Annotated in this window: 47 protein-coding genes; 21 read left to right on the top strand and 26 right to left on the bottom strand. The window is 34.0% G+C overall.

Features of this window, described 5'->3' with window-relative positions; all coding sequences use genetic code 11:
* On the bottom strand, positions 1 to 557 hold a 557-nt coding region (locus AOG54_RS04900), incomplete at its 3' end, for an XdhC family protein (protein ID WP_084795504.1).
* A 94-nt stretch (positions 558 to 651) separates the two neighbouring features.
* Here AOG54_RS04900 and AOG54_RS04895 point away from each other — a divergent pair.
* Positions 652 to 1,398, top strand: coding sequence for a class I SAM-dependent methyltransferase (locus AOG54_RS04895; protein ID WP_055032497.1), 747 nt, complete (start codon positions 652 to 654; stop codon positions 1,396 to 1,398).
* A 7-nt stretch (positions 1,399 to 1,405) separates the two neighbouring features.
* On the opposite strand, the gene AOG54_RS04890 is transcribed toward AOG54_RS04895, so the two are convergent.
* Positions 1,406 to 2,626, bottom strand: a complete 1,221-nt coding sequence (locus AOG54_RS04890) for an MFS transporter (RefSeq protein WP_236689062.1) — start codon at positions 2,624 to 2,626, stop codon at positions 1,406 to 1,408.
* Between the two features lie 71 nt (positions 2,627 to 2,697).
* Here AOG54_RS04890 and AOG54_RS04885 point away from each other — a divergent pair, with 71 nt between their 5' ends.
* From AOG54_RS04885 to AOG54_RS04875, 3 genes are all read left to right on the top strand, one after another.
* Complete coding sequence (locus AOG54_RS04885) at positions 2,698 to 3,447, top strand: DNA adenine methylase (protein WP_054964027.1); 750 nt, start codon at positions 2,698 to 2,700, stop codon at positions 3,445 to 3,447.
* A 30-nt stretch (positions 3,448 to 3,477) separates the two neighbouring features.
* Positions 3,478 to 4,731, top strand: coding sequence for an MFS transporter (locus tag AOG54_RS04880; RefSeq protein ID WP_048101335.1), 1,254 nt, complete (start codon positions 3,478 to 3,480; stop codon positions 4,729 to 4,731).
* Between the two features lie 110 nt (positions 4,732 to 4,841).
* Complete coding sequence (locus AOG54_RS04875) at positions 4,842 to 5,390, top strand: SIS domain-containing protein (protein WP_054964570.1); 549 nt, start codon at positions 4,842 to 4,844, stop codon at positions 5,388 to 5,390.
* A gap of 59 nt (positions 5,391 to 5,449) precedes the next feature.
* On the opposite strand, the gene AOG54_RS04870 is transcribed toward AOG54_RS04875, so the two are convergent.
* The 4 genes from AOG54_RS04870 to AOG54_RS04855 all read right to left on the bottom strand — a co-directional run bounded on the left by AOG54_RS04870 (position 5,450) and on the right by AOG54_RS04855 (position 9,288).
* Positions 5,450 to 6,421 (bottom strand): GHMP family kinase ATP-binding protein, encoded by a 972-nt coding sequence (locus AOG54_RS04870; RefSeq protein WP_048100956.1) that lies wholly within the window; start codon positions 6,419 to 6,421, stop codon positions 5,450 to 5,452.
* Position 6,422: 1 nt separating this feature from the next.
* Complete coding sequence (locus AOG54_RS04865) at positions 6,423 to 7,343, bottom strand: NAD-dependent epimerase/dehydratase family protein (protein WP_048100957.1); 921 nt, start codon at positions 7,341 to 7,343, stop codon at positions 6,423 to 6,425.
* Between the two features lie 59 nt (positions 7,344 to 7,402).
* A complete protein-coding gene (ribA, locus tag AOG54_RS04860) occupies positions 7,403 to 7,981 on the bottom strand; it encodes a GTP cyclohydrolase II (RefSeq protein ID WP_048100958.1) in 579 nt (192 codons plus the stop codon).
* A 143-nt stretch (positions 7,982 to 8,124) separates the two neighbouring features.
* The gene (locus tag AOG54_RS04855) at positions 8,125 to 9,288 is read right to left on the bottom strand and encodes a class I SAM-dependent methyltransferase (protein WP_055032496.1); all 1,164 of its coding nucleotides are present in this window, start codon (positions 9,286 to 9,288) and stop codon (positions 8,125 to 8,127) included.
* A gap of 131 nt (positions 9,289 to 9,419) precedes the next feature.
* Between AOG54_RS04855 and folD the strand changes: the two genes are divergently transcribed.
* The 3 genes from folD to AOG54_RS04840 all read left to right on the top strand — a co-directional run bounded on the left by folD (position 9,420) and on the right by AOG54_RS04840 (position 12,029).
* Positions 9,420 to 10,262, top strand: coding sequence for a bifunctional methylenetetrahydrofolate dehydrogenase/methenyltetrahydrofolate cyclohydrolase FolD (gene folD / locus AOG54_RS04850; RefSeq protein ID WP_055032495.1), 843 nt, complete (start codon positions 9,420 to 9,422; stop codon positions 10,260 to 10,262).
* Between the two features lie 50 nt (positions 10,263 to 10,312).
* A complete protein-coding gene (locus tag AOG54_RS04845; RefSeq protein WP_054963806.1) occupies positions 10,313 to 10,642 on the top strand; it encodes a hypothetical protein in 330 nt (109 codons plus the stop codon).
* 97 nt (positions 10,643 to 10,739) lie between these two features.
* The gene (locus AOG54_RS04840) at positions 10,740 to 12,029 is read left to right on the top strand and encodes an MFS transporter (protein ID WP_048100962.1); all 1,290 of its coding nucleotides are present in this window, start codon (positions 10,740 to 10,742) and stop codon (positions 12,027 to 12,029) included.
* On the opposite strand, the gene AOG54_RS04835 is transcribed toward AOG54_RS04840, so the two are convergent.
* Entirely contained in the window at positions 12,024 to 12,344 is a 321-nt protein-coding gene (locus AOG54_RS04835; protein WP_048100963.1) for a hypothetical protein, read from the bottom strand. The genes AOG54_RS04840 and AOG54_RS04835 overlap by 6 nt on opposite strands.
* A complete protein-coding gene (locus tag AOG54_RS04830) occupies positions 12,345 to 12,884 on the bottom strand; it encodes an inorganic diphosphatase (RefSeq protein ID WP_048100964.1) in 540 nt (179 codons plus the stop codon).
* 90 nt (positions 12,885 to 12,974) lie between these two features.
* Between AOG54_RS04830 and AOG54_RS04825 the strand changes: the two genes are divergently transcribed.
* A complete protein-coding gene (locus AOG54_RS04825) occupies positions 12,975 to 13,964 on the top strand; it encodes a GHMP family kinase ATP-binding protein (RefSeq protein ID WP_048100965.1) in 990 nt (329 codons plus the stop codon).
* On the opposite strand, the gene AOG54_RS04820 is transcribed toward AOG54_RS04825, so the two are convergent.
* Both AOG54_RS04820 and AOG54_RS04815 read right to left on the bottom strand, forming a co-directional pair.
* Complete coding sequence (locus AOG54_RS04820) at positions 13,953 to 14,837, bottom strand: phosphoribosylaminoimidazolesuccinocarboxamide synthase (protein WP_048100966.1); 885 nt, start codon at positions 14,835 to 14,837, stop codon at positions 13,953 to 13,955. The two genes, AOG54_RS04825 and AOG54_RS04820, sit on opposite strands and share 12 nt — an antisense overlap.
* A gap of 13 nt (positions 14,838 to 14,850) precedes the next feature.
* A complete protein-coding gene (locus AOG54_RS04815) occupies positions 14,851 to 15,450 on the bottom strand; it encodes a DUF998 domain-containing protein (protein ID WP_162200867.1) in 600 nt (199 codons plus the stop codon).
* A 268-nt stretch (positions 15,451 to 15,718) separates the two neighbouring features.
* Between AOG54_RS04815 and amrA the strand changes: the two genes are divergently transcribed.
* On the top strand, positions 15,719 to 16,279 hold the full coding sequence (amrA, locus tag AOG54_RS04810; RefSeq protein ID WP_048100967.1) for an AmmeMemoRadiSam system protein A: 561 nt from the start codon (positions 15,719 to 15,721) through the stop codon (positions 16,277 to 16,279).
* Here the strand turns inward: amrA and AOG54_RS04805 are convergent.
* Genes AOG54_RS04805 through AOG54_RS04790 form a run of 4 tightly spaced genes read right to left on the bottom strand, consistent with a single transcriptional unit; the run spans position 16,272 to position 21,044 of the window.
* Positions 16,272 to 17,216, bottom strand: a complete 945-nt coding sequence (locus AOG54_RS04805; protein WP_048100968.1) for an acyl-CoA dehydrogenase family protein — start codon at positions 17,214 to 17,216, stop codon at positions 16,272 to 16,274. The two genes, amrA and AOG54_RS04805, sit on opposite strands and share 8 nt — an antisense overlap.
* Positions 17,217 to 18,290, bottom strand: a complete 1,074-nt coding sequence (locus AOG54_RS04800) for an acyl-CoA dehydrogenase family protein (RefSeq protein WP_048100969.1) — start codon at positions 18,288 to 18,290, stop codon at positions 17,217 to 17,219. It abuts the gene before it with no gap.
* Between the two features lies 1 nt (position 18,291).
* Positions 18,292 to 19,467: an acetyl-CoA C-acetyltransferase gene (locus AOG54_RS04795; protein WP_048100970.1), complete on the bottom strand. Its 1,176-nt coding sequence runs from the start codon at positions 19,465 to 19,467 to the stop codon at positions 18,292 to 18,294.
* The gene (locus tag AOG54_RS04790) at positions 19,467 to 21,044 is read right to left on the bottom strand and encodes a long-chain-fatty-acid--CoA ligase (protein ID WP_048100971.1); all 1,578 of its coding nucleotides are present in this window, start codon (positions 21,042 to 21,044) and stop codon (positions 19,467 to 19,469) included. The genes AOG54_RS04795 and AOG54_RS04790 overlap by 1 nt, the downstream gene beginning before the upstream one ends.
* A 155-nt stretch (positions 21,045 to 21,199) precedes the next feature.
* Between AOG54_RS04790 and AOG54_RS04785 the strand changes: the two genes are divergently transcribed.
* Positions 21,200 to 23,128, top strand: coding sequence for a 3-hydroxyacyl-CoA dehydrogenase/enoyl-CoA hydratase family protein (locus AOG54_RS04785; protein WP_054964429.1), 1,929 nt, complete (start codon positions 21,200 to 21,202; stop codon positions 23,126 to 23,128).
* Here AOG54_RS04785 and AOG54_RS04780 read toward each other — a convergent pair.
* From AOG54_RS04780 to AOG54_RS04745, 9 genes are all read right to left on the bottom strand, one after another.
* The gene (locus tag AOG54_RS04780; RefSeq protein ID WP_048100973.1) at positions 23,125 to 24,192 is read right to left on the bottom strand and encodes a M20/M25/M40 family metallo-hydrolase; all 1,068 of its coding nucleotides are present in this window, start codon (positions 24,190 to 24,192) and stop codon (positions 23,125 to 23,127) included. The genes AOG54_RS04785 and AOG54_RS04780 overlap by 4 nt on opposite strands.
* Positions 24,189 to 25,037: a RimK family alpha-L-glutamate ligase gene (locus AOG54_RS04775; protein ID WP_048100974.1), complete on the bottom strand. Its 849-nt coding sequence runs from the start codon at positions 25,035 to 25,037 to the stop codon at positions 24,189 to 24,191. Before AOG54_RS04775 ends, AOG54_RS04780 begins: the two co-directional genes overlap by 4 nt.
* Positions 25,034 to 26,218 (bottom strand): aspartate aminotransferase family protein, encoded by a 1,185-nt coding sequence (locus tag AOG54_RS04770; protein WP_048100975.1) that lies wholly within the window; start codon positions 26,216 to 26,218, stop codon positions 25,034 to 25,036. Before AOG54_RS04770 ends, AOG54_RS04775 begins: the two co-directional genes overlap by 4 nt.
* Positions 26,219 to 26,234: 16 nt before the next feature.
* Entirely contained in the window at positions 26,235 to 27,020 is a 786-nt protein-coding gene (locus tag AOG54_RS04765) for a [LysW]-aminoadipate/[LysW]-glutamate kinase (protein WP_048100976.1), read from the bottom strand.
* Between the two features lie 3 nt (positions 27,021 to 27,023).
* Positions 27,024 to 28,070 (bottom strand): N-acetyl-gamma-glutamyl-phosphate reductase, encoded by a 1,047-nt coding sequence (gene argC, locus AOG54_RS04760; protein WP_231563390.1) that lies wholly within the window; start codon positions 28,068 to 28,070, stop codon positions 27,024 to 27,026.
* A 1-nt stretch (position 28,071) separates the two neighbouring features.
* Entirely contained in the window at positions 28,072 to 28,245 is a 174-nt protein-coding gene (gene lysW/argW / locus AOG54_RS10045) for an alpha-aminoadipate/glutamate carrier protein LysW (RefSeq protein ID WP_169749827.1), read from the bottom strand.
* Between the two features lie 344 nt (positions 28,246 to 28,589).
* Positions 28,590 to 29,219 (bottom strand): hypothetical protein, encoded by a 630-nt coding sequence (locus AOG54_RS04755; RefSeq protein WP_048100977.1) that lies wholly within the window; start codon positions 29,217 to 29,219, stop codon positions 28,590 to 28,592.
* Between the two features lie 37 nt (positions 29,220 to 29,256).
* A complete protein-coding gene (locus tag AOG54_RS04750) occupies positions 29,257 to 30,366 on the bottom strand; it encodes an ATP-binding protein (protein ID WP_231563391.1) in 1,110 nt (369 codons plus the stop codon).
* The gene (locus AOG54_RS04745) at positions 30,329 to 30,763 is read right to left on the bottom strand and encodes a hypothetical protein (RefSeq protein ID WP_048100978.1); all 435 of its coding nucleotides are present in this window, start codon (positions 30,761 to 30,763) and stop codon (positions 30,329 to 30,331) included. Before AOG54_RS04745 ends, AOG54_RS04750 begins: the two co-directional genes overlap by 38 nt.
* Before the next feature lie 132 nt (positions 30,764 to 30,895).
* Here AOG54_RS04745 and AOG54_RS04740 point away from each other — a divergent pair, with 132 nt between their 5' ends.
* Positions 30,896 to 31,201, top strand: a complete 306-nt coding sequence (locus AOG54_RS04740; protein WP_048100979.1) for a hypothetical protein — start codon at positions 30,896 to 30,898, stop codon at positions 31,199 to 31,201.
* A 40-nt stretch (positions 31,202 to 31,241) separates the two neighbouring features.
* Positions 31,242 to 32,150 (top strand): hypothetical protein, encoded by a 909-nt coding sequence (locus AOG54_RS04735; RefSeq protein WP_054964208.1) that lies wholly within the window; start codon positions 31,242 to 31,244, stop codon positions 32,148 to 32,150.
* 2 nt (positions 32,151 to 32,152) lie between these two features.
* Here the strand turns inward: AOG54_RS04735 and AOG54_RS04730 are convergent, their stop codons facing one another.
* The gene (locus AOG54_RS04730) at positions 32,153 to 32,791 is read right to left on the bottom strand and encodes a zinc ribbon domain-containing protein (RefSeq protein WP_048101339.1); all 639 of its coding nucleotides are present in this window, start codon (positions 32,789 to 32,791) and stop codon (positions 32,153 to 32,155) included.
* A 90-nt stretch (positions 32,792 to 32,881) separates the two neighbouring features.
* On the opposite strand from AOG54_RS04730, the gene AOG54_RS04725 reads away from it, so the two are divergent.
* Positions 32,882 to 33,658 carry a GtrA family protein gene (locus AOG54_RS04725; protein ID WP_048100981.1) on the top strand — a complete coding sequence of 259 codons (777 nt, stop codon included), beginning with the start codon at positions 32,882 to 32,884 and terminating at the stop codon, positions 33,656 to 33,658.
* A 2-nt stretch (positions 33,659 to 33,660) separates the two neighbouring features.
* Positions 33,661 to 35,490 (top strand): hypothetical protein, encoded by a 1,830-nt coding sequence (locus tag AOG54_RS04720; RefSeq protein WP_055032494.1) that lies wholly within the window; start codon positions 33,661 to 33,663, stop codon positions 35,488 to 35,490.
* Here AOG54_RS04720 and hemB read toward each other — a convergent pair.
* Positions 35,420 to 36,388, bottom strand: coding sequence for a porphobilinogen synthase (hemB, locus tag AOG54_RS04715; RefSeq protein WP_054964335.1), 969 nt, complete (start codon positions 36,386 to 36,388; stop codon positions 35,420 to 35,422). The two genes, AOG54_RS04720 and hemB, sit on opposite strands and share 71 nt — an antisense overlap.
* A gap of 609 nt (positions 36,389 to 36,997) precedes the next feature.
* Between hemB and AOG54_RS04710 the strand changes: the two genes are divergently transcribed.
* Genes AOG54_RS04710 through AOG54_RS04690 form a run of 5 tightly spaced genes read left to right on the top strand, consistent with a single transcriptional unit; the run spans position 36,998 to position 38,713 of the window.
* Positions 36,998 to 37,576 carry a DNA-directed RNA polymerase gene (locus tag AOG54_RS04710; protein WP_055032499.1) on the top strand — a complete coding sequence of 193 codons (579 nt, stop codon included), beginning with the start codon at positions 36,998 to 37,000 and terminating at the stop codon, positions 37,574 to 37,576.
* Positions 37,577 to 37,584: 8 nt separating this feature from the next.
* Entirely contained in the window at positions 37,585 to 37,776 is a 192-nt protein-coding gene (spt4, locus tag AOG54_RS04705; RefSeq protein ID WP_048100984.1) for a transcription elongation factor subunit Spt4, read from the top strand.
* Positions 37,754 to 38,251, top strand: a complete 498-nt coding sequence (locus tag AOG54_RS04700; protein ID WP_048100985.1) for a DUF359 domain-containing protein — start codon at positions 37,754 to 37,756, stop codon at positions 38,249 to 38,251. The genes spt4 and AOG54_RS04700 overlap by 23 nt, the downstream gene beginning before the upstream one ends.
* Positions 38,244 to 38,558 (top strand): 30S ribosomal protein S24e, encoded by a 315-nt coding sequence (locus tag AOG54_RS04695; protein WP_048100986.1) that lies wholly within the window; start codon positions 38,244 to 38,246, stop codon positions 38,556 to 38,558. The genes AOG54_RS04700 and AOG54_RS04695 overlap by 8 nt, the downstream gene beginning before the upstream one ends.
* The gene (locus AOG54_RS04690; RefSeq protein ID WP_048100987.1) at positions 38,558 to 38,713 is read left to right on the top strand and encodes a 30S ribosomal protein S27ae; all 156 of its coding nucleotides are present in this window, start codon (positions 38,558 to 38,560) and stop codon (positions 38,711 to 38,713) included. Before AOG54_RS04695 ends, AOG54_RS04690 begins: the two co-directional genes overlap by 1 nt.
* A gap of 13 nt (positions 38,714 to 38,726) precedes the next feature.
* Here AOG54_RS04690 and AOG54_RS04685 read toward each other — a convergent pair whose 3' ends face one another.
* On the bottom strand, positions 38,727 to 39,026 hold the full coding sequence (locus tag AOG54_RS04685) for a DUF2175 family protein (protein WP_048100988.1): 300 nt from the start codon (positions 39,024 to 39,026) through the stop codon (positions 38,727 to 38,729).
* A gap of 93 nt (positions 39,027 to 39,119) precedes the next feature.
* Between AOG54_RS04685 and asnS the strand changes: the two genes are divergently transcribed.
* Positions 39,120 to 40,412: an asparagine--tRNA ligase gene (gene asnS, locus AOG54_RS04680; RefSeq protein WP_048100989.1), complete on the top strand. Its 1,293-nt coding sequence runs from the start codon at positions 39,120 to 39,122 to the stop codon at positions 40,410 to 40,412.
* Positions 40,409 to 41,422: a uroporphyrinogen decarboxylase gene (hemE, locus tag AOG54_RS04675; RefSeq protein ID WP_055032493.1), complete on the top strand. Its 1,014-nt coding sequence runs from the start codon at positions 40,409 to 40,411 to the stop codon at positions 41,420 to 41,422. The genes asnS and hemE overlap by 4 nt, the downstream gene beginning before the upstream one ends.
* Positions 41,423 to 41,442: the final 20 nt, after the last annotated feature.

Here is a 41,442-nt window from a genome sequence, read left to right as displayed (position 1 = left end):
ATATATTTGTGTTCCCTTTTAAGTATGTATGAAAGATATTCTATTTCCTTTTCGTTCTTAGTGAGCAGTATGAAATAAGAATTTTTTAAATCAATATCATTAAGTTTTTCCTCCAGCTTTTCATTTTCAGTATTTATTTTCAATAAATTTATTTTAATTATATCTGCAATCTTTTTTATGTTTAAATAAATCTCATCATCATCCGATTCTGTTAATATTATAATTCTCTGGCTGTTATAAAATGGTTCTATGAATATATTTATTACACCACCGCAGGTTGTATCCATGTTATAATCATAAATTTTATTATTCTTATCAAGCCCAATTGAAATATTCTTTGTCATATTTTTATTTATGCTTTCATTGCAGGCATCAAGAACATAGGAATCCATTTTTCTGCTCCCAAGCGTGCCCGCAATAATCCTGTTTTCAGAAACTATCAGCCTGAATCCGGGTTTTGCTATGGATGAACCTGTTGAACTTATTACTGTTGCAATAGCATAGTTTTTGTTATTATTCTTTAGTTCATTAAGTATTTCCAAATAATCGTTATACATATTTATATTATAATATATACATATAAATAAATCTATGCAGCGGAAAAATACCTGCCAGATTGGTTTTATATAGTTAATTATGATAACTATAGTCATGGAGGGATATGGTAGGGCGAAGAAATTTTTCAATGCCAATGCCGAGAAATACTCTCAGAGCAGGTCCCATGCTGAGGACAGTGACCTTGATATTTTAATTGAAAGCTTAAATTTAAATTCAAATATGAAAGGACTCGATGTTGGAACCGGAACAGGATTTACTGGCTTAAGGCTTGCACGTAAAATTGATATAGTATATGCCATGGATATTGCAGAAAACATGCTTAAGGAAACGTCCAAACTTGCTGATAAGTACGGTGTGCAGAATATTGTAACAATAAAGGGAAGCGCTGAATCAATGCCATTTGATGACTCTAATTTTGATATTATAACATCAAGGAGGGCACCACATCATTTTCTGGACAAGGCAAAATTTATAGATGAGTCATATAGAACACTTAAATCCGGTGGCATGATAGGCATAGATGATATGACCTGTGACCAAAATTATATTAATTATTTAAACCGGCTTGAAAATATACGGGATAATTCCCATATGGCTGCTGAATCTCCAGAGGGCTGGATTAAATTATTAAAGGATGCAGGTTTTTATGATATTAAGTACCATATATATGAAAGAAGAATATCGTTTGCACAGTGGATATATCCAGTTAGAGAAAACTCAATTGAGGGCCTGGATAGCTATAATTATATAATAAATTCCGGTCCATTTAGAGACTATATAAAATGGGAAAATAACACATTTCTAAAAAAGTGGATTATTATAACTGGCAAAAAACCTTAAAAGATAATTATTGGTCACTAATTTTAACATATAAAAATAGTAAAAATCCCATGATAAAAAAAATTCCTGCAGTATAAAATACCAGTTTGAATCCAAGTGAATAGGATTTGACGAAAAAAAGTATCAAACCATATATAAGGGGTGAAATTGATGATGCCCCTCCGGTGGCAATATTATAATATGCCATAAACTTTCCAGCCTCCTCTCTTGGGGACATGTCGCTGGCCAGGGCTTTTGAGACACTCATAAATATTCCGTAGGATATCCCTATCATTGATCCAAATATTAAGAAGTATGTAAATTTTTCAAATTCTGGTATCAAAAACATGGCAAGAGAGCCAATCAATGTTGTAAATAGAAGCATTTTCACCCTGCCAACGCGATCAGAAAATATTCCAAAAACAACAGATGCCAGTGCGGAAACCACCAAAACAACTATACCGGCAATTGATACATAATATGCTGGATTTGAATAATTAAGTATGTATTTAAAAAAATAAAGTTCGAAAAATGATAACCCAACAACACCTGAAAAAACCATAAAACTGCCTAAAACCACATAAATATAACTTTTTATGCCCTTTTTTAGATTAAATATGTCCATAAAAATTTTGAATAGTCTCTCCCTTGAATGAACAATAACAGAATCATCCTTTTTTATGGTACCGGTTGTTAATATCCCTGTAAATATCAGAACAGCGGATATAACAATCAGGCCATATATTGTTTTTCCAACTGTTATAAAATATCCGGTAACTGCATAGCCCATGGCGGAACCAATTAAAATGAATAAACCATTTATGCCTGCTGCCGCACCCCTCTCATCTTTATGCAAAAAATCCACAAATAATGGCTGGTATGCACCAACAGATATATTCGATGATATCTGTATCATTATATACCCTATCAATATTCCAAAAACATTTATTTTCATTACCTCATCCAGAAAAATTGAAAAAACTGTTAATATAACACCTATAATTATGTACGGCCCCCGTCTTCCCCATAGGAATGTGTATTTATCGCTGGCAGTTCCTGAAATTAAGCCTATAAAGACCCCTGCAGCAGTGCCTATAAATGCTATGAAACCCAGAAAAAGGCTGTTGTTTACAAAATTTATGAGTTCTATTGGCAGTATATATGATTCAAATGAAATCCATAGAAAATTCGTTCCAATATGAATTGAATTCATGCCAATAAGGTATTCCGGGCTTCTTTTTTCCTGCATTTAATGCTTTGATATTATTAGACTATATTAACATACGCCAATTTTATTATATTTTAATATAATATCCTGGCGTGTTCAGGCTATTTAAATATCCCGGGGGGAAGAATGTTTCAATAAAAGATATAGAAAATGTTTTTAGATCCTCTGGTTCGGATATATTTATAGACGTTTTTGGTGGTTCAGGGAACGTTATATTAAATGTTAATGCCAGTCATAAGATTTACAATGATATAGATTTTAATATGTACAATTTTTTTATTGAGGCAAAAGCTCATTTCTTTGAACTTTATAACTATCTGAGTGAAATATCAAAAAGTCCTGATAACCTTCAGGAATATATAAAGAGGGAAAATTTTAGTGATGGCAATGATAGATTAATATCTGCTGCAAATTTATTTGTAAGGCTTAATATATCATTTGGCGGTATGGGAAATTCCTATGCCACCCGGGAGAAATCCATTTATACACAATTTATAAAAAAACTTGAAAATCTTTATGATGTTCATAATGACATTAAAAACTGGCTTATTGAAAATATGGATTTTTCATCATTAATAGATCATTACAATGGCAGGGACGCATTTTTTTATATGGATCCGCCATATCCCAGTAAAAGCTGGTATAATCACAATTTTTCAGACAGTGATTATAAAAGATTGCATAAATTATTAAAAAGCATTTCTGGTAAGTATCTATTAAATTTTTATGACAGTGAATACATTAGAAAAATTTTTGGAAATCCATCATTTATAAGGAAATATAAAAATCACAATTCAAACAATGAAGAGTACCGGTATTTATTATTCTATAAAAATTGGTAAAATTATTTTATATTTAATGTATCCATGTTTATGGAAAAGTATTCCAGGAAATCCTTTAAATATATATTTGGTATGAATTCTATTTACCTTGGCAATAATTATTTATGGATTTCTTTTGAATCATTGTTTTTGCCCTTCCTTATAGCAAGAATGGTTGCGCAGAATGCACAATCATTATATCTGGGCATTATAGCGTTTGCAGGCATAATAATAGGAATATCATTTAATGTTTTTGCGGGAATAACAACAGACAGCCTTGAAACAAGATTTGGAAGGAGAAGGCCATTTATAATGCTGGGATCGGCAATCACGCTGGCATCATTAATATACTTCATTATTTTTCATTCTTCAATTATATCAATTTTAATTGTTTATATATTGATAGAAATAGGGTCAAATATGGCATACGGATCATATTTACCATTGGTTAGGGATATTATACCGGATTATCAGAGGGGGACATCATCCGGCATAAGTGGATTTTTTACATTAATTGGAACCGCACTTGGTTTTGGCATTTCAGGCCTGCTGCTTGGTTATAATAAATTGAATCTTGCATTAATGGCAATTATCTTATCATTATTTATTACAACATTATTCACTGTAAATACCATCAGAAATGAGGATTACAGATCAAATGCAGATAAAATTTTTTTTCACTTTTCAAAATTATTTAAAAAAATTGCCAATCAACAAAAATTTAAGTGGATGTCCATATCAAATTTTTTTATAATTATTGGCAGCTCTGGATTAACATTCTTTGAGTTTTATTATTTCGAATATATACTTAATATAAAAAATAGTGCGATATATGTGGCAATTGCCGGCCTTATAATATTAACGGTGTCGGCCATATCCGCTGTATTAATAGGGTTCATATCCGATAAAATTGGCAAGGACTTTTTCATTTTTATACTTCCTGTAATTGGCGGTATAAGCGTTCTGATGATAATATTTGTAAGAAGCTTTTATCTCTTTTTAATTATTGGTTCGGTACTTGGCATAACATTTGGAAATTATTTTTCAATGTCAAATTCTTATATTAGCTATGTTGTACCCAGAGGCAGCGCCGGAAGATTTATGTCATTATTTTCATTTTCCACAGGCATTGGTGAGGCATTCTCTCCAATGGTCTATGGATTTATTCTTTTTATTTTTGGTGGTCAAAAATTAATTGCGTATGTAAGGCTTTTTGAAATATCATCATTATTCTATTTTATAGGTGCAATAATTATCTTTTTTAAGGTTGTGAATTTAAAACCAGAACTGATAAAAAATAATTAATTATAATAAATCCGGTTAGGTTTAGAGAAGCTAATCTATAAAAATATAATGTTATGATTAATATATATTAAAAAAGCAATTAAATATATATTTATATACTATTACTCTGCATGGATTTTAAGGATTATATAGAGGAGGGCGTCATAGCACGTCAGGCAATTGATGAATTCCAGATAATGAGAATTGCACAAAAAATTATTGAGTCATTTGATAATGGGGGAAAATTAATAGTTTTTGGCAATGGTGGGTCAGCGGCCGATTCACAGCACTTTGTTGCCGAACTAACCGGGCATTTTCTAAAGGAGAGAAAACCCCTGCCTGCCATAGCATTAACAACAAATACATCCTCACTTACGGCAATAGCCAATGATTATGATTATAATTCGGTATTTTCAAGACAGGTTCTGGCACTTTCTGGTAAAAATGACACCGTAATAGGCATAAGCACCTCAGGTAATTCAAGGAATGTTTTGGAGGGAATTAATGCTGCGAATACACTTGGTGCATATACAGTTGGAATGACTGGCATATCTGGTGGAAAATTAAAAGATATATGCAGGGAGGTTTTTATTGCAAAATCGAATAAAACATCTATAATACAGGAAATTCATATAACAGCCATTCATATGATATGCGCAGTTATAGATGATCATTATTAAACTAATCATTATAATTTTTTATCAATCTATATGGATTAGATTTAAGTTTAATATAAAAATTATTTTGAAAAATATATTATTCTTGAACCCTCAAAATCGAAATCAAAATCCATTTCACGGAGCCCAAGGGTTCTCACAACGTTACTTTTTTTATCATCCCCGACTATAAAAACCAGAAAACCACCCCCACCGGCTCCTATAAGGTTACCACCAAGTGCACCGGCAGATTTTGCCATGGCATAAAGATCATCTATTTCTTTGTTTGATATCCTTGAAGATAGTGATTTTTTAAGTGACCAGTTTCTATCAAGAATTTCCCCCATGGAATTTATGTCCATCCTATAAAGGGCATCATAAAAATCACGGGTTAATCTTTTCATTTCGTGGTATGCGTCAAGATGTTCATTTATCTGTTTTTCCATGTCTGTATGTATTTCAGGGGATTTCCTGTTTATTCCAGTATACAAAAATGCAATATTTGATCTCAATTTCTCCAGCATATCAATACTAAGGGCAACTGGATTAACATTTACGCTTTCATTTTCATTAAAATTAAGCATGTTTATTCCACCAAAGGCAGCCATATACTGATCCTGTTTTCCTCCTGCCTCCCTAAGTATTTCCCTTTCTATTTTAACAGCCTCGGATGCCAGTTCCTCCCTTGTAACGTACTCTGATTTATATGCATGAAGGGCATTTAACAGGCCAACGAGGAATGTGGAGCTTGACCCAAGGCCAGTACCATGAGATGGTATATCCGAAATGCTAAGTATTTCAATGCCACCATCTATATTTAAAAATCTTAATGCCTCCCTAACAGATGGGTGCTTTATTTCATCAATCCTATCCACTATTTCAGTCTGAGAATATGAAATCCTTATCTTTGAATCAAATTTCTTATTAACTATTATATAAATATATTTATTTATTGCAGCAGAGATAAGTGCACCGCCATAATTCCTGTAATATGCCGGTATATCTGTACCCCCGCCAACAAACCCGATTCTTAGAGGAGTTTTTGTTATTATCATTTTAATACTTGTAATATTCAATTAATTTATCTATGCCCTCATCCAGTGAAACCTTCGCCTTAAAGCCTATTCTTTCCTCAGCCTTTTTGGTGTCTGCAAGCGTTTCATGCACGTAATTTTTTATTGGCATCTCTATGTATTTTGGTTTCACATTCTTTTTAAGGTGTTTATTAAGTATATCAACGAGCTGGTTTAATGAATAATTTTTACCAGTACCAACATTGTAGACATTGAATCCATGGTTATTTAATGCCGCAAGGGTCAGGGCATCAACAACATCATCGACAAACACAAAGTCCCTTCTCTGCTCCCCATCGCCGTAAAGTACGGGCTGTATATCGTCATGTATATCCCATAGAAACTGTGATACCAGGTTTGCAAAGATTTTTTTGGATTTCTCGTGATATCCATATATTGAAAAGAATCTCATGGCTGATACATCCATTCCATAGAGCTTATCATAAAGCTCGGCAACCCTTTCCATGGCAATTCTTGCCTCGGTATAATAATCGGTAACCTTTGGAATGACATTTTCAGAATGAGGCGGTTTTATTTCATTATAAATTGAGGATGTTGATGCATATACTATTTTTGATTTATTTTTCTTTGCCAGTTCAAGTATCTTTATCATATCATTTATGGCATTTCCTATTAAAAGTGGGTTATTGCGGTACATGGGCGATGATGAGTAAATACCTATATGGAAAATATAATCAACATCAAGGCAGTAATTATTTATATTCTCAACCCTGTCCTTTATAAAATCTATATCTGGCAAAATATCATTCAAATTGCTCATGGAACCTGTTTGAAGGTCATCCATGACATACACATGATTATCCTTATAAAGCCTGTGAACAAGATTTGAACCTATAAAACCTGCACCACCAGTTATTAATATTTCCTTATTCCTAATATCCATGGTAAGTGATGGTAACTTTATATAAAAAGTTAATTTGGATTAACCCAGAATAATTGTATTTAAAGTAGATGCCCCATTTTATCCTTTTTTGTTTCAAGATAAAATTTATCGAAAGCATTTGGTTCTATAATTATTGGTATTCTCTTGGATATTTTTATGCCATTTTCCTCCAAAAATTTAATCTTTTCCGGGTTATTGGTTATGAGTTCAACCGATTTTATTTTAAAATATTTTATTACCTCGACAGCAAAATTATAATTACGTGCATCTGCCGGCAATCCCTGTTCAAGATTTGCCTCCACAGTATCCAGCCCCTGATCCTCAAGGCTGTATGCCTTTATCTTATTCAGGAGGCCAATACCCCTGCCCTCCTGGCGGAGATAAATTAACATGCCATACTCGCTCTGGCCTATCATTTTAAGTGAGGTCAGAAGCTGATCACGGCAATCACATCTTAATGAACCCATTATATCGCCTGTGAGGCATTCGCTGTGTATTCTTACGGGGACATTTTCCCGGCCATAAATGTCACCGTTAACAATAACAGCATGATCCTTATTTTCGTCGTTTTTGAAAACATATATGTCAAAATTACCAAATCTTGATGGCAACTTAGCCTTTGCATAGAACTCTATCATATTTGTCACTTCTAATTACGTAATTCTATAAAAATATATTTCAAAATTTTTTTTATCCTTTTTGTTAGTTTACATAACTACAATTACCTATTTTTCTTTACTATATTTTATATATTTATATGAATATAAAATAATATCTTCTGTTATCCATTAATTTTCCTTGCTATTAAATAGCAATTATTATTTTTAAAAATATAGTATGTTTTGTCTCCATTTAGATGTTTTTCCATCTCATTTTTTAACCTATAATATTCTGATGTATCAATTGAAAAAATAAAAAATATTTTTCCGGCATTTAGTTTTATTAATTCATTTTTAAGTTTTTCTATTGATGATCTTGCCTCCAGTATATATGTACGCCCAAAGAAATTTTTTATATATTCATTGGATGTGAATAAAAGCCTTTTTTTATCATGATATATTAAATGCATATTATCATCTATGGCCTTATAAAGCAGTTTAGAATATATTAAGCTTATATCAGGTAAATATAAATAATCATATATTTTATTATTCTGGTTGACGATTTTAATCTCCTCAGGCTTACCTGTTATCCTCCTCCTTTCGGGAAGCATAACCGCTGAGGTAAAATCTTTCTCGGGATTCATTGTATACAATGTTAGCCTACTAATATAACCATTCACAGATATATATTCCCTTTCACCATTTATGCCTATGTTTTCCCATCTCATCTGTGGTGGTAAATCAAAAACAAAACCAGCATTTGGATTAAATCTTTTCATTATAATTTCAGGATTTGGAATGAGATCATCCATCTTCCTTTTACTGGCCATTGCAGGCCTGAGGGGATCTGAAAAGATTATATCAGCGGAATACCTTATATCATTAAAGGCATCATTATTTATGAAATTTGCATCAGAATTATATGCGCGTTTATTTAGCAATGATAGGAGGTATCTAACCCTGTCTATCTCTATTCCCGTTACATGGGAATATTTTGAAAAAAATATGGCCTGCATGCCTGCTCCGGAACCTATATCAATGATCTCACTGCCTTTCAGTTTTTCACCCCTGTAATCTCCAATTATTTCCGGTGTTGAATACATTGATGCGTATTTGTCAAAGAATAATCTGCTGCTTTTCGAAAATTTATGTGCATTCAATATCCTGTAATGTGCGAATTCATATAGCAAATCAATATTTTTATAATCATATTTTTTCTTAATAAATTTTAAATCATATCCAGAAGTTATATCATTTGCTATATTATCTATCTCATTATTTATAAGACCGTAGTATGAATTGGATTTTACAAGTCCTTCAAGCAATTTTATAATGTTACCCATTTATGACTTAAATACCAAGGTTTATAATTACCTTTATCCATAATAAATATAAAAAATGGAGGAATTAATTTTAAAAGAATTTATTAATAAAACCAAAATAACCATGTGGATTATTAAAAAATGGTGAAGCGATGATACTTGACGGGAACCTTGTTGCAAATAAAAAAATGGAAGAAATCAAAAATGAGGTTGATGACCTTAAAAATAAATACGGAATAATGCCGCATTTAAAATTAATACAGATCGGCAATGATGCTGCATCGTCAATTTATGCAAATGCAAAGATAAGGCGTGGAAAAAAACTTGGAATTAACGTGACACTGGATAAATATCAAAACATCAACCAGGATGAATTAATAGATTTAATTAAAAAATACAGTATTGACAAAAATATACATGGAATAATGATGGAATCACCCCTGCCTGAGAATTTAAATTATTATGACATAATAAAATACATACCATACTACAAGGACTCTGATGGCCTTTCACCGGTAAATCTTGGAAATTTATATATAAGGAATGAGGAAATAGCACCAGCCACAGCAAGGGCAGTTGTAGACATCCTTGAACATTATGGAATTAAAAATGGGAATGTGTGCATAGTTAATAGGAGCCCCGTTGTCGGGAGGCCATTATCAATGATGCTTTTGAACCGTGATTTTACTGTAAGTATATGCCACAGTAAAACGTCAAATTTAAAGGAAATTGTCGAATCATCAGACATCCTGGTTGCCGCAATAGGCAAAAAACATTATTTTGGCAAAGATTTTGTAAATAACAATTCTATAGTCATAGACGTGGGAATTAATTATGAGGGCAATAAAATTTATGGAGATGTAAATTTTGATGAGGTATCCGGCATTGTTAAGGCAATAACACCTGTACCCGGTGGCGTTGGTGTAGTTACAGCCACAGATATATTTCAGAATTTTATAAACGGTATTAAAATACAGATGCATAATTTCGTTTAAAATGTATTTGTAATCGATAAGTTTATATCATTTTGTAGAATATTTTCCCGATGATTTCTCCGGATGAGCTTTTAAAGCCAAATGTTTCAACAACCTTTGCAAGAAATGGGTCAAAAATATACATACTGAAAAATTTTTATGATTTTTCTGTAAATGACGACATATATTATTCTATTAACATGGTTGAGGTTGGAAATAGCAATATAATACTTTATTCTCTTAACAGAAGAAGGTATGTATTTAGCCTTGATTCCATATCATTTTTCAAGGTTCATTACAGATATGAAAAGGTTAAGTTAAACTTAATAAGATACCTTCTTTATATGGGAATTTATTCTGTGGCAATGGCAAGGATTTTATCCTTTGTTGCCAGGTTGTAAACTTTTTTAAAATTAATTTAAAATTTATAAAAAAATTATATAAACCATTTATAGTTTTGGTATAAAAGATTATATATATGCTGAATTTTATGATATTATGGTTAGCATTTTTAGAATGGGATTTCAAAAATCCGAAACTGTTAGACAGCTTGCTGGAGAGAGTCTAGCAAGATTTGCCATCATAGCCATTGTTGCGGGTTTGCCGGCATTCCTAGAGGGCTTTGATGCCGAAATATATTCATTTGGTGCTGATTATATTGTACCGTCCATAACAGGGCCGGCATATCTTAGCATAGGAACAATTTTAACAGGTTATGCAATAGGAATAGCAATTTTTAGCCTGGTCGGAGGATACTTCTTTGACAGGTATTCTGTTAAAAACACAATATTGCTCTCGGTTTTAATATTCTCTGCATTTACTGTTTTAACAGGATTTGTAACAAATACTCCAGAACTTTTTGCCTTCAGACTGCTTGTTGGTGTCGGTGTTGGTATGTTTCAACCTGCAGGTGTTGCACTTCTTGGGGATATATTCTTTGAAACGCGTGGGAAGGCAGTGTCAGTATGGGCAACATTTTTTGGTGCAGGCCTTTTTGGAGGACCATACATGATATCTCCATTTCTTCCGGCATTCAGGATTCCATTCGAGTTATCGGGCATAGTTTCAGCCATAGTATTATTGTTGGTTCTATTCATTATACCTGTTACATATAAAAAGGAGAAAAGGGAAAAAATAAAACTGGAAAACATATTTAACAGAAATACAGTGCTTCTTGCAATATCTGTATTTTTCTTTGGAATAACCCTATTCGCGGGTTACCTCAGTTATTATGTAAAATATCTTGAACAGGGTCTTGGATTTCCAACAGGTTCAGCGGCAGTTATAGCATCCATGGCAGGCCTTGGAGGCTTTTTACTTGCATTTTTCTATGGTTATATAGCTGATAGAATAGGCAGAAAATACATGGTTATAATAACCTCATTTCTAATTTTCATAGGCAGCCTTGGCATGTTTATACTGTTTAAATCATTTATAGGCCTTGCTGTTTTTACATTTATCTTTGGATCAGGATGGGGTGTCTACGTTGACCTCCTTGTTGCCTTTGGGCAGGATTCTGTGCTGGACCGTGTTGTTGGGTCTGTGTCTGGATTTCTGTTTTTTATCTTTAACATCGGGACATTAATAGGCGGACCATTATACGCATATCTTCTTGGATCAAAGAATAATTATACATTTGCATCGTATATAGCCGTTGTCATACCTGCATTCATTGCACTGATATCCCTTATATTCACCAAGAAGATTACTAAGAGTAATATAAAAGAGCATCCAGAATTTGAGGAGGCAAAAATCAGGGAAAAATCTGCAGAAAAGGAAGGCTCATAATCTTTTATACCTGTAATTTTCATCAACATAAATTTTTATTCCCTTTTTTATTGTTATATCTTCATAATTTAGAATATTATATGTGTAAATATCAACGGCTATTTTTATATTATCAATTTTAAAAAATAAAAAATTATTTTCATCATCTATTTTATCAACAATATCAATATTAAAGTTTTTCTCCTTCTGGCACATGCCTGAATCACATGATGCTATGTACTCATCTGTTCTTATTACCAGAATTCTTTCATTGAGTTCACTTAAAAGTCCATCGCATATGGTCAATGTACCAGAATTGATTTTTACTGATAACATTTACTCAAAAAGTTTTTTATATGCCTCAATGGCATCTTTAATTTCCTTTTTGGCAAATTCAGGACCCTCCCATCCATTTACCTCAGTTTTCTTATTTTGAAGTGCCTTATAGGTGGCAAAGAAATTCTCTGTTTCCTTAAGTATATGTTCAGGTATTTCCGTGTATGATTTAAGATCCTTATAAACAGGGTCATCAAGGCATACACATACCATTTTATTATCAATATCTCCAGAATCTACCATTTTCAATACACCTATTGGTTTGGCCCTTAATATTACACCGGGAAATGTGGGCTGTGACATAAATACAAGGGCATCTATGGGGTCCTTGTCTGTATAATATGTTTGCGGTATCGCCCCATATTCCATTGGATAAACATAGGATGAATATAAAATGCGGTCAAGCTTAATTCCTGGAAATTCCTTGCCCATTTCATACTTGTTTCTCGTACCCTTTGGTATTTCAACAACCACATATACCTCATCCGGCGGGTTCGGACCGGCCGGTACCTGATGCCAGTAGCTTCCATTTTTTTCCATTATTGTTTATTGTATAATGATATTTTATATTTATTCTTTGAATAATATATTCCTGAATAACTTTATAAAATAATTTGCATACACTTAAAGATGAAAATTTCGGTTTACAGCCCTCTAAGAATTAGTTTTGCAGGTGGTGGCACAGACATAAGCCCATTTTTCGAAAAATATGGTGGAGCAGTGTTTAACACAACAATTGATCGTGGAATACTATTGAGGTATACTGATGACAAAATGCCACTAGAGGTTTCCTCAAGAGACTTTTTAAAAAGTGCCATAGTATTAAAACAGAATTCATCTGTTGAGGATAAAATTATGGAATTATTTATGTCAAACGGAATTAAAACCGGAAAGCTGATCATTAATAGTGATGTACCACCGGGATCAGGGCTTGGTTCCAGCAGCGCGCTGATCACAGGCATTCTAAAAATAATTTATAAGATTACAAATAAGAATAAAAATTCATATGAAATTGCTGAGGAAGCATATAATATAGAGAAAACAAATTTTGGGATTGTCCTTGGAAAACAGGACCCATATGCAATATCCGTTGGCGGCCTTAAATATATGGAATTCAGTAAAAATTCTGTTATAACAGAGGCATTCAATCTGGAAAATGATTTCATAGAAACATTACAAAAATCAATGTTGCTTGTTTATACAGGAAAAACGAGGGAAAGCTCAAATGCATTAAGGGATCAGGTTATTAAGTCAGAGAAAAATGATAGTGACACATTAAATAAATTATTAAAAATAAAGGGTTTGGCCGGATCAATGGAGAAAGCATTTAAAACATCAGATTATGGTGAATTCTGCAATATTGTAAACTCTGGCTGGGAAATAAAGAAAACACTTGGAGAGAAAGTTTCCAGTGAGAAGGTTGATGACATAATTGATTTTGCGAAGTCCATAGGTGCAAGGGCGGCGAGGCTTCTCGGGGGCGGCCTGGAAGGATTTATACTTTTAATTACCCCACCTGACAATGTTAATAATCTCCAGAAGGAAATGCTGAAAAAATCAGAGTTTGTAATCAGGGTTAGATTTGACGCCATGGGATCAAGGATGGTATCACCATTTTAACCCTGTAATCTTTTCGTACATATTTTTATAAAGGTCTGATACCTTTTTAATCATATCATCCGGGAGTGGTGGTATATCCGGTTCCTTCTGCCCAAGATCACGTGCCCTGTAAAGTGCATCATGGTATCCTGTTGACCTGTAATACTGCCTTACCATTTCCTTGCTTAGCTCCCTTATATTTCCGTTGGAATATTCATTTAAATCCCAGAACCTATCCTCATCAAGTGTGCCAAATGTATCTATGATCGTCGGCACTCTGCTTATTCCCAGTGCAAACTCCTTTTTTCCATCAGCATGTATTAACCCCCTGCCCTTTACAGACTCATTTATTCTTCTGTCTATTTTTAATATTTTTTCCTTTATATCATAAAGCTCGTAAAGCTTTAAGCCTGAAATGGTCAAAGCCTCATCTGTTTTTAATGGTCTGTCAAATTTTTCATATTTTGTGGTTACCTCAAAATAGGGGTCCGGAAATTCATCTCCATATTCAGGCATATTTTTAAATCCAGCATCATGATAATCAAGGATTCCAGACTTTATCCTGTCATAATATGTTCCTGCAACATAATACCTTGTTATAAATTCAAGCGGAACCATGTAATTGCTAAAATATTCCCTTCCCCTGCTAAATACATTAAATTTTTTGACACGCATTTCATTGTTGCCTTCAAGTTTTATTAAATCTGTTTCTATTCCAATATCACTGGCAACACCATACCAGTAATATGAGGTTCTGCACAGTGATTCCCCCTTATCAGGAATATCCACTGGTATAATTTTATCAAAAACTGATATTCTATTTGAAAATTTAAAAATTAGGGTGTCTCCATCCGAGTAAATATCCTTAACCTTTCCACTTTTTATAAATTCCATGACACGGTATAATTTATGCCAATATAATTTTATTTGTTTGTAATTTGCTGTAATTAAATATAATGTATAAGGCAAGCATAATTATCCATGATGCAAGCAATAAAGCCTCAATGGTCTCAGGTATTGATAGTCCAACACCCTTTAATTTTATAATCTTGAGGGCCATTAAAATTCCTATGATTATTACCATTAGCGATATAAGTGCAGATATCATGCCATAAAGTGTTATAAACCTGGATATTCTGAACAGGCTAAATATTATAATTCCAAGAGGCATTAAAATAAAATATAATATTGCAAATGTTAAATGTATATCACCGGTATGTTCATCAAAGATCCCTACAAAGAAAAGCCCAATGCTTCCTATAATCATTAATATTATAGGTAATGGCTTAACAGGAACTGCCCTGTATAGAAATACTGAAAATGCTGTATTCATTAATCCCTCAAAAATAACTGCAGAATCAAACAAATAATAATATTTATGGATGCCAAGACTGCTTAGTGAGTTTACATGCCATGAAAAGTATGGTGATATTGAAATATCAAGAAATATAAGTGATAAGGTCACCACCGGACCAATTATACCGGTCAAAAAATATAATTTATTCATAATTATAAAAACATAGTTTTTATTAAAATTTATTGATGGAAACATAATTTTTTATTTACCTTAAGGCATCATATATATAATTTGAATACCGCATTAATCAGGAATAACTGTACATGCATTGATTTTTTATTCTAATTATTATATATAAAAGTGTATGATATTAAATTTTATGATTTTTACAATAAGCCCCATTTTTATAAGATATCTCCATAAAATAACCATATTATGGGCAAAAAAGGTTAAATAAAAAATTTGTAATTATTTAATTATGGAAATTGAAAAGGACTCATTTCTGGAATCCCTTACAGAGGATGATGGTAAGCTTCTAATGGACATTGCTTTAAACGCACTAAAAAAACATTTCGGGCTTGAATATAAATTTCCAGCAATACCCGAAAAATTTAAAACCAACGCAGGTGTTTTTGTTACAATCAATGAGGAAAAAAATCTAAGGGGATGCATAGGGTATATATTTTCCATAAAACCGCTGGCGGAGGCTGTAAAGGAGATGGCAGTTGCGGCTGCAACGGAGGATCCAAGGTTCAGGCCGGTTACATTATCCGAATTTAATAAAATAGAAATAGAAATAACCGTACTTGGAAAACTCCAAAGAATTAATTACACAGACATTGATAAAATAGACCTTGGTGTTCATGGTATATATGTTAAAAACGGATTTTATTCAGGGGTTCTTTTGCCACAGGTTGCAATAGAATATGGTTTTAATAAGCAGCAGTTCCTTGAGGAAACCTGCAGAAAGGCCGGAATGAAAAGGGATTGTTATCTTACATCAGAAATATACATTTTTGAGGGGAGGGTGTTTAAATAAATCCAGATCTCTCCCCATAAACTCTTTTTGAAAGATTTTCAAGAAAATCATTGCCATAAAATACGGCCTTAAGTGCCATGGCATCCCTGTAAAATTTTTCAACCCCGAAATCCTTAAAATAGCCATAGCCTCCATGAACATTCAATGAATATTTTGATATTTCCAGTGCATTTTCTATTGAGAAATCAAAAACATATTCTGAATTTACATTACTGTAAATAATGTTTCTCAGGATATTTTCCCTGGCTACCATTTTTGATAGATTAAATGCTATTGGTCCAAAATCCTTTAAATGCACATCAAATGCCTGCCTGACAGCAGAGTATTCAAGTGCCTTTTGCAACGATCCAGATATTATGCCAAGATTTATTGCGGCCAGTGATCTGTATGAATTCATTATTGAATTTTTTATGTTTTTATTTGATTTTATATTTTTTTGATTTTTAATACCGACATTGCCAAACCTTATGCCCTTAAATCCCATAAAATCCTTTTCAGTAAAATTTTCGTTTTCTGCTATGGCCGGCACATCAGAGGACATTATTGTATATTTTCCATTTGCATTTAATACAGAATCTAAAGAGTTATTTTTTATGGTTTTATCAAGAGATATACCAATAAAATCATCACCTTTAATAACATCGTTAAGATAATTTAAATCATCAGAAAGCACCGGATATGCAATGGAATTAATTAAAAATATTTCAAATGCAGAGGACGGTGAGTATTTTGAAAGCACCTCCAGAATAATATTATATGAGGATTCATCAAGCCCTGAGCCACCAAGATTTTCAGGTATTAATGCGGCAAGGAAGCCCTGTGATGCAAGTTTTTTAAGGAGATTATTATCAATGCCATTTTCCTCTATTTTTTTCTCATCCAGTGTGCTGCCGAATTCCTCAACGTTTTCCCTTAATAGTTTATATTCATCCTCCATTTAATTACCCCCTTTTAATATCTGCCTTGAAATAATGAGCTTTTCAATCTCGCTTGTTCCCTCCCATATCTCCATTATCTTTGCATTTCTAAAGAATCTCTGTGTTTTATGATCATTTTTGGTAATTTCCATGGCCAGTTCAGAGGCATAAACGGCCGTTTCTCCGGCATATACCTTTGCCATGCTTGTAAGCGCCGGTTTTGGATCAAACTTAAATAGATATGATGCCGCATTGTATGTTAACTGCCTTGACGCCTCTATGCGTGTTGATACATCTGAAACCTTGAACATTGTATATTCATCCTTAATATTATTATTTTTTACAAATTCAAGAATTTTATCCAGTGCACCACGGGCTATTCCAAGGGCCTGGGCGGCAACATATATTCTGCTTATATTGAAAAATGTCATAATATAATAAAATCCCTGACCAACCTCACCAATAACATCATCCACTGAAACCTCCAGATTATTAAATTTCAATTCTGCTGTATTTGTGGCCCTCACACCAAGCTTGCCATGCAATTTATTGGCCTCAAATCCCGGTGATTTTGTGTTAATTAAAAATGTTGTAAGGCCGTGATGCTTGTTCTCCTCATCAGATGTTCTCGCTAGAAGCACTATATAATCTGCAATACCTCCATTGGAAATAAACATCTTCGATCCATTTATTACATATTTATCTCCAATTTTTTTTGCTGTTGTTTTCAGTCCAGCAACATCACTGCCACCGGATGGCTCTGTTACACCAAGGCCAAGTATGTATTTCCCTGAATAAACATCATTGAGAATCCGCTTCTGTTTTTCATTACCATAAAGCATGATAACCTCTCCGCCAAAATATGGTATTGTTGCCGCTATGCCCAGCCCAGCATCTATTCTGCAAAGTTCCTCAATTGAGATGAGTATCTTTGCCGGATTTGACATATCTATAAGGCCTGATTTTAATGCCTTAAGCCTTATATCATCAGGATATTCCTCTGTTTTATCATATCTATCTATAAGATCCTCTGTAAATTCAGAGAGCCCAAAATCCCTTACCTTCTTTCTGTAATCATCAAGTTCCTCAAACATTTTAAACACGCTCCAGAAGCATTGAATATCCCTGCCCTCCACCAACGCATAATGTGGCTATGCCAAGATCCTTCTTTTTATCATTTAATGTACGTGCCAATGTTCCGGCAATTCTTGCACCAGTGGCCCCGAGTGGATGCCCTATGGAAATTCCACCACCGTGAATGTTTACCCTGGCAAGATCAAGGTTAAATGCCTTTACAGCATTTAAAACAACAACAGCAAAAGCCTCATTAATCTCCCAGTAATCTATATCGTCAGGCTTTAATTTATTTCTTTTAAGCACCTTTTCTGTGGCCGGAACAGGACCCTCACCCATTATTGTGGGGTCAACGCCTGCTGATGCAAAATCAACAATTCTTGCAAGCGGTTTAAAACCGTATTCCTTAACCTTCTTTCCTGACATTATCATCAGAAGAGATGCACCATCGTTAAGTGTTGATGAATTTCCAGCAGTTATTATGCCATCCTCCTTAAAAGCCGGCCTAAGAGATTTTATTTGTTCAAGAGAGGCATCAGGCCTTATTCCAAGATCCTTCTCATAAACCTGGCCGTTAACCTCAACAGGCATTATTTCATCCTTAAAAAACCCATCCTTGTATGCCTTTTCTGCCCTTAAATGTGAATTATATGAGTATTCATCCATTTCGTCCCTGTCAATGTGCTTAATGCTGGCAAGTTTTTCCGCAGTTAATCCCATGTTATATGAAACGTTCATATTGTATTTTGCGTATTTTGGATTTACCATTAATTCCATATTAGGTTTAATGTATGGATTATTTATGCCAAGAGGAACATGCGTCATGTGCTCCATGCCTCCTGCAAGAACTATATCTGATTTCCCGAGCATGACCTCCATGGCACCTATCCCCGCAGCATTAAGCGATGATGAGCATGCCCTGTCCATAGACATTGCAGGCACCGTGTATGGCAGGTTTGATAAAAGCACAGGATGCCTGCCTCCGTATGTCCAGTTCTCACCTGCCTGAAATGCACATCCGGTTATGACATCGCCTATCTCCTCTGGATTTATTTTGGTCTCCTCAAGGGATAAATTAATTAATTCCGATAGAAGCTTATCCATTCTCAAATCATTGTATGCATCCTTTTCAGGGTCATTTGGCCTGGCCCTTGAAAACGGAACACGCTTAAAATAAACTATATATGCATCCTCCATTATTTCACCCTCTCCCTAAGTATCTTCTTATCTATTTTTCCTGTTCCTGTCTTTTCAAAATTTTCAACAAAATAATATCTATCAGGCATCCAGAATTTTGCAATTCTGCCTGTATCCACATATTCATTAAGCTTTTTCCTTATTGTTTCTTCATCTGCTGACCCTTTTATAAATGCAGCAGGGCGCTCCCCCCACTTCTGGTCTCTGTATGCCACAACGGCAACCTCATCAACCCCTGGAACCGTGCTTATTAAATCTTCCAATATCACGGATGGTATAAATTCTCCCCCGGATTTTATCGCATCAGATTCCCTGTCAACAATTTTTATGTATCCATATTTATCCATAACCGCGAGGTCTCCTGTATGAAGCCAGCCATCCTGCCATAGCTTTTTAGTTTTTTCATCATCCTTAAAATAGCCTGATGTTAACCACGGGGCCTTCAAAATTATCTCACCGATTTCATTTTCGTTTTTTTCAACGTCATGGTTTCCAGAAACAACCCTCAGTCTCACCATTGGTATTGGTATGCCTGTTTTTCTCCTAACTGCCTTTTTTGTTTCTTCATCAGAATTTTCTATAATGGAATTATATGTTGCAAGCGTGATTATTGGGCCTGTTTCGGACATGCCATAACCTGATATTATGGTCATGCCTGATTTTTCAGCGAGATCCGCCAGACCTGAGGTTATTGCCGCACCCCCAATTATGGTTTTTAAATGAAGTTTTCCCATTATTGACGGTCCGTTTTTTTCTGATAACAGCAAATAAAGTATGGATGGCACCATTGCAGATACATTTACATTGTATTTCTCCATGGCATTAAGTATATTTGGCCAGTCGTATTTCCCTGGGACTATATATCTCATGCCTTTCAATATTGCAAAATATGGTATTCCCCAAGCATGGACATGGAACATTGGAACAAGTGGAAGTATTGTATCAGTGCGCCTGAAATTTATGGGATCATCTGATAATGCAGCCAGTGAAGATATGCTGTGTAATATTAACTGTTTATGTGTATAATAAACACCCTTTGGAAGTCCGGTTGTTCCAGATGTATAAAATAGAGTTGCAATGGAATTTTCATCGGGCTCATCGATTTTTTCATCATTTTCCTTTAACAGGTCATCCATAAAAACATAATTATCCATGTTATATTTTTCATGGCCATTTTCAGAGTAAATAATAAAAAGGCTTACAAAGCTAAATAGATCCTTATACTGCATTATTAATGGCATGAATGCGGAGTTAACTATAATATATTTATCCTCGGAGTTTTGTATTGTATAGAATAATATCTCTGGCGGGTACCTTATATTAACCATATGCAGGGTGGCACCAATCATTGGCACGGCATAATATGCATACATATAATTTATGGTATCAAAATCAATAATGCCAATTCTATCACCATTTTTTACACCCAGCCGCAACAAATTACCTGCCAGCCTTTTCACATTATTATAAAATTCCTCATAGGTTAATTCCCTATCCCTGTAAATAATTTCCTGATTTTTATTGGACATAACTGAAGCTTCTAAAAGACCATTAATGGTCAGCCTGTAGTTATTCATATTCCATTTATGGTCTTAATATTAATAAAATTTCTTTTCTAAACATTAACACTTGATGTTAATTAATTAATATAGATTTTTATTTTCTTTCTATTTAAATGAAATAACAAAATGCCCGATAGGAAGTAATATATTTTTTAACGTTATAATACATCATGGATTCAAAAATAGCAGTAATAGGAGCAGGAACAATGGGACACGGTATAGCCGAGGTTTTTGCGCTTGGCGGTTATTGTGTCAACCTTGAGGATTTTTATCCCGAGGTTATTGAAAGGGCCAAAAGGGAAATAAATGAAAGCCTATCCAAACTTCTTTCCTCTGGAAAAATTACAAGGGAGTTGTATGACAAAACACTGAAAAACATTAATTATTATAACAATATAAAGGATGCTGTTGATGGAGCATACATATCAATAGAGGCGGTTCCCGAAAAATTTGAAATTAAAAAAAATGTGCTTTCGGAAATTTCAAATTACACTGATGGAATAATAGCATCGAATACATCAAATATAAGGATTACCGAACTGGCCGAATTTGTTAAAAAACCCGAGCGGCTTCTTGGCATGCATTTTTTTAATCCTCCAGTATTAATGAAGCTTGTTGAGGTTATAAAGGGTGATAAAACAGATGAAAAGTATATTGATGAGATAATGGCTGTTGCAAAGGCCATAGGGAAAGTACCAATAAAGGTTATGAGGGATGAGGCAGGTTTTATTGTCAACAGGGTTTCAGCACCCGAACTCCTAGTATTCTGCATGGCGCTTTCTGATTCGGACCCTGCAGGCATAGATGCATTCTTTAAATCTCAGGGCCTTCCAATGGGGCCATACCAGCTTTTTGATTATGTTGGCCTGGATACCGTATACGATTCCTTAAAATATTATGCACAGGAATTATCTCCGGATTATGGAAAATGCAAAAACCTGGATTCATACGTTAATGCAGGAAAGCTTGGAATGAAAACAGGGTCTGGTATTTACAGGTGGGAAAATGGTAAGGCAGTAATACCGGAGGCGGCACCCTCAGAAAAGATAAGCCTTATGGATGTATTTTCACTTGAAATAAACGAGGCAACAAAATTAATAGAGAGTGGCATTGCCACACCAAATGATATTGAAACAGGAGTTAAACTGGGTCTGAACAGGCCATTTGGTCCGGTAACAGTGGCCCAGGGTTTATCCTCCTCTGATGTTTTAAAGACCCTAAATTCACTCTATGAAAAATATAAAATTGATGTGTTTAAACCATCCAGTACAATAATTAATGGAAAACTAAAGGAGGCATTTTCACCACATAAGGCAGAAAAGGCCAGAGACGAAAATACTGCCCAGAAATACATAATTTTTGAAAAGCATGAAAATACAGGAATTATAAAATTAAATAACACAAAAAATAATCTTATAGGTTCCGGGCTTATTGATGAATTAAATGCTGTGCTTGATAGGATATCAGCTGACAATGATATACATGCCGTGCTTATAACAGGCAATGGTACCAATTTCTCTGCGGGTGCGGATCTGTCACAGTTTATAAACAGCCCCTATGCATTTATGGAAATGTCAAAAAAGGGGGAAAATACCTTTGATAGAATAACAAAAATGAACAAAATATTTGTGGCTTACCTGAAGGGATATGTCCTGGGGGGTGGCCTTGAGCTCGCGCTTGCATGTGATATAAGGGTTTCTTCAGGCGATGCTGTTCTTGGGTTCCCTGAAACATCCCTTGGCCTAATCCCGGGATACGGTGGCAGCCAGAGGCTTCCGGCATTAATCGGAATTTCCCGGGCCATGGATATAATACTATCAGCCGAAAGAATAAATGCACAGAAAGCCTACGAATATGGCATAATAACAAGAATATTCAATGATGATGGGGAGGCACAGGCATTAAAATTGACGGAGGAACTTTCACAGAGGATATCACCTGCATCGGTTTACACTGCCAAAAGATTAATATATGGAACATCCAGAATTAACCTGGATTTCGAATCAATTTCCATGGGAATGCTCTACGGTGGCAATGACCTTAAGGAGGGAATCAGGGCATTCATGGAAAAAAGGTCGCCAAAATTTGGTGGTAATTAATTTTTAAATACATTATTTTTTAAATAAATTAATGAATCCCTTACTATTTCTGCACATTTATCTATTTCCCTGTAATTAATAACCTCGTCAGGTGTGTGGGACAGCTTTGTATCACCAGGCCCATAGGTTACCACAGGTATCCCCCAGTCATGGCCCAGTGTGTTCATGTCACCAGAACCACTTTTGAATATTAATCTTGGAACCATGCCGTTCTTTTTAATTGATGCCTTGAATGCAGATACCAGATTGCTCTTAAGGTCAGATATATATGGATATGTTCTGTTCTGTGTTTTAAATATATATTCTCGGGAATCCCCGGCAAGTGATTTAATTTCACTTACAATATCATTCTCTGTAACCGATTTTGGATATCTTATATCTATGAACATTGATGCATTTTCAGGCGTCATATTGTCATACTCCCCGCCGTTAAATTTTGTTATTCCCGCGCTTATATCATTAAAATCCTTATTACTCCCCCATTTATCCCTGATCTTTATCCAGAGGTTTATAAGAGAATCTATGGAATTCTCCTCCATCCATGATGAGCTTGCATGATGGGAGCTGCTGTGTTTTTTAATCTCCATGAGTATTCTTCCCTTGTATCCTGCAGTGATATTTTCAGGGCCTCCCGGTTCACCAAAAATGGCGTAGTCGGTTTTATCGTAACCTGATTCTATGTAATTAATACCCTTGCTATCACTTTCCTCCCCTGAGGCTGCTGCAAGTATGATTCTGCCATCGAATCCTGAATCTAATGCATGTTTTGCCCCAAGCATTAGGGCAAGAAGGGATGATTTTGCGTCCACAGCACCGCGGCCGTAAATTAAATCACCGTCAATTTTTACATCAATAAATCCAGGAACAGTATCTTCGTGGCCGCAAATTAGTATTGATGGTTTATTTCTTCCTGTTACCGAAACAACATTGTATTTTTCATCTATAACCGGATTCGGAAATCCCAAATCCTCCATGTAATCTCTAAGGAGTTTTGCTATTTCATACTCCTCCCCGCTTGGTGAGTATATTTCAAGCATTTTTATTAACATGTCCCTTGTATTCATTTCCTTGCCTCGAGTATAAGATAGTCAGCTATATAGGCAGGTATGTCAACGCCAGTTACCGGTACAGTATTTTTAAATTCAGTGTTTCCATTAATTTCGTTGACAAAATAACCATCCCGAGATTCAAGTATGTCTATGCCATAAATCCCAGGGCCTATGGCCTCAGCAGATTTTAGTGCAATATCCTCTATTTCAGGTGTAATTTTTAGTGCCTCTGCACGGCCCCCAAGGGCTGTATTTGTTCTCCAGTCAGTACCAGATTTGTATCTGTAAATTCCTGCAACAACCTGATTATTTATTACAAATACCCTGAGATCACGGCCAAATTCATTAATATATTCCTGTGTATAATTTATCTGGTACAATGGATACATATAATCCTTATATTCCATGACATCCATTGCAGCATAGTAATCATTAAGAAGTGATATCATTCTGCCCCAGCTCCCTGTTACAGGCTTCGTAACTGCAGTACCATGAAAATCCTCATTAAACGATTTTAGAAAAACATCCTTTGAAAACGATACAAAACTTTTTGGAATTTTCACACCATGGTGGGATAAAACAAGCGATGTAAACATTTTATTTCCGGTGATCACAGTTGAATTAAAATCATTTAAAATCCTGTGCCCTGTGAATTCAATATAGGCTGTTGAATGCAGATTCCGGTAGTAGCCAGTGGATCTTTGAAGTGATATATCACCCCATTCTTCATTATTTTCAACAAGGTTAAGATTTAGGTTTTTAACATCCTTAAGCATTACCTCGACATTTTTATCCTGCAGGGCCTTCATTATTGATTTTTCTTCCCACCTCATTATGTCATAAACAAGAGAGACTTTCATTTTATGACCTCTTTGTAGTATTCATTTATGGATTCGCCTATTATTGATGATGCCTTTGATAGATCATCATATGATATTACATATGGTGAGAGCATCCTTATAATGTTAATACCGGAATAAAGTGCAAGAACGCCTTTATTAATCAGATCCATGAGTACTGGCAAAAATTTTACGCGAAGCTCTATGGCATTCATAAGCCCAAGCCCCCTTACCTCCTTAACGATTTTAACATCGTTTAATGATTCATTTAATTTTGATCTGAAATACTCACCCTTTTTGGCAACGTCGTTTATGAGGTCTAGCGTGAGCTGTTCCAGTACAGCGGTTCCGGCTGCACATGCTATTGGGTTTCCACCTGTTGTTGATGACTGCTCACCCTTTTCAAGGTTATCCATGAATTCATGCCTGCCTGCTGTTACCGACATTGGTATGCCACCACCTATGCCCTTGCCTATTGTAATTATGTCTGGCGTTATGTCAAAATGCTGGTGTGCCCACATTTTCCCTGTTCTGCCAAGACCTGATTGAATTTCATCCGCAACAAATATTATGTTGTTTTTTTCTGTAATTTCCCTTAATTCTCTTACATAATCATAATCAGGTATGTTTATTCCACCTTCTCCCTGAACCGGCTCAAAGAAAACCGCAGCTATATCATCATCCTTTTCAAGCAGCTTTAAATCATCGGTATTATTGTATCTAATGAACTGCACATCTTTTATTAATATGTCATCAAAGTATTTTCTGTACTTATTTGAATATGTAATTGAAAGTGCACCAAGCGTTTTTCCATGATATGAATTTGTCATGGCCACAAGCTTGTGCTTTTTTGATGACTTTTTTACGACCTTTATTGCAGCCTCTATTGCCTCAGCACCGGTGTTGCCAAGATAAAATTTATCAATGCCTGCCGGAACAGAATCGGCAAGTTTTTTAACAAAATTATTTCTGGCCTCTGTATACTCTGATGCATGGGCTATTGGAAGTATATCCATCTGATCGCAAACAGCCTTTTTTATTTTATCATTTGAATAACCAAATATTGCAACACCATAGCCTCCCATCATATCTATGTATTCCTTGCCGTTTTCATCGTACAGCCTTGCCTCCTCGCCATTTTTAATATGAACCGGCAATCTCTGATACGTATTTGCAATATACTCATCCTCATAATTTTCCATACCATCACCTGTTAATTTATATCTTCATTGCATGGGTTTTCCTTGAAATTACAGTTCCATGCATAATATCTTTAAATGGATTTGAGATAATAACATTCTGAACCCCCAAATCTATGGCCTCTGTTGCAGCCATTAATTTTTTATCCATGCCATGTCCAACACTTGTTATTATGCTTTTTATATACTCGCTGTCAGCGTCCTCAACCACTGTACCATCCCAGTAAAGTCCGTCAACATTTGTGGCCATTATAAGGGTGCTGGCACCTGTATATCCTGCAATATATGCTGCTGCCCTGTCAGCATCTATATTAAGATAGCTTTCGGGGGAATATGCCACAGGTGATATTACAGGAATATATCCAGATAAAACTATATTTTTAATAATATCTGAATTTACAGATGTGATTTTACCTGTGTAACCCCCATCAATTACCATCTTTCTGTTCTTTTCATTAAGTATTATTAATTTATCCTTTCTTTTTGCATTAATAATTGAAACACCGTTAATACCCAGTGCATTGATACCTGAGTTTCTTAATGAATGTACTATTTTTTCATTTATGAGGGACATGACCATTGTGAAAATTTCAAGCGTTTTTTTATCTGTGTACCTGCTTTTTATACCCTCTGGGGACGTAACAAATTTTTGTTCATATCCGAACTCATCACTGTATTTGTTTAGGTAATTGCCACCCCCATGGACTATTATAATATCATCATTTATATTATTTAAAATATTGGGCAGCGCATTTTCATTTATAATCTTCTCAAGTATGCTTCCACCAATTTTTATCACAATCATATTCTACACCGGGAAAAGTGATGGCGCGGTTAAACCCTCTGATTCATTAAATCCATACATTATATTCATGGACTGTATGGCATTTCCTGATGCGCCCTTTATCATATTGTCTATTGCACCGAAGGATACTATCCTGTTAATGTACCTATCAATTGCAAAACCAAGATCGACAAAATTTGAACCAACAACAATCTTTGGATCAGGATATTTGAAATTGCTCTTTTTATCCATTATTAACCTTACAAATTTCTCGCCAGAATAAAATTCCCTTAACAGCCCCCAGCCATGGATTTCATCTGTTTTTGCAAAGATGCTTGATGTTGTCAGTATACCCCTGACCATGTTTACTGAGTGTGCCGATAATGCGATTTTAACATCCCTGCCTGTTGCATATTTTATTTCCTGCTCAATTTCTGGTGTGTGTCTGTGGCCTGCCGGTTTATATGCCCTCACAGAGTTATACCTTTCTGAAAAAACCTTTGACTCATCAAGTTCAGCACCTGACCCAGATGAACCAACCTTTGCATCTACAGTTATAACATTATTATCAAGGTCAAGGGAGGCAAATGGTGCAATGCTGTATATTGATGAGGATGCTATGCATCCGGGCACTGCTATATACCTGGCATTTTTGAGTTCCTCCCTGTGCAGTTCTGGCATTCCATAAACAAATTTTTTGATAAGGTCAGGATATGGATGTTCAAAGCCATACCATACAGGGTATTTATCCGGGTCTCTCAGCCTGAAATCTGCGCTCATATCCACTATTCTAACCCCACTTTCCATGAGCTGTGGTACATAATTTATTGATGTGCCATGTGGCACTGCAAGAAAAACAACATCAAGGTCATCTAAAAGGTCAAAAATGCTTCTTCCCGTAAATTTTAGGTCTGTGAGACCGTAAAGGTCTGGATGTATTCTGGCAACCTTTTCATCCTTATGCTTATTTGATGTTGCAACAGTTACCTCAACGTCACCATGATTGGCAAGCAGCCTTAAAAGCTCACCACCAACGTATCCGGATGCCCCAACAATACCAGCTTTTATCAATTTATTCTCCCCAGTCCTCTCCCACATTTTCTGCAGGTTTTATCTCAACTGAATTACCTGATATCGATGTTATTTCATAGTTCATGCCGCATGAAGGGCATTCCAGCAGTTCTCCTGCCATTGAGTCGTCTGGCACCTGTATTTTTTCTCCACATATCTTGCATTTCGTTTCCATTTTTTCACCTTTTTGGTATTTGTTTATTAATTATGTTTTATTAATAAACATTTGTATATCCATATATCATTTTTAACATTATAAGTCCATTTTAACCTATAATGCCAACATAACATAATTAATTCATAGTATTTAAAATATACGAATTATGTATAAAATTTACTAATTTCGTATTAAGATCAAAAAATGACCAGTATTTTAAAAACCCAAAAAACAGGATTATGGTTTACCATAAAGTATCCGCCTAAGCTTATTTTTATAATCTTTTAATGCGCTTTCCTTCTTATAAATGGATAAATTTAATTCTATTTCAAATTTATTATTTCTTTTGCTGCGCACTTGTATCACTTTTCAGGGTTATCCTGCATTTCCTTTAAAAGTTTATTCAGCTCCTCATCCTCCTTTGATGATTCCGAACCTGACATTTCTGTATTGCTCATTGAATCTGATTTCTGGGACATTTCCCTGCTTAGAGATTCCAGAATCTTTTCTGGATTTGCTGTCGAAATATTTGCTGTTTGCTCCACAGCATCCTTAATCTGGTCAAACTGATCCACGAGTGTTGACTGTATCCTTTCCTGTGCATTTGTAAGCTCATTAAGACTTTTTGACATATCCGCTATCTGCTGTGGGGTCAGCTCGCTGCTCTTTAATGCCTCTGAACTCTGAATAATAGAACTGCTTGTTTGCTTAAGTGTGAGTGAATACATTAAATTAAGGTCGACACTTTCAAGAAGCAGTGAATAATCCTTAAGGCCATTTATTGAGGTCTGGATTGCGTTCATAAAAGATGCAAATAATTTTGCCTTCATCATATTATTCTGCCTTAATGCAAGTTTGGCATCCTCCCTGCTTTTTTCCAAAATCTTCTCATACTGCCTTATTTGCCTGTTTACAGTGGCCTTGAACATGCTAATTTTTGAACGTTTTTCAAGAATTTTTTCCTCATCTGATTTGCCAATTTTAAAAACCATAATATATAAATATATACTTTTTAATAAACTTTTTGTATTACTGTGCCATATATTCCCGATATTTTTCCAGCATTCTTTCATCTATTGACGGTTTTATTTGGTATATTACAGAAATAATATCATCAGTTGTAACCGGTATTTTATTGCCCGTTTTTATAACCTCCATAAACACATTCTGAACAGCCTTTTTGCATATGAATTCTATATCAGCCCCGGAATACCTTTCCGTAAGCTTTGCCAGCTCCTCATAATCTATATTTCCAAGAGGCTTGATTTTTGATAGCTTTAGCTGGAACAGCTTTACCCTGGCATCAAAGTCTGGGGGTGGAACATATATTTTAACGTCAAATCTACCGGGCCTTAAAATTGCCTCATCGATTGCCCATGGGTTATTGGTTGCTGCTATTATAAAGATATTCTTGTCCTTTTCTGACGTTAAACCACCAACCTCTGTTAAAAGCTGTGAAACCCCCCTTTTTGCAGCATCGGACTCTGTTCCACTTCTTTTGGGCACCAGCGTATCTATTTCATCAAAAAATATGATTGATGGTGATAGCAGATATGCAGCCCTGAAAAGCTGTGAAATATTTTTTTCAAACTGCCCAAACCACTGGCTGTAAAGTGACGAGGGATTTACATTAATAAAGTTTGCCTTAACCTCATTTGCTATGGCCTTAACAATAAAAGTTTTTCCGGTACCGGGGGGACCAAAAAGCAGCATACCGCCTCCAAATTCGATATTATACTCCTGTGATAGCTCCTTATATCTCATTGGATATATTATCTTTGATAAAATTTCATTCTTTACATCATTAAGACCTGCAACATCATCGAAGGTAATTTTTGGTATTTCTGGAGGTTCAATATTTAAAGATTCAAGGATTTTTTTACCCTTTTCGAGCCTGTCCTCACCAGCATCTGAGTTTTCGAGTCTTTTATATGTTTTAAGTATCTGCTCAGCCTGTTCTGCCCTTTTTTTCCTTTCAGCGCCTTTTGATTCCCTGGCAAGCTCCACCATATGAATATAAGCTTCCTTATAATTTTTTATGGCCTCTTCAAGTTTCCCCTCTGCCTCCATTTTTATTGCCGTTTCAAGGGTTCTGTTTATCTTATAAAGATCCTCCATTTCCTCTATCCTCCTTATCAATTACAGTGCCCTTGTTGAAAAGATTATATTTTCTAAACTTACACGCAACATTATAAAATTCAAATTTTAATTCATATTCCTCTGGGAAAATGGCAAAATCAACAAGCTTGTTCCATGTTTTTAACGGGAAGAACAGATAATCCTTCTCCCCCTCCCCAACATAATAAAGCATCCCAACCTTTAATCCTGTAATTGAGCTCAGATCAGGCATTGCAACCTCTGTGGGATTATCTGTTGCAGGATTGATTTCAACAAGCTTACCATTTACAACACACCCGGATTTTATTGAATACATTTGAAGTATCTTTTTTGAAACATACACAAAATTTTCTGAGGCATGTTCAATTGATGTATTAAGGTTCAGGTGGTGCAGTATTCCCATTACTATAAGCGTCATTTCAAAAGAAATATATATAATCGTTATATAAATTTATTTGAAAAACATCATTGCCATTTTATACGCATTAATATATAAAAAAATACATTTAAAATTCAATAACTTTAAATATAAATTTTTCTTCTCTATTTTATGGTTATTTCAGGATATATATTACTTATCCTTGCCTTTATCGACGGTCTATTTTTTGGGCTGGCAATAAAAAAAGGCATAGCATCGGCCATATTGATAATCATTGCATTCATAATAGCATGGTATGCCGGATTTGCCTTTGTTCCAAAATTGTCGCCCTCACAGATAGGGTCTTCAATTAGCTCGTTTGTGAGTTCCCATATAGCAATGGTTCCAAAACTTTTGGGCCTCACACACTCTGTTTCATTTTCCATTGTACTTGTTCTGTTCATAATAGGTCTTGGCATAGGTATATGGAAGGGATAAAAATAACAAAGTTTAAGTTAAAATAAAACTTTCTTATTTGATGGAAGTTTCAAATTTAAGAACATTAAGCATAACGGCAGAACCATCCAAAAAAATATCCTTTTGTTCTGTGGTTTATGACATTGATAACTCCATTATTTTTAACCTTAAAAAAATTATAGAAATTGCTGAGGAGATTGGGTTTAATTACGAAATAATAATAATTACAGAAAAGGATATAGATATAGAAAATCCAAATTTAAGGATAATTAAATCTAAATTCAACAGCTATGGAATGGCAAAAAGTATTGCAGTTGCCCAGAGCAGTGGTGAATATATAATAATACTAAATCCTGAACTTGAATACAGCATAGGTGTTTCAGATATAATATATAAATTCATAAATCAGAATGAAAAAAAGGCCCTGATTTCAAATTTCACTATAATAAATAGGGATGTGATTATTAACAATGGCGGGTGGCGTGATTTAATGGAATATGAGGATATCGACCTGCTCGTAAGGACGGTTGCCAGTACAGGTTTTATAGCCTATCCATCAAAAACATTTGATATTTTTTTAAAAAGAAACTATAAAAGGAATAAACAAAAATATGGTATTATGTCCAGATTAAAAGAGAATAGGGACACCATAATTGCATGCAATTTAAAATTATCAGACGCATTCCTTTTTCTTGATGGCAGTAAATTGAATATATTAATGTCTAAATTTATGGAAAAATTTTCCGGGATCAAACCATTTGTATTTAAAAAGGATAAAAGCAATTATATTATTGTTATGGAGACTCTAATAGAATCATTAATATTAGAGGATTATAAAAAATATAAACTCCCTGAATCATCAGAAAGAATGCAGATTTCAAGTAAGGATTATAATTACCTTAAAAGTAAAAGCTATCTGTGGAATAAGGTTACACAAAGTATAGAAAAAATAACGGAAATAATAAATTAATTTCAATCTTTTTCATCATCTTTTTTTAATTTGTATCCACATTTTGGGCAGTATTTCATATCATCTGTTATATCTGCACCGCAATTAGGGCATTTTAGATTTGTTGCTGGAAGATTTTCATTGCTTTCTGCATCTATATAATCACCTGGGTTTATTTTCCCCTGATTTTTTTTATCCCCACCAAATACTGCCATGCCTATATTTGCCTTAGGTGCCCTGGCCTTGGCCATCTCCAATTCGTATCTCTTTTGATCCTCCTGCATTCTCGCTGTATTGTTTGCATATTCCTTTTTTGAAATAGATGCAAGCCTTGTTATATTATTTACCCAGTTTTTAGGATCCTTTATTATAAAATCAACCCTTACAAGATTTTTATCACCATTATAATATTCTATACTTAAAATCTTCTTTGTAAAAAGACTAAACTTTGGTATGGCGAATGTTGCATTTTCCACATTATACAAAAAAAGGTTAATATCTGTAACTGCAGGTGATGCCCTTAAAAATTGTCTTTTACCCTTTTTTTCAAATATTATCCTCTTATCAGTTAAAAATAAATTGCCGTCTATATAAACATTATTTTCAATCTTTTTTGCCCTCGCGCTTAGAAATTCATGTTCGTCATTTTCATATATTGGCATTGATTTACATATTTTATAGAATATTATAAAGTTTCCCATGAAAAAAATAAAAAAACAAAAAATAATAACAGGTAATATATCCATGTTTAAATGATCTTAAAATTTAAAGATTCCGCACTAACAGACGATGAAGACTTTGATTATATACTTTCATCAGATATAAACATAGATGGGGATACGGCAATCAAATTTTTTAAGGAGGCACAAAATGACAATTTTGATCTTTTAATAATTAAATGCAGACCGGATGGCCTAAAAAATTTTTCAAATTTTATTCTAAGATTATCATTATCAATTAAAAGCAGGTACCTAATTGGATGCATAAATGTTTACTCAAAATCTGCATATAAATTTATAAAAGATTCCGGCAATTCAATAATTAACGATAGGGTTAATGCACTCAATATAAATATAGATATATTAAAAAATAATTTTAAGGTTGGTTATTCAAGTGTTGATATTGGAAATAAGGCCAGAATAGGCTTAAAAGATTATGTTTATCTAATTTTAAAGCGTGGTACAATATTAAGATATTCCATAATAGGTTTATCAGGTATTGCTGTTAATGAGGGTTTTTTATTCCTCTTGCATCCATATCTTGGAAATATATTAAGTATAATTCCTGCCATTGAAATATCAATTATCTACAATTTTTTTATGAATAATAGATTTACTTTCAATGGGCACGGAATGTTTCTTAAAAGGCTTTTTAAGTACAATATTTTTAATCTTATCGGCTACGGCGTAAATTTATTAATTTATTATTTTGCAATTTTTGAAAATGTAAGTATTTATATAGCCGATTTGCTTGGAATTATAGTGGCATTTATAATAACATACAGTACAGCCTCTTTTCTTGTGTGGTAATTATGGATGACAGAATTAAAAGAATAACACTTAATTACGGGTCTGCCCTTTCAATAATTGCCACATCCATAATTTTTGGGGTCTTTGGTTATCTTGATATTTATGCCATAATTGCAGAATTCCTTATTATGATTTTATCATTTATTTTCTTATTTTTTTCAAATATTAATGCCAGATCAAATATAATTGATAGGTTAATTTATGTATATATATTCATGGGAATGCTAATACTTATCCTGCTTGCTGTGGCATTCATAAAGGCGCCATATTCCCACATCCTGTTTATAATAATCCTTGCAGTTTTTGCCTTTATTGCATATAAATATTATAAAGGAAAAATTAGTCTTGACTTTCTTGAAAATAGGAATTTAAATTTTAAGGCAATATATATAATTTTATCATTGATTGTATTGATAATTATTTTTTCACTCCATTTTTATTTGCATTTTATACAGCAGGATGAGTATTATATAGATGTTTATTCGGCAATACAGTTTATGTCTGGCAGGGACCCTTATATACCTTATGTAACAGCCTCTGTTTTCAGTCATTTTAACATGATAAATTATCAGCTTTTTTCAACACCAACAATGAATGGGAGTTTTGTTACCTTAATGGGATACCCGGCACTTTCGTTTTTGGTATATGTTCCATACGTTTTAATAGGGAAATATAACAATTTTATTATATCTATATTAATTATTATACCCTTTTTTTTAATATATAAAACATATGGCAATAAAAAAATTGCACTGTACGCCCTTTTTGGGTTATTAATAAATATTTTTGTACTTTATTATGGAATAGTGGGTTTAATTGGACTGTTATGGGCCGTACTATTAATGACATCATATTTTTTCAGGAAGAATTACCGATTGTCTGGAATATTCTATGGTCTATCCCTTTCAGCGAAACAGTTTCCTGCCCTAGTTTTTCCATACATTATTTATATGATTTATAAAACCCACGGACCTAAAAAAACATTTTACTGGCTAATATATGGCGCAGGAATCTTTTTCTTAATAAATGGTTATTTTATCATTAAATCACCATACATTTATTTTAAAGATATCCTATCAAGTGAAACACTTAAAATTTATGGCATTGGTGAGGGCATCTCACAGATATCATTCTTAAATTATGCTTATGTACCTTCTAATGTATTCACGGGAATAATGGTTATAATTTTTTTGGTTACCATAATAGTTTACATAAAATATTATGATATATTAAAATATGAATTATTTGCATTTCCTGCCCTATTTTTCCTTTTTAATTATCGTGTTCTTCCAGGATATTTTATATTCTGGACCATGATATCGCTTATAACTATTGCCAATATTAATAAAAACGACTTAAAAAAAGAGATAAATACAAAAAAAATCAAAAAATTTGTTTATTATATTATTATTTTTTCCCTTGTAATTATAATTGTTCTGGGATTTATAAACATAAATCATGAGGACCCTGTAACGTTTGAAAGCATATCGCCAACATATAACCATGGGAAATTAACAGGATTTAATATTACAGTAAAATATTCTGGAGACAAAAGGCTATATTTTAGAGGCATAGCAAATGAATCAATTAGCAATGGCATTTTATTTAATTCTCAAGAAATATATTCCAATGGTGATTATAAAATATATAAAATAACATTAATAAAAAATGAAATAATTTATAATAATTCTGCACTTGAATTAATTGCATACAATGGAACAGTTCTCGGTTCAAATGTATATAAAATACAAAATGGTGAAATTAGTGTTTACCATGGGATTTTATATAATCCTCCGCGAAATAGGATATCACTAAGTCAGACCCAGCTCTAAAGAAGGCTGTTAAAACCTCATCAACAATATTTTCACCCAGGTATCCTGATTTAACAGCATTTTTTATCATTGTATACTCACCGCTAACACTGTATGTCGCCATTGGCATGTTGAACAGTCTCTTTGCCCTGCTGATTATATCAAGATATGCCAGTGCTGGTTTTACCATGACTATGTCTGCACCTTCCTTTATATCAAGTTCTATTTCACGTAAAGCCTCATCACCATTATGATAATCCATCTGATATGATTTTCTGTCCCCAAACTGTGGGGCTGACTCCGCAGCGTCCCTGAACGGTCCGTAAAATCCAGATGCAAATTTTGAGCTGTAAGCCATTATTAATTTATCTGTGTATCCATTTTTATCCAGAACCTCACGTATGGCCTTGACCTGGCCATCCATCATTCCACTTGGGGCTATGATATCTACACCAGCATCGGCATAGCTTAAAGCCTCCTTCTGATAAATTTCAAGTGTTTTATCATTATTAACATAGCCATTTTCTATTATTCCACAGTGACCAGTTGATGTATACTCGCAAAGGCATAAATCAGCTATAACATTAAGATCTGTATTTTGCTTTGCGGTTCTAATTGCCTTCTGAATTATGCCATTGGAATCATATGAGGATGAACCTGTTTCATCCTTGTGTGCCGGAATTCCAAAAAGAATTATACTTTTAACACCAATCTCCTCAAGGTATTTTATATAATTTTCATAGGCGCTTAAAGAATATCTGTATATATCCGGCATTGATGGTATTTCCTTTTTATCTTTTTCCGTCTCATCAACAAAAACAGGCATAATTAATTTTTCAGGCCTTATCTCTGATTCTTTAAATAATGATCTTATATTACTATCTTTTCTGTATCTTCTCATTCTTATTATAGGATACATAACTATGAAATCACTTATGAATTATTAACGTTTTTTGATTTATCCCATTGATTATGCAAATGGAGGGTAAAATAGTTATGAAGGATAGAAAATGGGAGGTATTAAAATAAACTTATTGCAAAGATTATTGTAATATTGAAGATATATAGGGTATCATACAGGTCGTCTAAATACCTCTTCAATAACCATAAAGAGTTCATGGAATTATTGAATATTACAGATATACCAGATTTTAGAACATTACCATATAAATTCAGCAATAATAGATATGATAAATCCCGTTAATTATGAGAACAATGATAATATAATAAGGCTTATAATAAATGCATTCTTAATATTGTATTTATCAAAAACGTAGCCACCAACAAAGCTAAATATTGTAATTCCAAGTGCATATGAAAAGTTGATATCCCAGCATAAAAATAATTTATATTTACAATTTTTAATATAAACCATGATCCAAAAAAGAAAAGGGCATCATCAAATAATCTGAATATTATTTAATAGATATGCATAATGAAAATATTTCATCCTTCAAAATTAGGGGTAAATTATGTTAAAGATTTTATTATAGGAAAAGTTTATAACTTTTTATATAATCCGATAAAAATGTATATTTCACTTGAAGATAGTTATGTAGTAAGGGTTCCACCAGAGTTGCTTAATGAAAATTATGATCAGGCTGTACTGGATGCTGCAAGGTCAGTTCTTGAGGGAAAAATAATTGATATAGAAAATAAAGATAATGTCAGTATTGGTAAAACCTATATTATTTCGCTGGAAAACATCAAAAGAATAGGAGACGGCTCCATAGTCCATGGTGATGGTGGCGTTTATCAAACAATACAGTATACAGCCCTTGCATATTATCCAAAAATGCAGGAAATAGTTGATGGTGTTGTTAAATCAATTCAAAAATTTGGAGCCTTTATTAAATTTGGTCCGTTCGAGGGGCTACTTCATATCAGCCAGATCATGGATGACTCAATAAATGTAGACCTTGATAACCAAATATTATCAGGAAAGGATACAAAGTTTTTATTAAAGGCAGGTGACAAAATAAGGGTAAAAATTGTTTCCTTAAATTTAAGTTCATCATCCCTATCAGACAGCAAAATAGGGTTAACAGCCAAACAACCCGGGCTGGGTAAGGAGGACTGGATAAAAAATGATAACATCAAAAATTAGGTGATAAAATGAAAAAGGTATATAAGGCATGCAGAATATGTAAGAGATTAACACTTGACGATGTTTGCCCCGTCCACGGTGATGAGAAAACAAGGGAGGACTGGTTTGGTTTTCTTATAATCAACGATACCAATTCGATAATAGCCAAAAAGGCCGATATTAAAGAACCGGGTATATATGCGATTAAAGTTAGATCATGATATTGTCCTTACACCGGAAATTATAGATCATATCAAGAATTTTAAACACAATATTGCAAGCCCTGATGATATCATAAAACTCTCAAAAGAATATAAAATAATAGCAGTCGGGGACGTTACAACAGAAAATTTAAAAAACCATGGTGTAAACATTTTCCTGCAGGTTGTAGACCTCATAACAAAGCGTAATGAGGGTAAATTTCAGCACATTGAAGGTTCCATAGCGGTGAAAAATCCTGCAGGGACAATAAGCCTTGATCTGATTAACGCCATAAAAACTGCACTGACTGAAAATAAACCATCAAGAATAGAGGTGTCCGGTGAGGAGGACCTTGCCGTTATACCAATAATATTTTATGCAGATTTAAATACAGTAATAGTATACGGTATTCCTGATATTGGCATGGCGTATATAAAAGTAAATAAGGCAATAAGAGATGATGTAGAAAAATTATTGGGTGATGTAAATGTCTGAAAGTTCGGTTAAAAACTTTAATGTTGAAAGTGAGAAGGATAATAAGCTACTGCATAGGAAGGAGATAAGATATACAATGACCTTTAGCTCCGGAATAACCCCCAGCAGGGATTATATAAGGGATCTTCTGGCCAATTATTATAAGGTTAATAAGGAGCTCATCATAGTTGATAAAAATAAGCAGGAGACAGGTAAGGATGAATTAAAGGGTTATGCCAAGATATATGATAAAAAGGAGAATGCAATGCTTTATGAGCCAGACTATGAGCTTATAAGGAATAAATTAAAGGAGAAAGTGGTGAAATGATGGAAAAAAGAGAATTATATGCAGTTGAAAATAATAAGGTTGTTAGAAAAAGAAGATTCTGTCCAAGATGTGGCCCAGGAGTTTTTCTGGCAGAGCATAAGGATAGATACACATGTGGAAAATGTGGTTATACCGAATTCAAAAATAAAAAATAATTTTTAAAAAATTTTAAAGATTATAAATAAGGTTTGTTGTTTCCCCGCTTTCCTTTTCTATTGCTGTTATTCTCTTTCTTACAAGCTCCTGTGATTCCTTGTCATCTGTGCGCAGGCTTAATAACTGTATAAGGTATGTTAGCTCGTAATCAAGAATAAGGCTTAATGTCCTTAGATATTCTAACCTGCTTTCATCCAGTGATTTCCTCTTATTTGAGATAAAACAGTCCAGATGCACTGAACCCTCCTTTGTGAAGGTAAATTTCTCCCCTGTTTTAATGGTTTTATTGCACAAGTAGCAGTTATACTCCATAAAATCCTAATAATAATTCAGATGTTAAATTTATCGTTGCCATTTACACTAATTTTATAAAAAATATTTATCTAAAGATATAATAGGGTAGCAATGGAAAAAATACATGACATATTATCGGATAAATTCATAAATTCAGAGGCAGAAATCAGGGGATGGGTATATAGAATCAGAAGTTCTGGAAAGATTACATTTATTATACTTCGTGATTCTTCCGGGATTATCCAGTGTGTTGCCAGCTCAGATAATTTAAATGAGGATCAGATGAGGGAGCTTTCCTCAATGACCGTTGAAAGCAGCATGGAGGTTTCAGGAACAGTAAGAAAGGATGATAGGGCCATTACGGGATATGAGCTTGCAATTAAATCATACAAAATTTATGAGAGAAATGAAAATTTTCCAATAACAAAGGATCTTGGAGAGGAATTTTTACTTGATAACAGGCATCTGTGGATAAGAAGCAGGGAATTTACATCTGTTTTAAAAATAAGATCCACAGTATTTAAGGCATTTGCAGATTTTTTTTATAACAACAGTTATTATCAGGTTCAGGCTCCAATGTTTGTATCCACAGCCACTGAAGGCGGATCAACATTATTTACAGTTGATTATTTTGGTGAAAAGGTTAATTTAACACAGAGTTCACAATTTTACCTTGAAACATTGATATACAGCCTTGAGAAGGTGTTTACCATAGCCCCCAGCTTCAGGGCTGAAAAGTCAAGGACAAGGAGGCATCTTGCAGAATACTGGCATGCAGAGGGCGAGGCCGCATGGTACAGCAATGAGGACATGATGAAAGATGAGGAAAAATTAATAGAATATATTGTAAATGAGGTAATAAAAAACAATTCTGAGGACTTAAACATAATTGGCCGGGATATAAATGTTCTAAAAAAGATTAGGGCACCGTTTGAGAGAATAAAATACCGTGATTTAATAGAAATGGCAAACAAGAAATTTGGAATGGATCTTAAATATGGGGATGATCTTGGTGCCGATGAGGAATACAATATTATGATACATTTTGACAGACCAATATTTGTGACAAATTATCCGGAGGAATTAAAAACATTTTACCATAAACCGGATCCAGAAAATCCCGGAGAAATATTATGCCATGATATGCTGGCTCCAGAGGGTTATGGGGAGGTCATTGGTGGTGGGGAGAGAATTTATGACCTAAATGAGCTTCTTGATAGACTTAAGAAGAATAACCTGAATCCTGAGGATTATTACTGGTATGTTGATCTAAGAAAATATGGCAGCATACCGCACAGTGGCTTTGGTCTTGGCCTTGACAGACTCGTTACCTGGATATGCGGGCTTAAAAATATCAGGGATTCCATACCATATCCAAGGACAGTAAGAAGGGTAAAACCATGAATGATTTTTTATCCATGGTTAGGTACCATGAATCAGAAAAAATACCGGTTTGGTTCATGCGGCAGGCTGGAAGATACATGAAATCATATAATGAAATTAAAAAAAACCTTTCCATAAGGGACATATGCATGGATCCTGATATTACAGAAAGAATTACATATTCACCGGTTGATCTGCTTGGAGTTGATGCTGCAATTATCTTTGCTGACATAATACTCCCACTTGAGGCCATGAATTATGATATTGACTTTTCAAATACCGGGCCGGTTATATATAATGGCTACCAAAAAAACAGGGATTTGAAAAATATAATAGAATTTGATGAAAAAAATTTAAAATACAAAACTGCTGATGCAATAAAATTATTCAAGGAAAGGCACAAGGATGTCCCATTAATCGGTTTTTCAGGCGGTATAATAACCGTTCTCTCATATGTTCTCTCAGGGTCATCTGACAATAATTTAACATATACAAAAAGTGTAATATTACGGGATAAAAAATTCAGACTTTATAAAGAATTAATTAAGGATATGATTATAAAATATTTGAAAATGCAAATAAATGCTGGAGTTGATGCAGTACAGATTTTTGATTCCTGGCTTGGCTCACTTTCCCCATATATCTTTGAAAAACATTTAAAAAGTGACATTTTTGATATTATCAATGAGATAAAATCAAATATACCTGTTATATATTTTGCCACAGGAAATTCAGGTATGATTGGTGAATTTAATGATATAAATCCTGATTTCTTAAGCGTTGACTGGCGGATAAAAATCAATGATGCCAGAGTCATGCTTAAAAATACAATAGGAATACAGGGAAATCTGGATCCATATGTTGTTCAATATGATGAAAATGCAGCCATCGAGGAGACAAATTACATATTAAATAGCATGAAAAGCCATGACAATTATATATTTAATCTTGGCCATGGTGTATTACCAGATACCCAGGAAAGCACATTAAAAAGAATTGTTTCATTTGTGCATGATTTTTATATACAATGATGCAGTAATATTATCTGGCA

Origin of the sequence: Acidiplasma aeolicum, assembly GCF_001402945.1 — an archaeon.
GTDB classification, from domain to species: Archaea; Thermoplasmatota; Thermoplasmata; order Thermoplasmatales; family Thermoplasmataceae; genus Acidiplasma; species Acidiplasma aeolicum.
Note: the sequence above shows the minus strand (reverse complement) of the source record. Positions and strands in the feature narration are given on the sequence as shown.

What these genes read in the sequence shown, in the direction of transcription:
- AOG54_RS04835 (WP_048100963.1), bottom strand. Translation starts at nt 12,344, where the DNA reads ATGTTATCAGTAAAAATCAATTCTGGTACATTGACCATATGCGATGGA.
- AOG54_RS04890 (WP_236689062.1), bottom strand. Translation starts at nt 2,626, where the DNA reads ATGCAGGAAAAAAGAAGCCCGGAATACCTTATTGGCATGAATTCAATT.
- asnS (WP_048100989.1), top strand. Translation starts at nt 39,120, where the DNA reads ATGGAAAAAATACATGACATATTATCGGATAAATTCATAAATTCAGAG.
- lysW/argW (WP_169749827.1), bottom strand. Translation starts at nt 28,245, where the DNA reads ATGGAAACGAAATGCAAGATATGTGGAGAAAAAATACAGGTGCCAGAC.
- AOG54_RS04775 (WP_048100974.1), bottom strand. Translation starts at nt 25,037, where the DNA reads ATGAAAGTCTCTCTTGTTTATGACATAATGAGGTGGGAAGAAAAATCA.
- AOG54_RS04790 (WP_048100971.1), bottom strand. Translation starts at nt 21,044, where the DNA reads ATGAATAACTACAGGCTGACCATTAATGGTCTTTTAGAAGCTTCAGTT.
- AOG54_RS04820 (WP_048100966.1), bottom strand. Translation starts at nt 14,837, where the DNA reads ATGGAATTTATAAAAAGTGGAAAGGTTAAGGATATTTACTCGGATGGA.
- AOG54_RS04785 (WP_054964429.1), top strand. Translation starts at nt 21,200, where the DNA reads ATGGATTCAAAAATAGCAGTAATAGGAGCAGGAACAATGGGACACGGT.
- AOG54_RS04880 (WP_048101335.1), top strand. Translation starts at nt 3,478, where the DNA reads ATGGAAAAGTATTCCAGGAAATCCTTTAAATATATATTTGGTATGAAT.
- AOG54_RS04690 (WP_048100987.1), top strand. Translation starts at nt 38,558, where the DNA reads ATGGAAAAAAGAGAATTATATGCAGTTGAAAATAATAAGGTTGTTAGA.
- AOG54_RS04765 (WP_048100976.1), bottom strand. Translation starts at nt 27,020, where the DNA reads ATGATTGTGATAAAAATTGGTGGAAGCATACTTGAGAAGATTATAAAT.
- AOG54_RS04710 (WP_055032499.1), top strand. Translation starts at nt 36,998, where the DNA reads ATGTATATTTCACTTGAAGATAGTTATGTAGTAAGGGTTCCACCAGAG.
- spt4 (WP_048100984.1), top strand. Translation starts at nt 37,585, where the DNA reads ATGAAAAAGGTATATAAGGCATGCAGAATATGTAAGAGATTAACACTT.
- AOG54_RS04830 (WP_048100964.1), bottom strand. Translation starts at nt 12,884, where the DNA reads ATGGAAAAAAATGGAAGCTACTGGCATCAGGTACCGGCCGGTCCGAAC.
- AOG54_RS04780 (WP_048100973.1), bottom strand. Translation starts at nt 24,192, where the DNA reads ATGAATACAAGGGACATGTTAATAAAAATGCTTGAAATATACTCACCA.
- AOG54_RS04695 (WP_048100986.1), top strand. Translation starts at nt 38,244, where the DNA reads ATGTCTGAAAGTTCGGTTAAAAACTTTAATGTTGAAAGTGAGAAGGAT.
- AOG54_RS04685 (WP_048100988.1), bottom strand. Translation starts at nt 39,026, where the DNA reads ATGGAGTATAACTGCTACTTGTGCAATAAAACCATTAAAACAGGGGAG.
- AOG54_RS04875 (WP_054964570.1), top strand. Translation starts at nt 4,842, where the DNA reads ATGGATTTTAAGGATTATATAGAGGAGGGCGTCATAGCACGTCAGGCA.
- hemB (WP_054964335.1), bottom strand. Translation starts at nt 36,388, where the DNA reads ATGTATCCTATAATAAGAATGAGAAGATACAGAAAAGATAGTAATATA.
- hemE (WP_055032493.1), top strand. Translation starts at nt 40,409, where the DNA reads ATGAATGATTTTTTATCCATGGTTAGGTACCATGAATCAGAAAAAATA.
- AOG54_RS04815 (WP_162200867.1), bottom strand. Translation starts at nt 15,450, where the DNA reads ATGAATAAATTATATTTTTTGACCGGTATAATTGGTCCGGTGGTGACC.
- AOG54_RS04795 (WP_048100970.1), bottom strand. Translation starts at nt 19,467, where the DNA reads ATGGAGGATGCATATATAGTTTATTTTAAGCGTGTTCCGTTTTCAAGG.
- AOG54_RS04870 (WP_048100956.1), bottom strand. Translation starts at nt 6,421, where the DNA reads ATGATAATAACAAAAACTCCTCTAAGAATCGGGTTTGTTGGCGGGGGT.
- AOG54_RS04840 (WP_048100962.1), top strand. Translation starts at nt 10,740, where the DNA reads ATGGTTAGCATTTTTAGAATGGGATTTCAAAAATCCGAAACTGTTAGA.
- AOG54_RS04805 (WP_048100968.1), bottom strand. Translation starts at nt 17,216, where the DNA reads ATGGAGGATGAATATAAACTATTAAGGGAAAACGTTGAGGAATTCGGC.
- AOG54_RS04825 (WP_048100965.1), top strand. Translation starts at nt 12,975, where the DNA reads ATGAAAATTTCGGTTTACAGCCCTCTAAGAATTAGTTTTGCAGGTGGT.
- AOG54_RS04735 (WP_054964208.1), top strand. Translation starts at nt 31,242, where the DNA reads ATGGAAGTTTCAAATTTAAGAACATTAAGCATAACGGCAGAACCATCC.
- ribA (WP_048100958.1), bottom strand. Translation starts at nt 7,981, where the DNA reads ATGATAGAGTTCTATGCAAAGGCTAAGTTGCCATCAAGATTTGGTAAT.
- AOG54_RS04700 (WP_048100985.1), top strand. Translation starts at nt 37,754, where the DNA reads ATGCGATTAAAGTTAGATCATGATATTGTCCTTACACCGGAAATTATA.
- folD (WP_055032495.1), top strand. Translation starts at nt 9,420, where the DNA reads ATGATACTTGACGGGAACCTTGTTGCAAATAAAAAAATGGAAGAAATC.
- AOG54_RS04720 (WP_055032494.1), top strand. Translation starts at nt 33,661, where the DNA reads ATGGATGACAGAATTAAAAGAATAACACTTAATTACGGGTCTGCCCTT.
- AOG54_RS04730 (WP_048101339.1), bottom strand. Translation starts at nt 32,791, where the DNA reads ATGCCAATATATGAAAATGACGAACATGAATTTCTAAGCGCGAGGGCA.
- AOG54_RS04770 (WP_048100975.1), bottom strand. Translation starts at nt 26,218, where the DNA reads ATGGAAAATTATGAGGATGAGTATATTGCAAATACGTATCAGAGATTG.
- amrA (WP_048100967.1), top strand. Translation starts at nt 15,719, where the DNA reads ATGGAAATTGAAAAGGACTCATTTCTGGAATCCCTTACAGAGGATGAT.
- AOG54_RS04755 (WP_048100977.1), bottom strand. Translation starts at nt 29,219, where the DNA reads ATGGTTTTTAAAATTGGCAAATCAGATGAGGAAAAAATTCTTGAAAAA.
- AOG54_RS04845 (WP_054963806.1), top strand. Translation starts at nt 10,313, where the DNA reads ATGATTTCTCCGGATGAGCTTTTAAAGCCAAATGTTTCAACAACCTTT.
- AOG54_RS04745 (WP_048100978.1), bottom strand. Translation starts at nt 30,763, where the DNA reads ATGACGCTTATAGTAATGGGAATACTGCACCACCTGAACCTTAATACA.
- AOG54_RS04865 (WP_048100957.1), bottom strand. Translation starts at nt 7,343, where the DNA reads ATGGATATTAGGAATAAGGAAATATTAATAACTGGTGGTGCAGGTTTT.
- AOG54_RS04740 (WP_048100979.1), top strand. Translation starts at nt 30,896, where the DNA reads ATGGTTATTTCAGGATATATATTACTTATCCTTGCCTTTATCGACGGT.
- AOG54_RS04855 (WP_055032496.1), bottom strand. Translation starts at nt 9,288, where the DNA reads ATGGGTAACATTATAAAATTGCTTGAAGGACTTGTAAAATCCAATTCA.
- AOG54_RS04725 (WP_048100981.1), top strand. Translation starts at nt 32,882, where the DNA reads ATGATCTTAAAATTTAAAGATTCCGCACTAACAGACGATGAAGACTTT.
- AOG54_RS04800 (WP_048100969.1), bottom strand. Translation starts at nt 18,290, where the DNA reads ATGTTTGAGGAACTTGATGATTACAGAAAGAAGGTAAGGGATTTTGGG.
- AOG54_RS04895 (WP_055032497.1), top strand. Translation starts at nt 652, where the DNA reads ATGGAGGGATATGGTAGGGCGAAGAAATTTTTCAATGCCAATGCCGAG.